This is a genomic window from Vibrio sp. J2-3(2022), from assembly GCF_021725735.1.
In the GTDB taxonomy this organism is placed as follows: Bacteria; Pseudomonadota; Gammaproteobacteria; order Enterobacterales; family Vibrionaceae; genus Vibrio; species Vibrio diabolicus.
In genome coordinates this window covers 346,029-403,699 of the sequence record NZ_JAKKCK010000002.1, presented here as the reverse complement: position 1 = coordinate 403,699, position 57,671 = coordinate 346,029, and the positions used below count along the sequence as shown (strand labels likewise).

51 protein-coding genes, 1 pseudogene and 1 riboswitch (2 of these 53 cut by a window edge) are annotated in these 57,671 nt (G+C 43.5%); of the genes and pseudogenes, 24 read left to right on the top strand and 28 right to left on the bottom strand.

The features are described 5' to 3' along the window. A protein-coding gene (locus L3V27_RS09900) for a YkgJ family cysteine cluster protein (RefSeq protein ID WP_074191235.1) crosses the window boundary here: on the bottom strand, positions 1 to 64 show its 5' end (the start). Its footprint begins 233 nt before the window's first position; the window shows 64 of its 297 coding nt (coding positions 1-64); the start codon lies at positions 62 to 64; the stop codon falls past the left edge of the window. A 223-nt stretch (positions 65 to 287) separates the two neighbouring features. Continuing rightward, complete coding sequence (locus tag L3V27_RS09895) at positions 288 to 734, bottom strand: DUF3291 domain-containing protein (RefSeq protein WP_074191236.1); 447 nt, start codon at positions 732 to 734, stop codon at positions 288 to 290. Between the two features lie 387 nt (positions 735 to 1,121). Between L3V27_RS09895 and L3V27_RS09890 the strand changes: the two genes are divergently transcribed. Then, positions 1,122 to 2,618 carry an EAL domain-containing protein gene (locus L3V27_RS09890; RefSeq protein ID WP_237311743.1) on the top strand — a complete coding sequence of 499 codons (1,497 nt, stop codon included), beginning with the start codon at positions 1,122 to 1,124 and terminating at the stop codon, positions 2,616 to 2,618. Between the two features lie 172 nt (positions 2,619 to 2,790). Here L3V27_RS09890 and L3V27_RS09885 read toward each other — a convergent pair whose 3' ends face one another. Beyond that, on the bottom strand, positions 2,791 to 3,678 hold the full coding sequence (locus L3V27_RS09885; protein ID WP_005393452.1) for a DMT family transporter: 888 nt from the start codon (positions 3,676 to 3,678) through the stop codon (positions 2,791 to 2,793). Positions 3,679 to 3,788: 110 nt separating this feature from the next. On the opposite strand from L3V27_RS09885, the gene L3V27_RS09880 reads away from it, so the two are divergent. The 5 genes from L3V27_RS09880 (at position 3,789) to L3V27_RS09860 (ending at position 6,504) form a co-directional block, all read left to right on the top strand. Beyond that, positions 3,789 to 4,271, top strand: coding sequence for a MarR family transcriptional regulator (locus L3V27_RS09880; RefSeq protein ID WP_074191238.1), 483 nt, complete (start codon positions 3,789 to 3,791; stop codon positions 4,269 to 4,271). Between the two features lie 24 nt (positions 4,272 to 4,295). Next, a complete protein-coding gene (locus L3V27_RS09875; protein ID WP_005393450.1) occupies positions 4,296 to 4,649 on the top strand; it encodes an MmcQ/YjbR family DNA-binding protein in 354 nt (117 codons plus the stop codon). A 77-nt stretch (positions 4,650 to 4,726) separates the two neighbouring features. Continuing rightward, positions 4,727 to 5,161: an Mpo1-like protein gene (locus L3V27_RS09870; RefSeq protein WP_012841889.1), complete on the top strand. Its 435-nt coding sequence runs from the start codon at positions 4,727 to 4,729 to the stop codon at positions 5,159 to 5,161. Positions 5,162 to 5,369: 208 nt separating this feature from the next. Then, the gene (locus tag L3V27_RS09865) at positions 5,370 to 5,681 is read left to right on the top strand and encodes a hypothetical protein (protein ID WP_005393448.1); all 312 of its coding nucleotides are present in this window, start codon (positions 5,370 to 5,372) and stop codon (positions 5,679 to 5,681) included. 208 nt (positions 5,682 to 5,889) lie between these two features. Continuing rightward, on the top strand, positions 5,890 to 6,504 hold the full coding sequence (locus L3V27_RS09860) for a sugar O-acetyltransferase (RefSeq protein WP_114322405.1): 615 nt from the start codon (positions 5,890 to 5,892) through the stop codon (positions 6,502 to 6,504). Positions 6,505 to 6,548: 44 nt separating this feature from the next. Here L3V27_RS09860 and L3V27_RS09855 read toward each other — a convergent pair whose 3' ends face one another. The 7 genes and pseudogenes from L3V27_RS09855 to metA all read right to left on the bottom strand — a co-directional run bounded on the left by L3V27_RS09855 (position 6,549) and on the right by metA (position 16,655). After that, positions 6,549 to 7,640, bottom strand: coding sequence for a sulfate ABC transporter permease (locus L3V27_RS09855; protein ID WP_065646794.1), 1,092 nt, complete (start codon positions 7,638 to 7,640; stop codon positions 6,549 to 6,551). 1 nt (position 7,641) lies between these two features. Then, a pseudogene (locus L3V27_RS09850) lies at positions 7,642 to 8,117 on the bottom strand (hypothetical protein). A 9-nt stretch (positions 8,118 to 8,126) separates the two neighbouring features. Next, on the bottom strand, positions 8,127 to 11,306 hold the full coding sequence (locus L3V27_RS09845; RefSeq protein ID WP_237311741.1) for a response regulator: 3,180 nt from the start codon (positions 11,304 to 11,306) through the stop codon (positions 8,127 to 8,129). 145 nt (positions 11,307 to 11,451) lie between these two features. Beyond that, positions 11,452 to 13,611 (bottom strand): GGDEF domain-containing phosphodiesterase, encoded by a 2,160-nt coding sequence (locus tag L3V27_RS09840; RefSeq protein ID WP_237311740.1) that lies wholly within the window; start codon positions 13,609 to 13,611, stop codon positions 11,452 to 11,454. Next, entirely contained in the window at positions 13,611 to 14,540 is a 930-nt protein-coding gene (locus L3V27_RS09835; protein WP_065646792.1) for a phosphate/phosphite/phosphonate ABC transporter substrate-binding protein, read from the bottom strand. The genes L3V27_RS09840 and L3V27_RS09835 overlap by 1 nt, the downstream gene beginning before the upstream one ends. Positions 14,541 to 14,809: 269 nt before the next feature. Beyond that, positions 14,810 to 15,535 carry a type IV pilus biogenesis/stability protein PilW gene (pilW, locus tag L3V27_RS09830; protein WP_053807335.1) on the bottom strand — a complete coding sequence of 242 codons (726 nt, stop codon included), beginning with the start codon at positions 15,533 to 15,535 and terminating at the stop codon, positions 14,810 to 14,812. Between the two features lie 178 nt (positions 15,536 to 15,713). Next, positions 15,714 to 16,655, bottom strand: a complete 942-nt coding sequence (gene metA / locus L3V27_RS09825; protein ID WP_006741610.1) for a homoserine O-succinyltransferase — start codon at positions 16,653 to 16,655, stop codon at positions 15,714 to 15,716. A 340-nt stretch (positions 16,656 to 16,995) separates the two neighbouring features. Between metA and L3V27_RS09820 the strand changes: the two genes are divergently transcribed. Both L3V27_RS09820 and L3V27_RS09815 read left to right on the top strand, forming a co-directional pair. Continuing rightward, the gene (locus tag L3V27_RS09820) at positions 16,996 to 17,382 is read left to right on the top strand and encodes a hypothetical protein (protein ID WP_065646791.1); all 387 of its coding nucleotides are present in this window, start codon (positions 16,996 to 16,998) and stop codon (positions 17,380 to 17,382) included. Between the two features lie 152 nt (positions 17,383 to 17,534). Then, positions 17,535 to 17,891 (top strand): SMR family transporter, encoded by a 357-nt coding sequence (locus tag L3V27_RS09815; protein ID WP_005393429.1) that lies wholly within the window; start codon positions 17,535 to 17,537, stop codon positions 17,889 to 17,891. A 74-nt stretch (positions 17,892 to 17,965) separates the two neighbouring features. On the opposite strand, the gene L3V27_RS09810 is transcribed toward L3V27_RS09815, so the two are convergent. Then, on the bottom strand, positions 17,966 to 19,393 hold the full coding sequence (locus L3V27_RS09810; RefSeq protein WP_237311739.1) for an APC family permease: 1,428 nt from the start codon (positions 19,391 to 19,393) through the stop codon (positions 17,966 to 17,968). A gap of 696 nt (positions 19,394 to 20,089) precedes the next feature. On the opposite strand from L3V27_RS09810, the gene L3V27_RS09805 reads away from it, so the two are divergent. Beyond that, complete coding sequence (locus tag L3V27_RS09805; protein ID WP_041853039.1) at positions 20,090 to 21,040, top strand: LpxL/LpxP family Kdo(2)-lipid IV(A) lauroyl/palmitoleoyl acyltransferase; 951 nt, start codon at positions 20,090 to 20,092, stop codon at positions 21,038 to 21,040. 70 nt (positions 21,041 to 21,110) lie between these two features. Here the strand turns inward: L3V27_RS09805 and L3V27_RS09800 are convergent, their stop codons facing one another. Beyond that, positions 21,111 to 22,583: a carboxypeptidase M32 gene (locus L3V27_RS09800; protein ID WP_237311738.1), complete on the bottom strand. Its 1,473-nt coding sequence runs from the start codon at positions 22,581 to 22,583 to the stop codon at positions 21,111 to 21,113. Between the two features lie 223 nt (positions 22,584 to 22,806). Between L3V27_RS09800 and L3V27_RS09795 the strand changes: the two genes are divergently transcribed. Together L3V27_RS09795 and L3V27_RS09790 are read left to right on the top strand one after the other, a co-directional pair. Further along, the gene (locus L3V27_RS09795; protein WP_237311737.1) at positions 22,807 to 23,442 is read left to right on the top strand and encodes a LysE family translocator; all 636 of its coding nucleotides are present in this window, start codon (positions 22,807 to 22,809) and stop codon (positions 23,440 to 23,442) included. Then, positions 23,442 to 24,008, top strand: a complete 567-nt coding sequence (locus L3V27_RS09790; RefSeq protein ID WP_005393418.1) for a hypothetical protein — start codon at positions 23,442 to 23,444, stop codon at positions 24,006 to 24,008. The genes L3V27_RS09795 and L3V27_RS09790 overlap by 1 nt, the downstream gene beginning before the upstream one ends. 114 nt (positions 24,009 to 24,122) lie before the next feature. Here the strand turns inward: L3V27_RS09790 and L3V27_RS09785 are convergent, their stop codons facing one another. After that, positions 24,123 to 25,499: a sodium:alanine symporter family protein gene (locus L3V27_RS09785; RefSeq protein WP_104971631.1), complete on the bottom strand. Its 1,377-nt coding sequence runs from the start codon at positions 25,497 to 25,499 to the stop codon at positions 24,123 to 24,125. Between the two features lie 122 nt (positions 25,500 to 25,621). Further along, positions 25,622 to 25,721, bottom strand: a riboswitch (glycine riboswitch). A gap of 529 nt (positions 25,722 to 26,250) precedes the next feature. Between L3V27_RS09785 and L3V27_RS09780 the strand changes: the two genes are divergently transcribed. Together L3V27_RS09780 and L3V27_RS09775 are read left to right on the top strand one after the other, a co-directional pair. Next, positions 26,251 to 26,409 (top strand): hypothetical protein, encoded by a 159-nt coding sequence (locus L3V27_RS09780; RefSeq protein WP_005377784.1) that lies wholly within the window; start codon positions 26,251 to 26,253, stop codon positions 26,407 to 26,409. 31 nt (positions 26,410 to 26,440) lie between these two features. Beyond that, positions 26,441 to 27,175 (top strand): hypothetical protein, encoded by a 735-nt coding sequence (locus tag L3V27_RS09775; protein ID WP_012841883.1) that lies wholly within the window; start codon positions 26,441 to 26,443, stop codon positions 27,173 to 27,175. A 91-nt stretch (positions 27,176 to 27,266) separates the two neighbouring features. Here the strand turns inward: L3V27_RS09775 and L3V27_RS09770 are convergent, their stop codons facing one another. The 13 genes from L3V27_RS09770 to proV form a co-directional block, all read right to left on the bottom strand. Then, the gene (locus L3V27_RS09770) at positions 27,267 to 27,650 is read right to left on the bottom strand and encodes a hypothetical protein (RefSeq protein WP_012841882.1); all 384 of its coding nucleotides are present in this window, start codon (positions 27,648 to 27,650) and stop codon (positions 27,267 to 27,269) included. Between the two features lie 100 nt (positions 27,651 to 27,750). Then, a complete protein-coding gene (locus L3V27_RS09765) occupies positions 27,751 to 28,116 on the bottom strand; it encodes a VOC family protein (RefSeq protein ID WP_005393412.1) in 366 nt (121 codons plus the stop codon). A gap of 142 nt (positions 28,117 to 28,258) precedes the next feature. After that, positions 28,259 to 30,208, bottom strand: a complete 1,950-nt coding sequence (locus tag L3V27_RS09760) for an LTA synthase family protein (RefSeq protein WP_161442422.1) — start codon at positions 30,206 to 30,208, stop codon at positions 28,259 to 28,261. A 186-nt stretch (positions 30,209 to 30,394) separates the two neighbouring features. Further along, complete coding sequence (locus tag L3V27_RS09755; RefSeq protein WP_053807511.1) at positions 30,395 to 31,807, bottom strand: ATP-binding protein; 1,413 nt, start codon at positions 31,805 to 31,807, stop codon at positions 30,395 to 30,397. Beyond that, a complete protein-coding gene (locus tag L3V27_RS09750; protein WP_005393404.1) occupies positions 31,797 to 32,453 on the bottom strand; it encodes a response regulator in 657 nt (218 codons plus the stop codon). Before L3V27_RS09750 ends, L3V27_RS09755 begins: the two co-directional genes overlap by 11 nt. 3 nt (positions 32,454 to 32,456) lie before the next feature. Beyond that, on the bottom strand, positions 32,457 to 33,092 hold the full coding sequence (locus L3V27_RS09745; protein WP_237311736.1) for a hypothetical protein: 636 nt from the start codon (positions 33,090 to 33,092) through the stop codon (positions 32,457 to 32,459). A 14-nt stretch (positions 33,093 to 33,106) separates the two neighbouring features. Then, positions 33,107 to 33,901, bottom strand: coding sequence for an SDR family oxidoreductase (locus L3V27_RS09740; protein ID WP_237311735.1), 795 nt, complete (start codon positions 33,899 to 33,901; stop codon positions 33,107 to 33,109). A gap of 8 nt (positions 33,902 to 33,909) precedes the next feature. After that, entirely contained in the window at positions 33,910 to 34,593 is a 684-nt protein-coding gene (locus L3V27_RS09735) for an iron-containing redox enzyme family protein (RefSeq protein ID WP_065646781.1), read from the bottom strand. A gap of 25 nt (positions 34,594 to 34,618) precedes the next feature. After that, a complete protein-coding gene (locus L3V27_RS09730) occupies positions 34,619 to 36,178 on the bottom strand; it encodes an AMP-binding protein (protein ID WP_237311734.1) in 1,560 nt (519 codons plus the stop codon). 80 nt (positions 36,179 to 36,258) lie between these two features. Beyond that, entirely contained in the window at positions 36,259 to 36,870 is a 612-nt protein-coding gene (locus L3V27_RS09725; protein ID WP_006741595.1) for a thermostable hemolysin, read from the bottom strand. Between the two features lie 216 nt (positions 36,871 to 37,086). After that, the gene (gene proX / locus L3V27_RS09720; protein ID WP_005393392.1) at positions 37,087 to 38,094 is read right to left on the bottom strand and encodes a glycine betaine/L-proline ABC transporter substrate-binding protein ProX; all 1,008 of its coding nucleotides are present in this window, start codon (positions 38,092 to 38,094) and stop codon (positions 37,087 to 37,089) included. Continuing rightward, a complete protein-coding gene (proW, locus tag L3V27_RS09715; RefSeq protein ID WP_046874899.1) occupies positions 38,087 to 39,178 on the bottom strand; it encodes a glycine betaine/L-proline ABC transporter permease ProW in 1,092 nt (363 codons plus the stop codon). Before proW ends, proX begins: the two co-directional genes overlap by 8 nt. A 4-nt stretch (positions 39,179 to 39,182) precedes the next feature. Further along, positions 39,183 to 40,370 carry a glycine betaine/L-proline ABC transporter ATP-binding protein ProV gene (gene proV, locus L3V27_RS09710; RefSeq protein ID WP_005393388.1) on the bottom strand — a complete coding sequence of 396 codons (1,188 nt, stop codon included), beginning with the start codon at positions 40,368 to 40,370 and terminating at the stop codon, positions 39,183 to 39,185. A gap of 438 nt (positions 40,371 to 40,808) precedes the next feature. On the opposite strand from proV, the gene L3V27_RS09705 reads away from it, so the two are divergent. From L3V27_RS09705 to L3V27_RS09675, 7 genes are all read left to right on the top strand, one after another. Next, a complete protein-coding gene (locus tag L3V27_RS09705; protein ID WP_006741594.1) occupies positions 40,809 to 42,689 on the top strand; it encodes a DUF294 nucleotidyltransferase-like domain-containing protein in 1,881 nt (626 codons plus the stop codon). Further along, on the top strand, positions 42,689 to 43,435 hold the full coding sequence (locus L3V27_RS09700; RefSeq protein ID WP_101911959.1) for a 3'-5' exonuclease: 747 nt from the start codon (positions 42,689 to 42,691) through the stop codon (positions 43,433 to 43,435). The genes L3V27_RS09705 and L3V27_RS09700 overlap by 1 nt, the downstream gene beginning before the upstream one ends. A 191-nt stretch (positions 43,436 to 43,626) precedes the next feature. Then, positions 43,627 to 45,288, top strand: a complete 1,662-nt coding sequence (locus L3V27_RS09695) for a BCCT family transporter (protein ID WP_005393381.1) — start codon at positions 43,627 to 43,629, stop codon at positions 45,286 to 45,288. 314 nt (positions 45,289 to 45,602) lie between these two features. Beyond that, on the top strand, positions 45,603 to 46,136 hold the full coding sequence (ectA, locus tag L3V27_RS09690; RefSeq protein WP_005393379.1) for a diaminobutyrate acetyltransferase: 534 nt from the start codon (positions 45,603 to 45,605) through the stop codon (positions 46,134 to 46,136). Between the two features lie 34 nt (positions 46,137 to 46,170). Next, entirely contained in the window at positions 46,171 to 47,436 is a 1,266-nt protein-coding gene (ectB, locus tag L3V27_RS09685) for a diaminobutyrate--2-oxoglutarate transaminase (protein WP_237311732.1), read from the top strand. Between the two features lie 15 nt (positions 47,437 to 47,451). Then, positions 47,452 to 47,838, top strand: coding sequence for an ectoine synthase (locus L3V27_RS09680; RefSeq protein ID WP_237311730.1), 387 nt, complete (start codon positions 47,452 to 47,454; stop codon positions 47,836 to 47,838). A gap of 84 nt (positions 47,839 to 47,922) precedes the next feature. Further along, positions 47,923 to 49,344, top strand: a complete 1,422-nt coding sequence (locus L3V27_RS09675; RefSeq protein ID WP_005393366.1) for an aspartate kinase — start codon at positions 47,923 to 47,925, stop codon at positions 49,342 to 49,344. A gap of 181 nt (positions 49,345 to 49,525) precedes the next feature. Here L3V27_RS09675 and L3V27_RS09670 read toward each other — a convergent pair whose 3' ends face one another. Then, positions 49,526 to 51,091 carry an arylsulfatase gene (locus L3V27_RS09670; protein ID WP_237311728.1) on the bottom strand — a complete coding sequence of 522 codons (1,566 nt, stop codon included), beginning with the start codon at positions 51,089 to 51,091 and terminating at the stop codon, positions 49,526 to 49,528. A 393-nt stretch (positions 51,092 to 51,484) separates the two neighbouring features. Between L3V27_RS09670 and L3V27_RS09665 the strand changes: the two genes are divergently transcribed. Continuing rightward, a complete protein-coding gene (locus L3V27_RS09665) occupies positions 51,485 to 53,806 on the top strand; it encodes a multiheme c-type cytochrome (protein WP_237311726.1) in 2,322 nt (773 codons plus the stop codon). A gap of 58 nt (positions 53,807 to 53,864) precedes the next feature. Here the strand turns inward: L3V27_RS09665 and L3V27_RS09660 are convergent, their stop codons facing one another. Then, positions 53,865 to 54,653, bottom strand: a complete 789-nt coding sequence (locus L3V27_RS09660) for an SUMF1/EgtB/PvdO family nonheme iron enzyme (protein ID WP_237311724.1) — start codon at positions 54,651 to 54,653, stop codon at positions 53,865 to 53,867. Between the two features lie 177 nt (positions 54,654 to 54,830). On the opposite strand from L3V27_RS09660, the gene L3V27_RS09655 reads away from it, so the two are divergent. From L3V27_RS09655 to L3V27_RS09645, 3 genes are all read left to right on the top strand, one after another. Then, positions 54,831 to 56,153, top strand: a complete 1,323-nt coding sequence (locus L3V27_RS09655) for an anaerobic sulfatase maturase (protein ID WP_237311722.1) — start codon at positions 54,831 to 54,833, stop codon at positions 56,151 to 56,153. A gap of 40 nt (positions 56,154 to 56,193) precedes the next feature. Continuing rightward, positions 56,194 to 57,276: a hypothetical protein gene (locus L3V27_RS09650; protein ID WP_237311720.1), complete on the top strand. Its 1,083-nt coding sequence runs from the start codon at positions 56,194 to 56,196 to the stop codon at positions 57,274 to 57,276. Between the two features lie 159 nt (positions 57,277 to 57,435). Continuing rightward, positions 57,436 to 57,671 carry the start of an HAD family hydrolase gene (locus tag L3V27_RS09645; RefSeq protein ID WP_237311718.1) on the top strand. It continues 766 nt past the right edge of the window, so 236 of the gene's 1,002 nt are visible here — the first part of the coding sequence; its start codon is at positions 57,436 to 57,438; its stop codon lies beyond the right edge, outside the window.

Here is a 57,671-nt window from a genome sequence, read left to right as displayed (position 1 = left end):
CCTTACAGTTAGAGCAAGATACATCAGAGGGCAGGGGAGAGGGAGTCTTAGTTGGTATAATCATGAATAACTACAATTTGGTCAATTGTGCATGGTACCGTAAATTTAGCACGAATGAACTTTATTTCTGAAATAGAACACCCTATGAACGATAAACCAAGTGAACGCATTTTATGCGTTCACTCGCCCGCCTTTCCGAGTAAGTCGGTAGAACTGACAGTGATTCACACCAATTAACCTTATAGTCAGTGTAAATTTGAACGCCGATTCTTTGGCATACGCGTACTTTACACAAGATCTGCTTCTGTAAAGTTTGTTTTAAATGTGAAAGCAAATGGCGTATCTCCGTTTTCGCGCAAATGCTGAAGGCGTAACAAGGCTTCTTGTGGTGTTGGTATATAACCGTCTTCTACCCACCACAGAACATAGCTATCCACCGCTAAACGATGAAACCATTCGCTTTTTCGGCGCATGAAATCTCTATGACCGGTACGAAACATAAAGTTTTTAAGTGAGTCAGTACTTTCCCAAATAGACATGTTTACAATCATGTTCGGGTCATCAAATAATTTAATGTTTGTTGCATCACCGGAGTCGTCTTTTAGACGCCAGATAAAGCCTTCACTTTCTTCAGCTATACCATTAATTAAGTCCAAATTGTCTACGAAATCTTTAATTTCTGGTGCATCCAAAGGATATTTAGCAAGCGCAATATTTAATTGAGCTAATTTCATTTCATGACCCTCCCTGGTCGATAAGCCTGTAATGCTGGTAAAAGCTCTAAGTAGCTTTTCCTATTTTATCATGCAGTGTGTTGCTAGTGCCTTCAAAGGTCAATTGGAAAGTTAGTGACTGTGGCGAGTCATTGGATGGCAAAAAAGTCGTTTTATACATTGGTTATGTTGAGCATAAGCCCCTCTTTTCTCGCGATTATCGTCGGTAAGTCTCACTCAAGAGAGTTGCTATCTTGGATATGCAGCAGTACTCTCATTTTCTGTGGCAAGCCTTGCGCTTCTATACTTCTTATTGAGATTCGATCCTCACTTTTTGGTGTGTGAACGTGAGATAGTGTTCATGTCACTCATTAATTTAAGTTGTTTGGCTGAACGTTAGGAGGAGCTTTGATTACAAAGATAACAAGAAATGCCATTTTGCTTGGCCTAGTTCCCATTGCTGTTTTTGTTGTGGCTTTTAATTCAATAGCCAATTTTTACATCAGCTATATCAAAGAGACTAAAATAGACACCTATGTCGATTATTTACACCAACGATCCATGTATTTGGATGAGGCGATTGTAAAGCAGGTTGCGCAGTTAGATTTCACGTGCAGTAATAGTGATGTTAGAACATTACGCGACCCACGTTTTTATAACCACTACATCCGTTTTATTGCGATGGAAACGAGTGACGGTAAAACATGCTCCACGATTGGTCGTAAAGTATCTCATTTATCCAATGCGCAACGATTTCAGCTTGGCGAAAACTTTTTTGCATCACTTATTTTACCGGAACACCAAGATCAAGTTGAGTGGATGGTCATTTATGAAAATGAACATGTTGAAGTTGTCTGGGTTCTCGATAATAGTTGGGTTAAAGAAGTGATAAAAACGCCTTGTGAAGACTGTTTGTTCGTCGAGTTTATATATGATGAGCCTGTATTTGGAGATTTAACAATAAGTCGAGGAAAACCAGCCATTGCAGCAGAAGAAGCGGCAGTTTCAAAGGAGTTATTCTTCTCGGCTGATTCTCAAGCCAATATGCTCATCAAAATACACAGTGGCGAGAAACTGAAGAGCTATGCTCAGGAAAGAGTCTTTCTATGGGGAGGCCTAGTCAGTGTGCTTATGGGGCTGGCTTTTGCGTTTGTATATGTGTCCAGTAAGAGCTTGAGAAAGTCTATCAAAGGCTTGATCCAGAATGGGATTAATAATGCGGAATTTGTCCCTTATTACCAAGCGATTGTCGATAGCCGTGATGGTGCGACAGTGGGGTATGAAGCACTGATTCGGTGGTCTCGTCGTGAGGGTATGGTGTCGCCAAACATGTTCATTGGCGCTGCAGAAGAAAGTGGTCTGATTGTCCCAATGACGAATCAGCTTATTCGTAAAATCATACAAGATCTTAGTGTATTGCCTGAGCATGTGTGGGTCAGCATCAATATTGTTTCTTCCCATTTAGAATCAGGTGAACTCACTAAGTTACTGTCAGAACTGAATTGGCCATGTCCGAAGAGAGTGCATTTTGAGTTGACCGAGCGAATTCCTGTAAAAGATACAGAGGCAGCGAAAAAAGAGATTTTGTATCTGGCGAATAAAGGCTACAAGTTCAAAATTGACGATTTTGGGACTGGGTATGGCGGCTTTTCTTATTTGCAAGATCTGGGTATCCGATGCTTAAAAGTGGATAAGATGTTCATCGATCCAATAGGCTCTGATGACCAAAAATTGAAAGTGTTAGATTCTATTGTCTCGGCAGCAAAGAAAGCGGAATGTGAGATGATTGCAGAAGGTGTAGAGAGCGAGGCTCAAGTCGCGTATTTGGCTCAGCATTCTATTTACCTTATTCAAGGGTATGTCTACGCTAAACCAGAGCCTATTAACAACCTTGTGATGACTTAAAGCAAGGCATAATGGGGCGTATTCATTATTAAAGGTGTCTTTCGGCACCTTTTTTATTGCTGAACCTTTTTGGGTTCACTGTTCCATAAAAATCTGTTGAAGTCTTAGAATTCAAACAGAGTTTACAGAGAATATGAACGCCCGATTTTAGCATCGGGCGTTAGGATTTTACTTAGGAAGAAAGGGCGGCTTTTTTAGTTTTTAATGAAGCGATCAATTGAGGGAGCAATGACATAACAATCATCCCTAGCATCAAGCTGTATTGGAGAGGGGTGAAAGTCTCACCTAATAGCAGCAAACCTGACACAATGCCCGCAACGGGGTTGGCAATGCCACCAAAAGTAAAGTCAACGACCGACATACGCTGCAATAGCCAAACATACATGCCGTAGCCTAATGCAGTGTTCAGAATGATCACCCACAGCAGCCCAAGGGTGTTCGTCATTGATAAGTTTTGAATGGCTGTAACGTATGGCTCTGGATTGTTTATTGCTAGCACGCTTGTTGCGACAGACATAATCACACCACCCAAAATGAGCTGCCATGTTAATACTGTCCACCAATGCATTTTCGTTCCTAGTGATTTCGTTACGCTACTACCTACCACAATACACATGATGGCGGAGATCATCGCCAGCAAACCCATAGGGTTGAGCGAAATAGAACTAGGATCAAATAAGAACCAAGCCAAAGCAATCAAAGTCGCTCCACTTATTGCCTGTATTGCGCTTGGCTGGCGCTTATAGACTGCCCAGCCAAACAGCATCGCAAAAACGGGCACTGATACCATACCTACACCTGAGATCGCAGAAGGAAGCGTCAACGCCATGACAAAAATGAGACCAAAGAAGCAAGCGATGTTGATAGTTCCTAAAACAAGCAGCACTTTCCATTCACTCTTTTTCGGGAAAGATGGCTTTATTGCGAGCAGCAAAAGACCCGCAGGCAATGCTCTTAGCGCACCAAGTAAAACGGGAGGCCAGTCCGGAAGTGTAAACTGAGTAACAGCATAAGTTGTCCCCCAAAAAAAAGCCGGGATCATTGCAAGCAAAATATTCATGTTAAATATCTTTACGTTGAGATAATTAATTGTAAAGATATCGGTAAGGTTACTTTTTGTAAAGTATCTTTATGTTAAAATAAAAATTAAATGACGTTTGGAGAGAAACCATGGACGCAATTGATAGAGTGGTAGAGCAGTGGGCTAAGGAGAAGCCAGAGCTCGACACTGAACCGATGGCAATTATGGGTCGGCTAATGCGAATTGCTAAGCACATGGAGTGTCGGGTCGCTGACCTACATAAGAAGTACGATCTTAAGATGGGTGAATTTGATGTGTTGGCGACACTTCGCCGAGCAGGTTCACCATACTGCCTTACTCCCTCGGCGCTAATTGATTCGATGATGCTCACTTCGGGCGCGATGACGAACCGATTAGATAAACTCGAGAAGAAAGGCTTTATTACCAGAACACACAGTAAAGAAGATAGACGCAGTGTCACCGTTGAGTTAACCGAAAAGGGCTTAACCTTAATTGACAAGTTGATCTTAGAGCATGTGGACGTTCAGCAATCGCTGCTACATGGTTTAGAAGGTAGTGAGAAAGCGCAGGTTAACCAGGCGTTAAAACTACTATTGCCTTTGTTTGAGTAAAAGATACAGGAAGGGTGGGACGGAATGAGAAGCAAAGAGTTAGAAGGTTATTTAAGTACCTTTATGTGTGCAGAGAGTGATTTCCCATTTGGGCCAGAAGCGCTTGTATACAAAATCAAAGGTAAAATGTTTGCGATTATTGCAGAGAGAAACGGTCGGGAGTATGTCAGCGTAAAAGTAAAACCAGAAGATGGAGAAGTCTTAACATCGCAGTTTACGGACATCACTCCTGGTTATCACCTAAATAAGCGTCACTGGATAACGGTTTATTTTAATGGTGATGTGGAAGATGGATTGATTCAGGATTTATGTGAACGCTCTTATACTCTCGTCGTTGCCAAACTACCAAAAGTGCAACGAGCATTGCTTGGTCAGTAATAGCTATTACAGAAAAATTCGCACCTTTTCCATCCTCAAGCTATATAAGAATAAGTAGGCGGAAAAGTAGGAATGATATGCGAGCATTATCTGAATGGCTAAAAGAATATGGGGAGAGCCATCAAAACCCCATCAACCAAAAGATTCACACAATCGCAGTTCCGGGTATTTACCTATCTGTGGTCGGTCTAATTTGGTCAATTCCTCAAATCTCCATCTTGGGTTTCGAGTTTAACTGGGTCTGGATTGCTGTCATACCCGTATGGGTTTTCTATTTTCGTTTGTCTCTCAGCGTCTTTATGATGATGTTAGGGTATACATTAGCGTGCATCGGCCTGATATGGTCTTTGGAGGTATTGGCGCTGCCCGTACTGCATATTTCGATGCTCCTATTCGGTGTACTGTGGATCTTGCAGTTCATTGGTCACAAAATAGAAGGGAAGAAACCGTCTTTTTTCGAAGATTTGCAGTTTCTTCTTATTGGTCCAATTTGGGTGTTCCGAAAACATTAACTCACTCCGTAATTAACAAGCTGATATCTCCCTGTATTGCACGATCATGCTAGCGTCCATAAGGTCGTAAAATGCGCAGCATGATGTGCCGCTTTCTCATTGCCATGACAAGCATTCGCTTCTGATTCACACTATCATTAGAGTGCAGCTAAAGCCGTTACTTTGCCTGAATGTTTGTGGCTAGTGACATTGTCACTTGGGGGGATGAATGTACGACCGACAACATAAATATGCCTATTGGCGAGAAGAGCGTAAAAAAGGCAAATGGCATTACATCATGAAGTCTTTTTTTATGATTTGTTGCGCACTATTGCTTGGTAAAGTCATTGGTTTATTCATTTTTGGTGAGCTGCACTCCCTGAGTGATATTTTGGAGCAGCTGCCCGCGGATCTTTTTATCATGATGCTAGTGGGCTTCCCGGTTAGTGTTATCGGCTGGTATCACGAGGAGTCGAAGTTTTTCCGAGCGTTACGACGTAAAGAAAAGCGCTTGAAAATGAATCGAGATAAACAAAGCTAACTCTGCATCGAGCTTTGTGTTATTTACTCGTCTGATTCACATATTTCTTTCAAGTTATTCGGTATTTTGCGTTAGGCCTCGCAAGCATGTCATTAAACTTATTGTAAAAAACGACATCATGCATTCTGTTAGCCAATCTTGACAGGAACTCGTATTGCGAGGTGTTCCAGCAGCCTGAAGCTACTGGGCAGATAGAACGGAGGATTTTATGGATAGTGAATCAATGCTTCATAGTCAGAAAATATATTTTTGTAATGATGAAGCGTTAGTCGAGCAGCAAACACAGTGTTTAGAAGTTCTTTACGATTACAACCAAACTCGGCCTTCTGAATCTGAAAAGCGTACAGAAATATTACGACGTTTGCTCGGCGCTGTTGGTGACAACTGCTATTTTGAGCCGCCGCTTCGAGCGAATTGGGGGAGGCATACATACGTTGGTGATAACGTGTATGCAAACTTTAACTTAACCCTAGTCGATGATACGTATATCTACATTGGCAATAGCGTCATGATTGGACCCAATGTGACACTAGCAACGGCAGGACACCCGATTGAACCGGAGCTCAGAAGAGAAGTTGCGCAATTCAATATCCCTATTCATATTGGTGATAATGTATGGATCGGCGCTAACTCAGTGGTATTGCCTGGCGTCAAGATTGGAGAAAACAGCGTAATTGGTGCTGGTAGCGTGGTAACGAAAGATATACCAAGTAATGTTGTTGCGGTAGGGAACCCGTGTCGTGTATTGCGAGAGATAGGCGAACATGACAAAGAATTCTATTACAAAGAGCGTCAAATCACGCACAACATGTATCAACGATAACAAAGGTAAATGCCCATGGTTTATACGGTGTCAGTATAGAAAAGTTAAAAAACGAAATTTAACATCAGGGTGTAAAGATTGGCGCTGTTATCTTCTGGTATTGATGAAAACGCGCCAGTATCGTTATTGTGGGCGTTAAACTTTTGCCATTCAGCATTCAGTGACACGTTATAATCTAGGTCGTATCTCACCCCAAACAGATAGCTGTCCCCATTCTTTGTATCACTGCTATTAAACTGCTGGCCGTAAACTATGTAGGGGGTCAATTTATTCACGTTGTAACTCGTTGTTGCGTACCAAGAGGAGGAAATGTTGCTGGTTTGTCCTTCCGCCATTATCACAACGTTATCAAGCTCATACCTTACTCCTAGAGAAAACTGGTCAATCGTATTGCCTTTTTCTTTTAGAACCAAACGGTCAATTAACATGGCTCCCCCTTCAGGTGTGGATTGCTTGGTATTGGAGAGAACCGTAGTTTGGTCATAATCGCCATGTAGATAAGAAAAGTTCAAACGGTAGGCATTTCCGCTGAGTGTTAAGTTTATTCCGGCTGTGTTGTCTGATTCGATCTTCAGTTCAGTGTCTTCGTTGAGGGTGACATCACTGCTGTCTTTAAACCCTATAAACGGCATTGCAGTAAGCATGATTTGCTCATTGAGGTCGTGATTCCAGCGAATGGATAAACCATTGTAAGCGGTGATGCCTAATATGCTGTCATACACTTCATTTGGTGGTCGAGCTTGGGTAAAAGCGTGACCGACATAATTATACTCAGACATCAAAAACAGCGGCAGCCTCAATCGTCCCCCACGTATCTCTACATTTTTATAGGTATAAGCTAAATATGCCCACTCTAATTGGGGCGAGCTCCAATGATCTTGCGGACGCTTGACTATCTGTGCGGATGCTCGAAATGCCTTGTAAAAGTAATCAAGCTGCAGGCCGAAGGTTGTGTCACAATCGTAGCAGGCTTCATCATGAATAAAGCGGTTGACGAGAACCGTTGTAGAGTTATCGGACTTAGACCAAGATGTCGAACCAAAACCACTCAAAGACAGGTGATCTGATAACTCAATGGTGGCTAAGCTCGGAAAGGCGACAACACTCAGTGATAACATGGTCAAATATTTTTTCATATTAATCCTCCGAGCTCACCACACACAAAATACGAGCATTTCCAGGCACGCTCGAAGCAGGGGCATAACCAATCCGATTGGGCTTTTCTTGCATCCACGTGATCAGCGCATCAATGCTAGAGTTTGCAATCACTTTGGGTGGTCTCGCTTTGCCTGAAAAAGACAAGCTCGCCCAGTGCGCGTTCATTTGCGCCAAGTTTTTATTGAGAAGGTAGCGATAGAACTCCGCTCTCTCCGCTGATGTCGCTGGCCAGTCAGATAGCTCAATTCTCTGCCCTTGTAAGAGTTGCGTTTTCCTCTGTACAACTTTCGCGCTTTATTGATGGTTAGGGGCGAGAACTCATTATTAAACGAGAAAACGGCGTAGCTCTCTGCAGCAAGTACTTGACTATCTATGGGTAGAAGGAAAACAACAATGAATAGGTAGCGTTTTATGCAGCGCAAAAGAAAACAGAGGAGAGAAATGTCGCCGCTCATCATCGCTACCTATATCGCATTTTCAATCTGGTACAACAGCTTTTCTCTACGAACAGGCTTGGGTACATAAGCGTCCATGCCTGAATCGAAGCAGCGTTGAATGTCATCATCCACAACACTTGCCGTTAGCGCGATGATGGGAGTCTTAGGAAGACCTTTACTTGCTTCGTAGGCGCGTATTTGTCGCGAGGCTTCGAACCCATCCATGATCGGCATCATGCAGTCCATCAAAATGATGTCGAATCCACCATCTTTTTGGAACATTTCGACCGCAACCTGTCCGTTTTCGGCCACTTCAAATTGATAACCAGCTTTGGATAAAAGCAGCGAAGCGACTTTTTGATTTACTCGGTTATCTTCGACGAGCAAAATCCGTTCTGAGCGAATAGGCGTCACGGTCGCTTCTGATTGTTCAGCATGCGAGGTTTTTTCAGGAGTGTGAGTGGTGTTTGTTGCCAGTCGCTTTTCATCAGAAGCAATATTGGAAATGCGTAGTCCAATGGCTTTATCTAATTTCTCTTTCAACAAACCCGCTTTAAAAGGTTTGGGCACATAATCATCCATTCCAACATCAAAACACTTTTGAATGTCATCATCGACTACACTTGCTGTTAGCGCGATAATTGGGATTCTGATCGTCCGTTTTTCTTTTGCTTCAATTTGACGGATCATTTTGGTTGCTTCAAACCCATCCATCACCGGCATCATGCAATCCATTAGGATTAAGCAGTATTGATTCTGTTGAAACATATCTACGGCTTCTTCTCCGTTTACGGCGATATCAAAGTCGAAGCCCGCTTTTGTGACGTGTAATCCAGCGATTTTTTGATTGACGGTGTTGTCGTCGACCACCAAAATTTTGGGGAAAGTCTTAGCATTGGGTGTTGTCGTGTTCTCTTTGTTTGCTTGAGGGAAGTTTGCAGCACAAGTTTCAAGTGCTTTTACTAAGCGCTGTCCTAAGAGGGGTTGAGTGACCAATGCACTAATGCTGTTACCAAAATCACGCTGGGCACTATGAAGGTGTTTAATAAGACACACTCGAACATTTTGCATGCAAAGTCTTTTCATTTCACCTAGATGTTTGGCTGCGGTATTTGGAGAAGTTTCTACGTTGATAACAATGATGCGCTCGTTATCAATCCACGTTGGCAGAGCATCCAGTGTATTTACTGATTGCTGAACATTGATGTGGAAAAAGCTCAACTCGTCACGCAGCTTTTGCTCCAAAGTAGGGTTGTTGCAAACTATCCATATATCGTTGTGATTAAGGGAGTGATAGCCATTGAACTCTTGAGTCACAATTGGAGCCGTAAGTTCGAAGAAAAATCGGCTACCTTTGCCTTTCTCGGATTCAAGCTGAATCTCACCGCCCATCAACTCTACCAGCTGCGTGCTAATTGCAAGCCCGAGCCCTGTCCCTCCAAACTGTCGGGTGGTGGAGTTATCTTCTTGGGCGAAAGGAGCAAATATCTTCTTTTGTTGCTGCTCATCAATACCGATCCCTGAGTCTTTGACTGAAAACTCGATACTCGCTTCACCATTTTTGATTTCTCTAGTGATGACAGAGAGTTCAACGCAGCCTTGTTCGGTGAACTTTACGGCATTGGACATGAAGTTCATGATAATTTGGCGTATACGGTGATCATCCAACATAACGTGATAGGGCGTATTGCGGCTGATGCTGACTTGAACATCGATGCCTTTTTCTTTCGCTTTCGGGGAAATAATAGAAGCAATATCGTAGATGGATTCACGAACACAGGTTGAATGAGGGCTGATAAGCAACATACCAGATTCAATTTTAGAGAAGTCCAGAACGTCATTTATTAAGCTCAACAGTAATTGCGAGGAGGTTTCTATCGTGTCAACATAATCACGCTGTGTCGCCGTTAGTGGCGTGTCTGACAAAACTTCTGAAATGCCAATAACGCCGTTTAACGGGGTTCGAATCTCATGAGACATATTCGCCAGAAAGCTACTTTTGGCTTTGCTTGCCTCGATGGCATCATCTTTCGCCTTTTCAGCATCTTCTTTGGCTTGGGTTAACTTTTGTCTTGACTGCTCACGTTCATAACTCAGTTTTTTTACCTCTTTAGCAAACTTACTGAGCTCATCTTTCCCTTTGGTCAACTCTGTCAGTGGTGAGTTTTCATTGTTGTCCTCTTCGTAAGTGTCTCGGCTTAGGAATTCGAGGACTAAATTCAAGTTGCCAGTGACCTTACGCACTAACCTCAGGGTTAAACTCACAACCAGTAATGTCACGAGGCTCATTAGCGCAATGAAGCCAATGCGGTGCTGTGTTGTTTCACTGATCGTCTTGGATATATCCTTAATAAGTTGCTGTTCCATCTGGTCATCAACGTTACGTAATAAACTTAAGCGTTTATAAAGCGCAGATAACCCGTCATCTATTTGAGTGGGTGTCAATACTCTAAGGTTTGATGGCTGCAACAAATTGGCTCGAAATGCTTGGCTTTTAGCAAAGACATTATCGGTAAAGGTTTCGATGAGGAGGTTGACTTGCTGCTTATTCGCATTAAGTGTGACAAAGCGTTCGAACAGCAGTTGTTGGTTCTGGATTAATGATTGGATACTGGCTTGGATAGCTGGATCGTAAATCTGCCCCTGTTCTGTGGATTCCACTAAGTATTTGCTGAGTCTATGCTCTTCTGTTGACCAAAACATTAACCACTCAAGCTGCATCAATGAGGAGAGGTGAGTGTTGGTTTCATAACTTACATGGCTGAAATAGACTCTATCCAAACTCAAAAGAATCTCTTTGAATGTGTCGGCACGCCACTCAGCAGCATCTAACTTATCTTCTGTATTATTGGACGAGAGCATTGACAGTGTTGCTTCTTCGAAATTCGTGAGCTGATTTAATATATCGGCATTGTCACCAAAAACAGGTGAAGCTGTATCTTGTAAAGTTTGAACGAGTTGGCGGGTTTCTTGAGCGTTGTTCACGACCTTTGGATCGCTCGTCAAATAATACAGTGAGGAAACACGATCTATATATTGGGAGAAGAGTTGTGCTTTTTGAAGTTCTTGAGCTTGGATAGAGAGGTTTTGTACATGTTTGCCCGCCAGAAGCAATAACAATAAGATTGGTAGTAGGACCAATCCAAAAAGTTTCTGCTTTACAGACAGGTTGTTCCAAGCAAATATCCCGACCACACGCGTTTCCATATCCAAAGAGTTGATATGAAAAGTGTAGTGTACCTATCTCAAATGTTAGATTTTAAGAGGAAATTCATACTTGTGAGATGGCGAAGTGTGACCGATATTGCAGAACGAATCCCCTTTAATTCAATGAACGCGATAAATTATTCAGTTAAGCATAGTTGCTGGCGGTTGAGTCATCTATTGCTTGGCGTTGTTGCTCAAACTCTATGATTTCTTCTGCCGGCACCGGCCTACCCAAGAAAAAGCCTTGAACAACGTCGCAGTGAAGTGATTCCATCCTTGTTAGTTGGGTCTGGGTTTCTATGCCTTCAGCTACCACTCTCATTCTTAGGTTATGAGCCATGGATATAATCGCACGGATTAATGAATCATCTTGTTCATTTTTTTGGATTTGAGCGATAAATGAACGGTCAATTTTAAGTCCATCAAACGACATTTGTTGTAGGTAGGCGAGGGCAGAGTACCCAGTTCCAAAATCATCTAGCCACACTTCTACGCCGTTATCTTTTAATTTTTTGAGCACGTACTGCGCTTTCTCAATATCATCAATAAACAGAGACTCTGTCACTTCAACATGAATGGTTTGAGGGGGGACTTGATATTGTTGTAAATATTTCGAAAAGAGCTGACTTAAATCTTGGCGGTAGATCTGCCTAGGAGACAAATTTAATGCGATATGAAAATCAGCAGCGAAATGATCCGCCCATTGTGCTCGCTGGCTAATTGCTGTCTCGATGAGGTATTCACCAAGCTCTAAAATTAAGTCACTTTGTTCTGCAATCGGGATAAATAATTCTGGGCTGATATAACCCTTCTCCGGGTGATTCCACCTAACCAATGCTTCGACACCAATCAACTGGTAGGTGTTGAGGTCGAACTGGGGTTGATACCAAAGCTCGAACTGAGATAAATCACGTATTGAGCGGCGCAGTTCCTTTTCTATGTATAAGCGCTGCTTCACGGTCTCATCAAACACGGAATCGTATATCGTCATGATATCTTTGCCGCGTCGTTTAGATTCTTGCGCCGCCAGTGAGGAGAGTTGTAAAAGAGACTCTGCGTTTGAGCCAAATTCCGGATACACCGCTACTCCAAGGCTTGCCGTAATTTGAATATCGTTCTCTTCCAAATTAAAAGGAGAAAGCAATTGGCGATGAATATCGTCCGCTTTTTCTCTAGCGTGGAGGCTGTCTTTGCATGGAAAGACCAGCACAAATTCGTCAGCGCCGACTCGGCTTACGATGGTTGAAAGACGGTAAAGAGGCTGGAAGTAACTCGGTAAACGACCTTGAAGTTCTGAGGCGAGATGACCTAGCAATTTATCTCCGATGCTATGCCCGTAGTTATCGTTAATATGTTTAAAGTCATCCAGATCAATAAAAACAACCGCGAGTGAGGGTGATTTGCGGTTCGTTATTTGCTTTTGGATATCAATGAGCAACTTTTCTCGGTTAGGCAGGGAGGTAAGAATGTCGTGATACGCCATGAACTCTACCCGGCTTGTGTATCTGTTCACTTTGTTCGACATTTTGTTATACGCCGAAATAAGATCACCCACTTCATCTTTACTTTTTATATCAGTGATTGGCAGTGCTTGAGTATTTGACTCTGTAAATTGTTCTTTAAGTTGTTTGAGTGGTTTTATTAATGAGCGACCTAAAGCATACGCGATGGCACTTCCGAGCAGAACGGATATCGCACTGATCGTGAGCAGCAAGTTAAACATCTTTTGCTTATCGTTTGAGGTAAGCGCTTGTACTTGAGCAATGTTTTGTTCTTTCTCTTCTAATAGATGTGCTAGGTTGAGTTCAAGATACACCGCGCCCAGTGTGATATTCGATTGCTGAATCGGTGCCGCAATTTCTAATTGATGTTTAGAAAAAGAAATGAGAATTCTAGACTCTTCTATTGCTTTTAAAATAAAGCGAGAACGGTAATGAGGCTGGGCAAACATACTCAGCTGAGTCGTACCGTCGTGAAAGATTAGCCCTTCATTATCAACAACGTGTATCTTCGAGACATCTGGTTGGCTTAATGTTGCTTTAATCTGCTCGTATGCTTGGCTGATATTATCCGTATAGAGTGGGTCAAAAAGTTGCTTTGATAATAACTCTGCGTAAACCAATCCTTTTTGCTTGACGTAAGACTCTGTTTTTTCTTGTGAGTTCTCGGTGATTTGGCGGGTTAAGTTATTTGAGTACGTATCGTAACCATGCATATATAGTGCGAGGTTTATCACTACGACAAACAGGACAACAAAAATGGTCGAGCAAATGTATTTAGTTTCGAGTGAGAGTTTATGGAACATCAATCCACCTTCGGTAACAAGTGAATAGATGTTCGAACGGTATTTAAGGACGCGGACATTTCTGGCGTTAGAGCGGTGATCTTTTTCGTGTTTTGGAACTGTTTAAGTGCTAGGGCACCTTGCTGAGATGCCTCCATACCGAGCAATATTGACGTGATTTTATGTTGCTGATCTTGGCTTAAGGTCGGAGAGGCGAGAATTAAGTCTCTAGGTATTTCTACCGAGCGAGCGAAAATCGTTAGTTTGCCTTTCATGCTTTCTGGAAGATCTTTAGGGTTGCTCCAATTGAAATTGCTGAACGCTCCTGCTGCGACTCTCTGCTTATACACCCATACTGAAAGGTTGATTTCATTCGATTGAGCCAAGTGCTCGTCAAGGAATAAATATCCAATACTGTCTTTGGCTGGTTTGTCATCGGAGGAGGGGAGGTATTCTAATTTCTCCCCTTGATTAAGCAGTGTAATAGCGGGTAAGTAATAGCTGCTGGTGGATGTACGCTTTTCAAAAACAAGTGTTTTTCCGCGCAGGTCAGAAATCGACTCGATACCACTCTCTTTGTGGGTAAAGAATACCGTATGATATTTTTGTAAACCTTTTTTCCAGCGTATGGCAATGGCTTGGCTACCAGACTCTGCCTCGAGGGTCATTGCATTGAAGGGGGTGGCTGTTGCAATTTGAACGGTGCCATTTTCAAGTGCCACCGCGAGCTGGCGATAATTTTTAAATACTTTTACAGCACCCTTGGTGTATCCGTATTCAGCCAAACCATTGGTCACGTACTGCGTGAAAGGCGTCGACTTTTTGATTTTGCTTTGAGCTTTATTGGAAACAATGCCAAACGTGAATGTTTTTTCAATATTTTCTTGTGCACTGACGACAAAAGGCGAACTCAGCAAAGTGAGTGATAACAGAGTGCAGGCAGGTTTCATCCGGCTTCAACTTCCTTCTGGTGCATGTCAGTAATATTTAGCATTTATCAATGCGCCCCAAATCAATAGTAAAAACAGTATGATGTACAAATTTCGTTTTACTAGCGCACTTTTATAACGTGACTTGGTCACTTATTCTGTTCAAATAGTACCGAATTTGAAGTTTATGTACAGGATGAATGTTTCACCGTGGGTTTTAATTCACTGGATTCTTAGTCAAGTTCAGTAGTGTCTGTGAGCGAGTACACCCTCTTTATCATGATGTCGTGTTAAGAAAATCTCTCCAATTGCTTTTGATATTTTTTCTCGAGTGCTTCATTACCTGCTGCACGTTCAAGTTGAATCATGAGCTGTAAAGAGGGTTTCTTAACGCCATACATTTGATTAAATCTCATTAATCGAATTCTGGCTTCAGTGTAATTGCCGCTATCAATTTCTAGCTTGGCTAGCTGCAAAATAGATTTTGGCCTATGAGGGTCATGATCAATAGCTCGGGCGAAGTAGTATTTCGCTTTGTCTTTATCTTGTGACTTCAACGCGCAAAATGCGGCGTTTTCATAACTGGCCGGAATGAGATAGTAATAAGGCTGCTCAATGGCTCGATTAAACATTTGATCGGCTTTCTCGAAGTCACCCCGCTTGCAAAGAAAGGTGCCGTAGTTATTGAGCACGTTACCGTTTTTGGTGTGTTGGCGTAGAGAGCGTTTATACATTTGCTCGGCTTTAGCATCTTCGCCAACCGTTTCATAGTAGTGAGCCATCGATAACTGAGCACGATAGTATTGAGGTGCGTGGGTTAAGGCTTGTTGCAAGTTATCATGCGCGCGAATCATATTGCCGCCTTCTAAATAACCTAGGCCAAGTGCGATACGTGATTCTGCCATTGCTACAGGATCGGCTTTAACGACAGGGCTACCATCTTCTTTCACCGTCACGCAGCCCACAAGTGCAAACTGAGAGATTAATAGTAGTGCACCGAGCTTTGTTGTTTTCATTCTTTGTCCCTACATCCCTGAATCTCCCAGCATGATATGAATTACGTAGCAAAAGCCTATTGAGGAAAAAACACTATGCGATCAGGTTTGCAAACTGGTATGAAAAAGCCGCCATATGGCGGCTTGGTTCACATATTACATTTAGGCATCATAAGCGCTTTGTTTGCGTGCTTTGAGGTTAATCGTCTTTAGTAAAAGCGTCTTCACTGAAGTGATCAAGATCATAAGGTGTTTGCTGGTAAACGCAGTAGTTCAGCCAGTTTAAAAAGAGGAGATGTCCATGACTTCTCCAACTGGCAATTGGTGGATTATCAGGATTGTTGTTTGGATAGTAGTTGACGGGAATGGCTGGTTCCATGCCTTCGCTTAAATCGCGGATATATTCGTTATGTAAGGTATGCGAATCGTATTCAGGATGCCCAGTAACAAACACATTTCTCTTGTCTTTTGTTGTAGCTAAATAAACACCTGCAACATCCGATGTGGCTAGGATGTCTAAGTCGGTATGTTCTTCTAAAAAGTGAGGTGAAAAGTCGGCATAGCGTGAATGAGGCGCTAAAAATGTGTCATCAAACCCACGTAACATAGGATGGAATTGATGATGAATCTGGTGATGGTACACGCCTGAAAGTTTCTCTTTACGCGTTTTTTTAGGTAGATCGTAGAGCAACTTCAGTCCTGCTTGTGCTGCCCAGCAGACATAAAGAGTCGATGTCACATGATCTTTTGCCCATTCCATGATGGTTTTTAGGTGGTCCCAATAAATGACATCTTCAAATTGAACCAAACCTAGTGGGGCACCAGTAATGATCATGCCATCGAAATTTTTATCTCTCACCATTTCAAATTGACGATAAAAAGTATCCAAATGTTCGGTTGGCGTATTTTTGCTTGGGCGGTTATCAATGCGTAACAACTCGACATTGACTTGTAATGGGCTGTTTGAGAGTAGACGCAAAAACTGAGTTTCAGTTTCTATTTTTTTGGGCATCAGATTCAGGATCAGCACTCGTAAAGGACGTATTTCCTGACTCGCAGCACGCGTTTCACTCATTACGAAGATGTTCTCTGTCCTTAGCACATCGGTAGCTGGTAGTTGATCTGGAATTCTAATTGGCACGACTTTCTCTCCCTAAGTATAGTCAATCTAGACGTCTATACTTCTAAAGCTAACTTAATTAAGTTTAGATGTCGATACGAAATATGACTTTTCAATCTACTCTTTACATTATGGTAAACCGAGCTCGAAGCTGTCACACAATTGTGACTAGAGCGGAGTTTCTGATGAGATATGTTTGAAACGCTGGTCGTACTATTTGCTGGTAATTATGTGATCACGTTAATATGCGAAAGTGACTTCGTTGTAAGGAAGTCTCAGATTAATGAGCCATACTAAAAACAATCAGCTCACCAATATGCATTAAAGTGTGTATTTGGAAACATCGTCAGTGGAGGACATTATGTTCGGTATTTTTAAAAGAAAGACAAAAATTCAGAGCATCGCTCAAGAGGTTCCTAGCGTACTATTGCGCTTGTTTGGCGATAAAGACACTTATACGCCGAAAGAAATTGATCAAGCCCTTCAAGAGCTTGGTTATGATAAGAGCAAGGATCTAAGTCATTATCAGTATGCCTATGGAATGTTTGCCAATGAACCTTCTTACGAGCAGTTAGGGTTGACGGATGAGTTAGGTAATTATGGTCACTTTCAACGAGAAGTGGGCAAGATGCTGCTCAATACACCAGAGCCAATTGATATGCACATCTACTTTGAAATTGCTCGGCAGCACCAAAAAGCAGGCCTGTCGCTTACTCATCAAGAAGTGAGTGAAAGCGATGGCGTGTGAATGTCTCTATATTCAAGTGATCACGCTGTGAATCCTGCATTTTGAAGCCGCTTGAGTAAGAGGTATTCCATCGAGAGATGAGTTGGGTATAATGCGCGACCTAATTATCCGGACGTGTTGTCGGTTACATTTCTGTTGAGCGTTAATGCCTTATGTTCAAAATGCTTGTCTCTATGCCACCAATGTTGGCGCTGTCGATCGCGATTGTATGTGAAGTGATTGCCACTTCCTATATTCCCAAAACAGAGCAATTTACGAAAATGATGCCGAGTACAGTCGTTCTGATTGGTTACGGCATTGCTTTCTTCTTGCTTTCCGTCACGGTAAAAACGATGCCTGTTGGGGTTGTTTACGCCATATGGAGTGGGGCGGGTATTGTTTTAGTTGCGACGGTTGGCTACTTTGTTTATGGACAGCGGCTAGATTTGCCGGCGCTTGTTGGCATTGGGTTTATCCTCACTGGTGTGATGATTGTTAACCTGTTATCCAAGACTGTAGGACACGGATAACTAACACAACTAGTGATGCCAAATAAAAAGCCGTAGCGAGAAATTGCTGCGGCTTTTTAATGTCAATCCAATAGTTAACTTACTAGTACCTCAAGCATTTTGCTTTGTTGACGATGTTTTCGATTGCGATACATCACGGCGGCGAACGCTGGGAGGCTAAATGCGATAAATCCTAATATCAGTGCATATGCACCAGTTTTTGCGCTAATTCCTGCTGGCACGTCAAAAGATACAACAATCGTCACCAAGCAACTCATCAAGCCTAATCCTGCCACTAAGCACATTCCTATTTTTCCGCCCGCAACTCGAAATGGGCGCTCAATATCTGCGTGTTTGTAGCGTGAGACCAAAAAGCTAACAAAAATACAGATGTACATCACCATATAGAGCTGAGTCATCAGGATATTCAATAACCACATGCCTTGATTGACGTTAGGAACAAAAATGAAAACCAAAGAGAGCACGCTAACAATCGTGCCTTGCAAGAGCAACAATGAGACGGGGGCTTGGTTGCGGTTTTCTTTGGCGAGCGACATCGGCATGAAACTATCTTTTGCGGCAACATGCAGACTTTTAGTTGGGGCGATTATCCAGTTATTCAGGCTTGCAAGCGTGCCAAAAACAATAGCAAGGGCAATGACAGGCAGCAGGAATGAGAGGTGCAGATCATCAAAAAAAGCTTTGAAGGCAAGTATCACTCCTTCACTCAAACTAGAATGGTCACTTGAGACGACCGAAGAAATAGACAGTGAGCACGCCGTCAGAGAAACCAAGATTAAGATTGTGGAGATCAGCAGAGCTTTGGGATAGGCTTTTTGCGGATTTTCGACTTCGCTTGCATAAGAGGTCGTGATTTCAAGGCCTGTCAGTGAAAGAACTACCGCAGTAAAACCCGCTCCGATCCCATCTTGAGAAAGGTCCGGCAACCAGTCAGATACGTGGCGAAGCGAGATATGAGACTCACCAGAGTGGGTATACGCCCAGTACCCGCCTAATCCGATAATCAATAGAATCGGAAATATCAAACCTAGGGTGCCGAATACATTTGTAATCAGGGAAGAGAGGCGCAAGCCAAAGATATTAACTAAAGTTAACGCCCAAAAAATCACATTAATCATCAACAACATAAACATGTTGTTTTGCGCCAGATCTGGGAAAAAAGGGTAGGCTCCCGTTGCAACAATGAATGAAATTAAAGGTGGATAGTAAACAATATTTTCAGCGTATTGATACCACACGGTGGCAAAGCCAAAGTTTGGCCCTAGTGTTTCTTTGCCCCAAAGATATACACCACCTTGCTCTGGATAAGTGGTACTTAGCTCAGCACACACTAGCGCTGTAGGGACAAAAAAACAGAGTCCAGCAAGTAAGAAGAAAGAAATGGCATGGCTACCAAACAAAGCCGCCCCAGGAATGTTCCTTATGCTGTCGACCGAAGTTACGGTAATCATGATGATAGAGAAAACACTCAATTTAACGGCGGATTTAACGATATTGCTCATTCGATACCTTTAATGGATGAGCGCACAACTTCTAGGTTGTAAAAGTAGCGTGCTACAAGTAAGACTCGCGTATTGTAGGTTCCTCATAAATAGTGGGTATATAGCGAAAAACGGTATGTATTTATCCGAAAATGAGCTGAAAACAACGCGCTTTATTTCCATGGGATATAAACGAGTGATATGTCGGATAAATAAACACTTATAGCGATAAATTAGAACCTTTAGGTAAAGGTTTGACTTTCCCCTAAGGTCAAGGAGTACATTAACGCCATATCGAAATGAAACGATGGAGAAACACAATGGGATGCTGTAACCAAGCGCCAAAAGGTGGCACCGGAAAGTTGTCTTACTTATTCAGGGTAATGGTTATCATGTTTATTGTTATTTTCATGATAGCTGCATTATGGGGTTAAAAAAACACCATTATCTAGCGCATTGAAAACACAAAGTTATGTTTGTCCAAACTTTATGAAAGTGCGGTAGATTAATCACTCCAATCGATGTTAACGTGGTGATTCATCTTTGCTGCTTTTTCATCCCCCTACATATTTCTGCAAAGTTCTTATTGTGTAGTGTGTCGAAGAACCATAGAATCCGCGCGCTTTAATTTATGTTATTAGCGCTATCAATGATAAAAGTGCAGTCCATTATCATTGTTTTTATCACTTATAGATGGGCACATCTGACAATACTCACATGAATAAATACCAAAAGCCTGAATTCAAGGCTGAATTTCTTTTGCCTCGTTACTGGGGAACCTTAATTATCATCAGCGTAATGTACTTACTCAGTCTCCTTCCTTTCAAAGTTCAGTTAGCGTTAGGACGTGGCATTGGCCGTTTAGCTATGCGAATCATGAAAAAACGTCAAGTTACGATTAGGCGCAATCTTGAGCTTTGCTTTCCTCAGATGGAAGAATGCCAACGCGAAGCAATTTTAAAAGACAATATCGACAATACAGGTATTGCGCTATTTGAGACGGCGATGGCATGGTTTTGGTCTGATAAACGGGTAAACAAACACGTTACGATAAAAGGAATGGAGCACCTCGAGGCTTTAGAAAAATCAGGCAAAGGGGCATTAATGTTGGCCGTACACTCGATGAACTTAGAGTTAGGTGCTCGTGCTTTTGGCATTAAAAAGTCTGGAACTGGTGTTTATCGCCCAAACAACAATCCGTGTTTTGATTACTTTCAATACAAGGGGCGTTCTCGCTCTAATCGTACGCTTATTGATCGCAAGAACGTTAAAGCCATGCTTGAAGCGCTTAGAACGGGTGAGCGGGTCTGGTATGCACCGGATCATGATTATGGAAACCGACGCTCAACGTTTGCGCCATTATTTGCCGTTAAAAATGCTTGCACGACGACAGGTACAAGTCTGCTGGTTGATTCGACAGATTGTGCCATCGTGCCTTTTACGATGGTAAGAGGAAAGGACGGACACTATACCTTGACGATTAGTGCGCCAGTCGACGGTTTCCCGAAAGAAGATCCTCAAGGTGCGGCAGTTTTCGTGAATAAGATAGTTGAAACGTCAATCATGGCAAGTCCGAGCCAATATATGTGGCTTCACCGTCGGTTTAAAACCAGACCTGAAGGCGAGGATTGTTTGTACAAGCCCAGACTTATCCCTAGCTTGGCATAGCATAGAAAGAGCTTAAAAAAGCCCAAGGAACATACGAACCTTGGGCTTTTACGTTCTATTCTTTTTCTATTTACAAGTAGCGGCCTTTTAGGTGCGCTTGGAAGTGCTTAGCATTTAGTGTTTCACCCGTTGCTTCTCTTACGAGATCATCTGTTGTTAATAAGCTGCCTTTACTCCAGATGTTCTTCGACAGCCAATGGAATATCGGCGTCAGATCGCCAGAGCGAATAACCGCGTCCACATCTACTGTTTGCTTCATTGCGGCCATGAACTGGGCTGCGTACATCGCACCGAGAGTGTAGGACGGGAAATATCCAAAACTTCCATCCGTCCAATGAATGTCCTGCATACAACCGTTTTTGAAATTGCCTTCCGTTGAGAGTCCCAAATACGCTTTCATTTTTTCGTTCCAGAGCTCTGGTACGTCTGTATGCTTGATGGCACCGTTCATAAGATCACGTTCAATCTCATATCGAAGAATAACGTGGGCAGGGTATGTTAATTCGTCCGCATCTACGCGAATAAAGCCTTTCCCTACGCGAGTGTAGATTTTGGCTAGATTGTCTTTTTCAAACTCATCTCCAGAAAAATGCTTGGAAGCCATGTGAGCAAGATGGTCGATAAATGCGTTGTTTCGTCCTATTTGCATTTCAAAGAAGAGCGACTGTGACTCATGAATTCCCATAGAGCGGGCTTGACCAGCTGGTGTTCCTGCTAAATCTTTTGGTAGCCCTTGCTCGTATCGGGCATGGCCAGTTTCGTGGACGATCCCCATCAATGATTGGACAAACTCGCTTTCATCATAACGTGTTGTAATACGCACATCTGTTGGCACACCGCCACAAAATGGATGGACACTTTCATCAAGCCGACCGTGTTCAAAATCGAATTGAAGTAGCTTCATGACTTCCAGTCCCAGCGCTTTTTGTTTTTCCGCAGGGTAGTGCGCAGTTGGCAATAAGATGTTGTCTGATTGCTGTTTTTCAAGCGCTTCGTCTATCAAGGAAGGTAGCCACGTTTTTACGTCAGCAAAAAGCGTGTCTAACGATGCAGACGTTGTGCCTGGTTCATAAATATCAAGCATGGCATCGTAAGGCGTTGTGCCGTTTGCTTCGGCTCTAATTTGCGCTTCTTCTTGCGATAGCTTGACGACTTCTGCCCAGTTCTTTTCAAAGCCAGACCAGTCATTTTCTCCTCGTTGCGTACGCCATGCATGTTCACATTTGGAGCCAGCAAGAGATTGAGCTTGAACTAATGATTCTGGTAGCAAGTTAGCTTGTTGCCATTCACGTTTCATTTCTCGTAGGATGGACTTTTCACTTGCAGATAGCGTCTCTTCTTCTGCCTGAGCGAAAAGCTCGCCCAAGTGTGGCTGAGTCATCAATGAGTGGATGTGTACATCAAGTTCTGCCATAGCATTGGAGCGTGCTTCAGCGCCACCAGATGGCATGACCGCTGCTTGGTCCCAACCTATGATGGCAGAGAGGTGCTCAAAGTTTGCCACTTTTTTGGAATGTTCAATGAGTTTTGTAAATGCTTTCATGTGACTACTCTTATTCTTTTGTTCTTTCCCTAAACACCCGATAACGGGTCCTTTACGTCGAGTTGCACGAAACAACCTGCGTTAATTTACTAATAATTAACAATTAATCGTCACTCATTGTCCATAAATTCACTCAGTTGTATAGCTCTCTTAAAAAAGAAGCTTGCGAATCTCGTGGATTGACGGTATTGATGACGGATTAACAATTAATTATCACGATAATATGGATATCTTGAATTTTGAGGCATTTATTATTGCCATCACTATTTTAACGCTAACGCCGGGTTTAGATACGGCCCTTGTTATCCGTAATACCAGTCGCGCGGGTTTAAAAGACGGATGTACAACCAGTTTAGGGATTTGCTTTGGCTTATTTGTGCATGCTTTCTTTTCAGCGGTTGGAATTTCGGCCATTCTGGCGCAATCTGCAGAGTTGTTCCAAATCGTAAAAATGATTGGTGCAGCTTATCTTATTTGGCTTGGTCTGAGCAGTTTAAAAGCCCTGATGTCGTCGAAGAATGGTTTGTCAGTGACTGAGCAGGTTCATGAAGTGTTTAATGGCAAACGCTCTTTTAGAGAGGGCTTTCTTTCTAACGTCTTGAACCCAAAAACGGCAGTTTTCTACTTGGCGTTCTTGCCACAGTTTGTGAATCCAGAAGGTTCTCCTTTGTTTCAATCAATGATGATGGCATCCGTGCACTTTATTATTGCGATGGTTTGGCAGTGTGGTTTGGCTGGCGCACTTAACTCAGCTAAGAGCCTGTTAAAGAATGCAAGCTTTATGAAGTGGATGGAAGGGGCGACGGGCGCTGTCTTAGTCGCACTTGGCGTAAAGTTATTGATTGAAAAGCCCGTGTAATGCGCAATATTTACCACCTTTTGATATTGCTCGTTGTGTTTATTACTGGCGTGGTTGGTGCCATTGTTTGGCAGACATGGCCACAGGTACAGTTTGCGCAACGTGGCATGACCTGGTCTTGGCACTGGGGCTATTTCGAGCCATTTTCCAATGGAATACAACAGACGCGAACTCAAGATACGAAACAGCTGTTACTTCGACGTGTGTATATGAATGACGGTATTGTCGTTTTTGTCTCGACAACAATGGACAATAAATTTGAAGTTGATGTTGTAAAAGAGCAAAGCTGCGAACCTAAAACGACAACTTGGGCTTCAGTATCCGTCAACCATCAACGCATGAGACATGTGCCGATGGTTTGTGATGCACTGGGGCAGAGCTACTTTTATCGCTACATCGGGAAGCATCTTGAATCGATTGAAGTTGGGGTTGGAGATTCGTTCGTAACAGAGGCGTTTTCAGACTGGCCGCTATCAGAGCTGAAGTCGGATCAATTCAAGCAAAAAAATGCGAAGTTTTTTCAAGAACGTGGAGAAAAGGTTGAGCATCAATGGTTGAGAGATTAACCGCTTAACTTAAGATAAAATAAAGCCCGCTGAATACCAGCGGGCTTTATGTTTTTACCATTTCCAATTTACTTTCAGCGATTGACGGTTCATTACTGAACACTTGTCATGTCACTAAGCTTTTACTGCTTCAATTTCATCAGATTGCGATGCTGAGCTAAAGAACAGCTTGGTTTCTGCCAGCACGACGTGACGCAGTGCGATCAAACCGATTAGGTTAGGAATCGCCATCAGACCATTTACGATATCGGCGAGTAGCCAAATCATGTCTAGATGGAGGAACGCGCCTGATGCCACCAAAGCAACGAAAATCAGCTTATAAGGAAGCACCGCTTTTGTACCAAAGAGGAACACAACGCAACGCTCACCGTAGTAGTTCCATCCAAGAATGGTTGTGAATGCAAAAAACATCAAACCAATTGACACCAGCATTGGGCCAAATGTATCCGCATTCAAACCTACCGCAAAGGCATGAGTCGTCATTGCTGCACCAGAAAAGTCGCTTTGCCATGCGCCAGTAAGGATCAACGCTAGGCCCGTCATGGTACAAATAATGATGGTATCAAAGAAGGTACCTGTCATTGAAATCAGGCCTTGTTTCACACAAGAGTCTGTTTTCGCTGCCGCTGCTGCCATAGGCGCGCTACCCAAACCAGATTCGTTTGAGAATACGCCACGAGCGATACCTGATTGGATCGCCAGCATGATACTTGCACCTAAGAAACCGCCAGTCGCTGCTGTTGATGTAAATGCTGATACCAACACTAATTCAACGGCGTTGAACAATTGGTCTGCATTCATGATGATCACGCTTAAACACGCCAACACGTAAAATACAGCCATGGTAGGAACCACTTTTCCTGCAACGTTAGCAATGGATTTGATGCCACCCAAAGTTACGAAAGCAACCAAAAGAGTCAGTACAAAGGCAGAGAGCTCACGGTCAACACCGAGAGATATCTCACTTGCATCCAGAATCGCGTTTACTTGTGGAAACGTACCAATACCAAAACAAGCAACACCCAAAGCAAACACTGCAAACATGATCGCGAGGGCTTTTGAGCCAACACCGTATTGCAGATAGTACATTGGGCCACCAATCATTTGGCCTTTATCATCTACTCTTCGGTATTTAACCGCTAACAAACATTCGGCGTATTTAGTCGCCATTCCGAAAAGGGCGGCGAGCCACATCCAGAATAGGGCACCTGGTCCACCAAGTTTGATCGCGGTGGCAACACCAACAATGTTACCAGTACCAATCGTTGCTGAGAGCGCAGTACAAAGTGCTGCAAAGCTAGAAACGTCACCTTGTTTATCAGATGACTTATCTTTACTGAATACCATCGCTAGCGCTGTTGGGAGATGTTTAAACTGGATCAAGCCGAGGCTAAAAGTGAAGTAAACACCGGTACCCACTAGCAAAATAAGCAGTGGTGGACCCCAGACAAAATTATCGATGGTTTGTAGTAAAGATTGTAGGTCGTTCATGATTTCCCCTTAATAAAACAACTAATAAGGAGAAGAGGGAAAGGACGAGATCAACGATCTCTAAAAGAACTAAGCTATTGGTTGTAGGCGGGAAGGCCAAGCAAAATAGTTAGGTTGTAACTTTCCACTCCTCTGTCCTTTTGCCTGAGAGTTTCACCTTGCGTGAGTGCAAGACTTGCTCCTTCGGCGACCGATTTAACGGTTCTCTCCAGAGGTTCCTCCAACTACAGTCCCCGCTACCTAGGTAGCACCTGAAATAGTTAATTCTTCGGCGAGTTATGCTAATCAAATGTTAAAATTTGATTAATAACCACTCTCCTGCAGTCTTCATCGGAACAATTACTCAATTAAATGAGTAAAGGTTAGTTAATGATGCTGGTCATCATTAACGTGTGAACTCTATCATGTTTTTGGTCCATTTCAACACCCTATGTCAATTTATTTTCAACGAAATAACCCCCACTTATTTTCACGAAGCTATGTTTACCAAGTTTTTTGTGTGAGCAACTGCATAAACAAAACTCATTGGGCTAGGGAATAGAACCAAGAACACACTTCAGAACGATAAATATGTTTCGATTATTACGGCATAAGTTATTCAATTGAGAACACAAATTTGATTAAAATCGAAGCACTTATTTTAAAATCTACGCTAAGTTGACCTTATGGGGCGTATAAATGAGTTACAATAAATCTTTGTGAAACCGTCTATGGACCTAGGCAGTTTTTCATGAGTGGACAAGGAGGCGGTATGACCAGATTATTAGCCATTGCGGTGTTGATTGCAGTAGCATTTGTGCTGTTTCGTTATCGAACCAATGAAAAAGTCCAAAAAGCGACCGTTATAACATTAATTGGCGCCTTTCTGATTTATACAGCATCGATTATGTTTGCGGAATTGATCCGCTAGCAAAGTAAAAGAGTCCTTGGAGTAGTATACGGTGAGTTCTCAGAACAAGATGGAAGAACAAGACGACGTTGTTGTCATTGAAGAGCGTGACAAACGTACTCATATCTATATCGCGATTGCTGCGGTATTAGGCTTGGCATTTGGTGGCCTTGTTGGATCGATTGTCACTGCGAACAAGTGGGAATCGACTTATCATGTGCTAGAAGAAAAATACCAAGCGTTGACGCAAGATAAAACGCAGTTGGTGTCTCAAGTAAAAGTGCGCGAAGAAGCGCTCGACCAAGAAATACAAGATAAAGTCACTGAACTGCTCGTTGCGAAAGATGAAGCGCACGAGAAAGCGCTTAAGAAGTTACAAAAGCAATTGACTGAGGTCGAGAAAGTTAACTTGTCGCTAGAGTCTCAATTGAAACAACAGGCAGATAAGATCAATACGACGAAGTCGGAAAATGAGAAGTTGAGTCGTCAAGCGGATATGCAAGCGACTATCTTTGAACGATCGCGCGAGGTGTTTCAAAAAGAGCTGAAAATTTCGCAAGAATTGGAGTCTCTAGAGAAAGAAAGGGCGAAATTATTGCCTAAGATCGAGAAACTCAAAAAAGAGTGTGATGTATTTTTGGAAGGTAAATCTTGGGACGTGAAATCGGACGCGTGTGATAAACACGATGAAGCCAATTCACGACTAAGTCAGGTCGATCAAATGATTGAAGTTTATAAAATGGATCTCAAGCAAATCAAAGCAATAACTGAAGATATCGGCCTCTAGATCTTTTATACCTGATTTTGGAAAGTAAAAGGAGCTCTTTAAGAGCTCCTTTTTCGTTGCTAGCTTTAAACTCGGGAGCTAGCGTTTATTCTTAGATACGCGAGGCGTCATAGCCTGAAGCAAGCAGCAATTCTCGCTCATGTTTAATCAGTTGGGCGCGATCTTCAATCAGTTCATTGAGAGCTAGTGAGGGCTTGCCTGCTAAAGCCTTGAACGACTCAAAAGATTCCGCGGTGTCGATTTTTTCAATCATCTGACTGATGACATTACGAGCCTCACACGGGTTACTCGTAGTGGTAAAGTATTCCACTTGCTTTGCTGCCGATTTCATCTCTGTCAACAGCTCAAGTGGGCTGCTCTCTTTTGCTACCGCCATGTAGTTATCCAGCACGCGCTTTGCATAAAGCAGTTCTTTGAGGGGGATATCTCTTCCACTCTCGATTAGAGATTCGCTAAGGATCATACTTGAGCTCATGGGCATTCCTTCTTATATACTACGCAGCTTTTGATGTTTCCCTGAGTCTAATTTATTGAAGTCACATTGGGAATGGGTAAAAAGCATTTTTAACGCATTTTTATTCACTAATAAAAACGCGAATGCGATGTTTATCCGGATCGGTAGCCACAAAATTTAAGCCATACACCGAAGTCATTGGTGGTTGAGCAAACTCAACGCCCATGTTTTTCCAACTGTTGTAAACGTGCTCTAACGTATGGCGGTTGCGCACTGCAAATGATAACTCGGTGCCACCACCTTTGATGTCGCTGGAAGGGGAAAGAACATCACTTTGCTTGAGTGTCAGTTTTAAGCCATTTGCGAGTGGCATAGAAGCAAATGTTGGAGACAAAAACGTGACCTCACAATCAAACAGTTTCGAGTAAAAAGCTTGGCTTACGTGGATGTCCTCAACATAGAGGACGAATGAATTGATAGTTAGCATGGTCTGTTTCTCAATTTACTAGAAGTATGAGGTTGAATCTAACGGAAGGGTAAGACAGGCTTTGTCAGTAGAAGATTCGAAGGAGAGTGTAAGAATAAAGAAAAGGAGCCATTTGGCTCCTTTTTAACTGAATCAGCGGATATTAGTTGGTACGTTTCGAAGCGTACCAGTTGTTTTGATACGCCTTAGATGCAAACAGTGCGTTTGCTTTTGCGCGTTCAATAACGGATTCATCGACTTCTAGCGGTTTCATGGTTTGGCTTTCAAAGTCGTACGCCAGGGTCGATACTTTTTCACCAGGAGAAAGCACAACTAGGTTGTCACGCGTTAAATAACCAAAGTTTTTGTCGTATTGCATCATTGCGCGTTCATCTTCGCGAGCCAGTGGTTTCGTTAAATCACGACCAATCATCGGCGTTTTGGCGTCTACGCCAATAAGAGACAACAGCGTAGGCGGCATATCTATGTTGTTTGCGATACGGTCATCTTTACGTGGTTGAATGTCTTTACCAATGATCAATGCAGGAATGTGGAAGTGCTTAACTGGAACCAAGTTAGCGCCAGACACGCGGGCATCGTGGTCTGCAATGACAATGAAAATAGTATCATCCCAGTAGGATGAGTTTTTCGCTTTGTCAAAGAACGTACCCAAAGCGTAATCTGAATATTTTACCGCGTTATTACGCGTCATGTGTTCGGAATCGTATGGCTCAATTTTACCTTTCGGATACTCATAAGGGCTGTGATTGCTTGACGTAAAAACTAAGCTGAAAAAAGGTTTGTCGCTTTTTGAAAGACGTTCAAACTCTTCGTCTGCTTTGTTGTATAAATCTTCATCACTGACCCCCCAAGAGCCAACAAAGCTTGGGTTATTGTAATCATCTTCTTCGACGATTTGATCAAAACCATTACCGAAGAAGAAGGTTTTCATATTATCGAAGTTTGCTTCACCGCCATAAATAAATTGCGTGTGATAGCCTTGTGCTTTGAGTAAGTCTGCGATGGTAAAGAAGCCTGTTTGGCTTTTGCTTAGTTTCACCACTGCGCGAGAAGGGGATGGTGGAAAACCCGTGGTTACGGCTTCGATACCACGAACAGAACGAGTACCCGTTGCGTACATTTGCGTGAACTGCCAACCTTCAGCCATGAGTTCATCCAGGTTTGGCGTAAGAGGTAGACCACCCAAAGAACCTACAAATTGCGCTCCTAAGCTCTCTTGTAGCAAGATCACTAAGTTCTTACGTTTACCATGGTAAGTCGCGGGGTTACTGTTCATGGTTGGAAGCAATGTTGGATCAAAGTCGGACTTTTTTGACGAAGCGCGAACTAGCTCCAGCATCTTTTGATTATCCATCTTGCCGTAGAACTGCTCTGCGCTTTTTTCTGACTTCATGCTGTTGACAGCAAACAGCAGTGAGTAAGATGAGTTTAATGCTAAGTCGTTAAGCAGTGGATCGTTAGAAAACGCCACCATGGCTGGGTTTAGTGGGCGGTGGCCTAAAGACGAGCGTGCGCCTGCAACACCAAGAAGCACAACAAAAATGGCTAATAGTGGGCGCCATTTCCAGTTGATCTGCTGTGCATTGTCGGTCAGTTTTTTGCTCCACTTCCAACCCAAAACTAGAGTTAATGCCGTGCCTAACGCGCCAATAAACAGCTCTAGCTTATAGCCAGTCCAAAGCATGCCCATGACTTCTTTCGGATAGATAAGGTATTCCACAAACAGACGGTTTGGGCGTAGGTCATATTCTTGAATGAATGGTGCCGTTGCCAGTTCCATGTACACGAGAATCCAAAGCCCTAAAACCATCCATATGCGCAATATCCATTTCCAGTATTGCCCAATCTTGCCGTTTAATGGCATTAGGGCTGAAAGCAGTGCAGGGAGGATGAATAACCAGCACAGTGTTGCAATGTCTACGCGTAAGCCTTGGCCTAGGATGTAAATTAAGTCGTTGAAAGAGTCAATTCGATCAAGTTGCCAAAAGGCGAGCAAAACGCGTGAGATAGACAAAAATATAAGTGAAAACAAAGAAAAAGCAGCAATTGGCTGCAAAGGCCCCCACACAGAGCCCTTAGATAAGTTTTTCATATTTATTCGAATAGTTTAATTGTTATGTTGTGTTGTTTTTAACAAAGCAAGCGTGAAATAAACGTGAATTATAATGTGGGTTTATGGTCGAGTAGTGTAAGTGTTGGTATGTCTATGTAAGTGTGGAATGAAGCTCATGTTCGGCTGGAACATAAATTAAACAGGTTATGGTCTGTATCGCTTTTGTTAGCACTTTGGGAAAGTGACGACAAACGTATTCCTACTATTTTCTCTGGGAATGAGCTCAAGTGTTGCACGGTGTAGTGCTGTAATGTCTTTGCAAATTGACATCCCTAAACCCGCACCGTCGCCATGTTCGGAATGACCCCGATAAAACTGTTCGAAGATTCTTTCACGAGTTTCTTTCGGGATTTCTGGACCAGTATCGGAAATTAAGACTTTGATTGTATTATTGTTCTCTGTGACGCTGACTTGTATGTCACTGTGCTCGCCGGAGTAACGAATCGCATTATCGACGAGGTTACGAAATAACACCTCTAACAACATTCGATCACCGGATATAGCGATGTTGGAAGATGATAAACTGATGTCTTGCTTATGCTTCAATGCTAACGGTGCCAAATCAGCAACAACGGTTTGCAACAAAGGGGTTAGCTCAACGGTGTCGAATACACGTTCTGATAAGCTATCTACTTTAGCTAAAGTCAGTAGCTGATGGATAAGGCGGTCAGTGCGTTCAATGCCTTGCAGAATGTTGTGTAAATCTCCTCTCAGTTGCTCCGGATCATTACTTTCAAGTGCATTTTCTACGTTAAGACGAAGGATTGTTAGTGGGGTTTTTAGTTCATGCGCTGCAGCACGTGTAAAGCGTTTCTCTCTTTGCCAGGCTAACTCTAGTTCAGAGAGGAGAGAGTTGAGCGAATCGACAAGTGGTGCGAGTTCAACGGTGTTGTCTTTTACATGAATGCGATCTAATCGGTGTACGTTTCTTTGTGTGATGGCGGTGCGCAGGTCGTTAATCGGTCGGAAATGTTTATCGATCAACCAAAACAGCAAAAGCAACAAAGTTGGTAGTATCAGCAATTGTTCTATTGATGTGGATAGGGCAATTTCGTGGATGATCTCTTTACGTATCTTGTATTTTTCTGCAACCACGACGTATTCATTATCATGTTTTGTTTGTGGCAGTGAAATCTGAAATGTACGCCATTGTGTACCGTCTTTTACGATATCAGCGTAGCCGTTATTATCAAAGGACGTAGAGAGTGCGTGCAAGGTTTGATCAGAGCTCCAGAGCAGTGTGTTGTCTCGATAGAATTGAAAAACCAAGTTTTGTTCATAAGGGTGGCCGAACGTTGTGACATTGTCATCGTCAGACTTTGACATTGACTCAATGTTTTCCATCCACTCATTAAATAATTCTCGATGGTTAGCGAGAGTCCTCTCTTCCGTTGAAATTGAGAGCGTCAGCAACATTAATTTTGCGGATTGTCCAAGCCTAGCGTCATAAACTTCTTCGACCTCGTGCTTCGCAGATTGGAAACTGAAATAAAGTGAGATGAGTAAGAGAACACTTACCAACACGCCTACTGATAGAGTTAACTGACGTTTGATCGAGTACGATTTCTTATCTTTCAAGAATGTACCCCACACCGCGAATATTTTTAATGACCACTTTGGGCGCTTTTTTACGCAAATTGTGAATATGAACTTCGATAGCGTTGTCGCTTGAACCTTCATCCCAGCCGTGCAGTGATTGTTGCAATTGCTCCTTACTTTGCACGCGTCCGGCGTTCGTCATCAAACTGGTGAGGATTTTAAATTCATTGCGTGTGAGTTTAAGCGGCGCGTCATCGTAGCGAATGCTTTGTTCCGATAAGGATAAAGACAACTGTCCAACTTGAATGATTTCTTCTGCACTACCGGATTGACGGCGAATCAACACACGCAAGCGAGCGAGCAACTCTTCGAGTGCAAACGGTTTTCCGAGGTAATCATCTGCGCCGCCATCAAGGCCTTGAACGCGATCGCGAATGTCGTCTCGTGCGGTAAGTATCATCACTGGGAGCTTAAATCCGCCTTTGCGAATATTACGCAGAACTTCCAATCCATCGATATCGGGGAGAGTGAGATCCAATATTACGGCGGTGAACGCTTCTGTTTTGAGTGCGCTAGTCACGCCAGAGCCTTTTTCCACCCAATCCACGGTGTACCCATGGCGACTTAATGAAGTCACCATGGATTGACCGAGTAGTTTGTCATCTTCTACGAGTAATAAGCGCATGGTTTATTTCAATCTCCCAAGAGTCGCTTCAATTTCCAGTTTTCGACCTTTATCAGCCAAAGGTCGGTCAGGGCGAGGTGACGCCTGCATTGCGCGAGTCAAATACACTTTCGCTTCCTTGTCTCGACCTTCTTCTGCAAGGAAGTCTCCATAAAAATAGTTCGGATCGATGCCTTTTGGATTGATCTCTAACGCTTTTTTCAACATTTCTTCGGCTTTATCGTCATCACCAAAGCCAATTGGCCACCCCGGAACTTTGTAATACAGAGAACCTAAACTGGTGTATGCAGATCCATCAAGCGCTTGCGGTGACGTTGCAATTACCCCTTCGAGTAAAGATTTGGCTTCTTTGGCGAGTGATAGTGCACCCAAGCCACCTTGAGCACCAGCCAGCGATGCTTTATTGATTGCCAGCCAAACAGTGAGTTCGGGATTGCCCGGTTCTCTGTCGAGATAAATACTGGTTTTGGCAATCGCGCGATGGAAGCATTGTTCCTTTTCGTCACCATCGGGCGTGCTGTACTGACATTCCGCCCATTTCTTTTGAACCTGTTGCAGTGGAGCATTACCTGCCAACGCAGCGGTCGAAGCTAACGTTGAACAAACCGTCAAAGCGCAAAGTAGTTGTTTGGTATTCATCGTCCATGTCCTCTTCAATGACTGACCCGGTTTACGTATTGGTGAATGGTTTCTTGTTGCTTACGAATCGCAGAAGAAACCACGCTTGGAAGCAGTTGATTGATGCGTGCAAAAAGCTTTTCTGGCCAACCAATCCATTTCGCGGAAATTTCTTTTTCCAACATGGTGACAACGTGATTGGCAACAACTTGCGGCGAGTCCGTTTTGTTACCCAGTTGTCGATTCATCTCATTGACGGCATCGCTATTGAGTAAGGTTTCTGTCGCTCTTGGTGCCAAATACAGCGCACGGATTCCGGTTGCGAACAGTTCTCTGTCGAGCGATTCGGTAAAACGGTGCAATCCCGCTTTTGCCGCGCAATAGGAGGTATAGCCAGGGTAGCCAATTGAGCCGAATGTGGAACCAATATTGAGAATTACCCCAGGCTGTTTTAACCACGTCAACGCCGATTGGCACAGCAGCATCGGCGCAACGAGATTGAGTTGGATATCGTCTGCAATCTGCGTTGGTCGTTTGTGGCTTAACAACGAGAAATCGTTGCTGCCCGCATTGTTAATTAGTGCGTCCACTTTTTGATGTTGGCGCGCTCGATCTTTAATCGCTGTTAATCCTTCTGATGAGGTGATGTCTGCAACGACTAGGTTATGGCGCTCTGGATTCGACAGTTCACGCTGTAGTGTTTGCAAGCTCTCTTCGTTTCGCCCAACAAGAATGAGGCTGGCACCGCGTTTTGCTAACTCTTGCGCGATGGCTTGCCCAATTCCGCCCGTTGCGCCTGTCAGGAGAATGGTGCTGTTGTTAATGATCATGCTTCACCTCACGCCGCTTGTTGGGTTGAGAAAGAAGGCAAAGAACGCAGCATTTGTCCGTACAATGCGAACACCATTTTTGCGGAGTCGATGATGACTTGTTGATCTTCCACTTTGGTGATTTTGTTCATCAGTGATTCAAAAAATTGCAGATGATCTTGGTCTAACACGCTGTGTGAAACTAGGTAAGTCATTGCCGAAGGCGGTAGGCTTAGCGTTGACTGGATTTTTTCAGCCATTTGGCCACCAATGCCGACGCTGGTGCCTTCTAATACCCACACCATGCCAAACAGCGCGAGTGGGTTGTGGCGATCAATGTTGTGGTAAAGGTAGGAAACCATCAGTTCAATCGGTGCACCTACTTGACCTACATCTTTGTTGTTGCGCACTGCTTCGGCATCGCCGCCGCACGCTTTGATGTCATTTAAAATCCATTCTTGATGGCCTTTCTCTTCCTCGATATACTCGGCAATGGCATCTCGTACCCATTCGTATTCGCCAGATAGGCGGCCTCCACACGCCATCAGCAAGGGAACAGTGTGCTTAACGTGATGGTAAGCTTGGGTTAGAAAGGCGATATACATATCTTTGGAAATGTTGCCTTGTTGAACGTCTGCGATGACTGGCGCAGTTAACATTGCTTGTTGAGCAGCGGTAGTGCTTTGTTTGAGTTGTTCGAAAAATAAAGTCATAACCTTCTCCTTAAGAAGCCGTTAACTAAGATGCAGTTTGGAAAGACGTAATGTGTTGCTGGAAGGGCAAATCGATGCGTTGGATCTTTTGCGCTTGCAGCGTTAATTCAGGCGTTGTGCTCGCTAATAACTGAGCCACATCATGTTCGATTTGATTTCGTTTGAGCTTGCCGTTATCCGTGTACCAACCAGAGATGGCTGGTGGGTTGTCCAGCAGCAATAAGGTTCGGATCTGAGCGTAATCGGGTAGGGTTCGGTTTAATGCATGAACCTTTGCTTCGACGTCTTCGCTATTGGCAATGACAGCGCATAATGTTTGTTGGCTATCGCCTGTAACGATCAGTGGCGTCATCGGCAAAAACGCCAACGCTTCTGATTCAATCCATTCCGGTGAGACATTTCTGCCGTATGCGGTGACGATAAGGTTCTTCTTGCGTCCTGAGAGAGTGACAAAACCTTGCGCGTCAATTTGGGCTAAGTCGCCAGTTGCTAACCATTCTTGAGTAAACGGCTCATTCAAATAACCAAGAGCAACGTTGCCTTTGACGAGCAGTTCACCATCTTCCGCGATACGAATCTGAGTGTGCGGAAGCGGTTTGCCACACGTTCCTGCTTTAAATGCGGTTGGTGTATTCAAACAAACAACAGAGCCACATTCAGATAAGCCATAACCTTCAAACGTAGGGGTGTTCAGCGCATGCGCGGTGTTAATCAGTTGCGACGACACTCTTGCGCCGCCAACAGCGACAAATTTTAGAGAATCCACAAGAGAGGGCTGCTGTTTCGCGATGTGAATGAGCGCAAGCAATAATGCTGGTGTTAGCACTAAGCTTTCTGGTTTGATGGTCGCTAATGCTTGCGCAAACAAACCCGGTTCGAATTGGCTTGAACCGAGTAAGCCGGTTTGCTCTCCGGGTAAAATATATGACGTCACGCCCAACATGAGTGGTACATAAACACCGGTTATGTTTTCGAGAAGCGTCGATAACGGAAGCAGCACTAAGTGCGAGTGCGCCGCGCTGTTTACTGCATCGGCGAGCGACTTCGCCACCAAACACAAATGATCATTGCTTAAACACACGCCTTTAGGCTGACCAGTCGAGCCAGACGTAAATGTGATTTTTCCGGTTTCTGGTAGATAAGCTACCTGTGTACCTTCATCTCCCAACTGGTTACGACGCAGCAAAGGCAAATTGGTAATGGAAAACGGATGGTCTTGCTGATTAAAGCTTTGCTTAGGGTTAGAAGCCAACCATGCTTGCCAATCGCCGACTAAAGCATCGACGCGTGATTGCTCTAACGTATGTTCAACCTGTGCATCAGAGAAAAAAGTCGGAATAGGTACGACGACTATGTCTGCCGCCATCGCCGCCAAATCAACAATGGCCCAATTGATGCTGTTTTCTGCGCGTAGCGCGAGTGCTTTGATGTTCTGTGCAATAAGCTCGGCGGCAACGAGTTCGATCTTGTTTAACAATTCAGAGTAAGTCAGTTCAACGGTTTGATTCGCTTCGTAGCCGACAAGTGCTACTCGATCTGGTGTCGTTTTTGCCCATTTTGTAATGGCATCGAGGAGAATATTCATACGTCACCTATATTCTGGAGTGGTGTTTAACCAAGTTGTTCTGGCTGTGTTTGCGGTTTTAACGACGTTTACTTTTCTATCTAGGCTTGTTTGCGTTTTCTTTCTTGGACTAATCGAAGGCGCTCTAGTCCTTTTTGCAAATTACCAGCTAACACACGCGGTTGATGTTCGTAGTACGAACCCCAAGTGGACTTGGCATAGGGGACTTTATTTTGATCGGCCTGCGCGATGATATGAGGCTCCAATCCTAGACGCGCCATCATTGCGTGAAGAGGGTCTGTCGCGGTGAAGATGCACCATTCAAAACCGAGATTGACCAGCATTTCTGCGATCAGGTAGAAGTGCAGAGATGACATGCCCTTAGCGAAAGATGCCAAGTGACCAAACTCCACTAAGTTCGAACGTTTTACGTCGCAGTTAAATACGTTAGAAACCAGCTTTTGAGCGTCGTCTTCTAAATACTGTTCAAGGAACAAGGGCTCATCTTCGGCGATGCGAAAGCCGCATACGGAAATAATTTGAGCGCCTTCAATGAGGGTTAAATACGCCGGCATAAATTGTTTCAGCTCGGCAAAGAATGCTTCTTGATAACGCTGAGAAACATGCTCGATAACTTGGCTCCAAAGCGGATGCATTGGATAGACGATGTCTAAAGTAAAGCCATCTGCAGAAATTTGTGCATGGTGTTTCATGAGCGCTTCCTTTGTTTGATTGGTTATCAACAAAATAAAACGCGAAACTTAAGAAATTCTTAAGGAATGAAATTAAGTAGAAACTTTAAGAAAATACTGAGGAGCAAGGCTCAGTATTGTTGCAATCCTTTTTACTAATGTGAATAAAATAAGAGCCAACCGATGTGATCGGTTGGCTCTAAAGTTAGGTGTCACGTATTTTAATGGTTGTGCCGATTACATGGCTGCTTTTTTAGCTTCGTCTACCCATGCGTCGAACTTTTTCTGGTTCGCTTTGATCCAGCCATTTACATGAGACTCGATGTCTGCTGAGCTGTTCTTACCTTGGCTCATCATCATATTCTGCGCACTAACATCATTGATGTTTAGCTTGATGATTTCAAACAGCTTCGCTGCTGCTGGGTTCTTTTCAGTAAACTCTTTGTTCGCAACGATGCGCATAGAGTTCATCTCAAAGCCGTAGTTCTTACCGTTCTCTAGTGTTGTGTCGATGTCCTTACGCTCACCAGGAAGTGAAGAGAATGGCACTTCTAACCAAACAACATCTTTACCCGGAACTAAGACGCCACTTACCCAGTAAGGTGTCCAAGTGTAGTAAAGAATCGGATCGCCTTTTTTGTAACGAGAAATCGTGTCAGCGATAATCGCAGCGTAGTTACCTTGGTTGTGCGTTACTGTGTCACGAAGCTTGAACGCATCCAACTGATGCTCAACGACCATTTCACAACCCCAACCTGGGTTACAACCTGTTAAGTCCGCTTTACCGTCACCGTTGGCATCGAAAAGTTTCGCCAGTTTTGGATCTTTTAATTGACCAATATTTGTGATGCCATATTTTTCAGCGGTTTTTTTATCGATCAAGTAACCTTGAGCAGCACCACTTACATATTGACCTTTGCGGAAAAACTTATCATCACCGCCAGACATCGTGTACTTATCGGCGTGAAGAGGGAACCAACCTACAGCTAAGAAAGTGGCGTCGCCTTTAGCAATAGAGGTATAGCCTACGTTGTAATCGACTTCTTTAGTCGGTTTTACATCGTAACCAAGCTCTTCAAGTGCACGGTTTACGATCAATGTTTGAAACGTTTCCTCTGCAACGGTTGATTGAACTGGCTGAACAGTCACACCTTCACCCGGTAGTTCGCTTGCCACACCATAAGTTGAAAATGCGATAGTACTTAGAGCTCCAACAGAGAGCGCTTTCTTCCATGAATTATTCATTGATGTTTCTCCTAAGTTTTAGATCGTCTTGGTTCGTCTTTGTTTTCAGTTTTAATAGGTATGAAACAGGACCTGTGTGATACCAGCGAAGCTTGGTGTTACCCGCATTAACCCCTAATACTTGGGTAATACGGTCTAATAAAATGGCAAGAATTACGATGCCTAAGCCACCGACAGCAGCAAGACCCATATCAAGTCGGCCGATACCACGAAGTACCATTTGGCCCAAGCCGCCAACCGCAATCATTGAAGCGATCACTACCATAGAAAGCGAAAGCATCAAGGTTTGGTTTACCCCTGCCATAATCGTTGGTAACGCCAATGGCAATTGGATGCGGTAAAGCATCTGTTTTTTGTTTGCCCCGAAAGAGTGGCCCGCTTCGATCAGCTCTTCAGGTACTTGCTGAATCCCTAAAATAGTCAGGCGCACAACGGGAGGCAGTGCGAAAATGATGGTTACTACAACGCCAGGAACGTTACCAATACCGAATAGCATAACGATTGGCACTAGATAAACGAACGCGGGGGTCGTTTGCATTGCATCGAGTATTGGTCTAACAAATTTGGCTGCGGTTTGGCTTCTCGCCAACCATATCCCCATCGGTAGCCCGATAAGCAAACAGAAGAAGACGGCGGTTAAAACCAGTGCGAGCGTTGTCATCGCCTGTGACCAAGCACCAATTAGGCCGATAAAAACAAGGGATACAAGCGTTGAAAAACCGAGTTTTACATTGGAAAACTGCCACGCCAGCAAAAATAAAATGAGCACCATGATGGGCGCAGGTGTGGACACCAAAGCAGTTTCAAACGAGGTAAGAATAAAGTCGATTGGAACTCGAATTGCTTGGAAAACAGGGCGACCATGTTCCACCAACCAGTTCAATCCCGATTCTACCCAGCTATCAAGTGGTAGAACCGCATCTTGGAATGGGTTCATAATGTCGAATGGCGCTTGCTCTACAGTTTCTGAGCTTAACCAGTCATTACTTGGGGCAGCGTCAGCACCTGCACCTTGTGACCAAGGATCATCTTGTGCAGGAGCGGTATTCGACCAGGGATCATTGTTAGTTTGCTCTGAAGACATCGTGTTAATCCTTATCTAGTGTTTGTAGAAGACGTGATTTAGTCACGACACCAAAGTAAGTACCTTGCTCATCAACGACAGGTACGGCATAAGGAACGCCTGCAACTAGCCCCAAAATGTCATTGATTGACTGTTCTGGCTGAAGAGTGACTTCATCCGTCAATTGAGCACTGGCTAGAGAGCGGTTTTCTTTGTGAGCCAAACGTAGTGAGTCAAGAGACACGATGCCGGAATATCGGCTAGATTTATCCACGACAATGCCGTAATCACGGTCATGATCCATCAGAATCTGCATCGCAGAGCCTGGGCCATCATTTTCCGATTTCTTAAAGACGGCGGCTGGCTTCTTGCGAGCGATATCTTTTGCTGTCAAGACACTTGCGATGTTTACGCCGCGGAAAAACGCTTCGACATAATCATTTGCTGGACTGTGCAATATTTCATCAGGTGTGCCAACCTGAACAACCTCACCGTTTTGCATGATGGCGATACGATCACCAATACGCATTGCTTCGTCCAAATCATGAGATATGAAGACAATTGTGCGTTTGTCATCGTTTTGTAGACGAATAAGCTCATCCTGCATCTCAGAACGGATTAATGGGTCTAAAGCGGAAAACGCCTCGTCCATTAATAGAATGTCTGGGTCACAAGCCAATGCCCTTGCTAGACCCACGCGCTGTTTCATACCACCGGATAACTCGTCAGGGAAAGATTCTGCATAAGGGTCTAAGCCAACTCTTTCCAAGGCGGAAAGGGCACTTTTCTGACGTTCATTAACATCAATGCCAGCAAGTTCTAAACCGAATGCAGCGTTTTCGATCACCGTCATGTGAGGCATAAGTGCGAAACTTTGAAACACCATTGAGATATTGTTGCGACGAACTTCTCGAAGTTCGTCTTCAGAGATATGGGCAATATCTTTCCCTTTTAGATAAACACTGCCTTTCGTTGGCTCAATGAGTCGGTTTAGGAGTCGAACGAGAGTAGATTTTCCCGAACCAGAAAGCCCCATGATCACGAAAATTTCACCTTCGTTAATGGTTAGAGATACATCGTTTACGCCGACTGTTAAACCTGTCTGTTCAAAAATACCGTCCTTATCGATACCTTTTTCGATAAGCGAGAAGGCTCTTTCTGGGTCTTCTCCAAACACTTTATACAGTCCCTTAACTTCCAGTATGGGATCCATGTTATCTGTCCTTTTTTGTGTGTTTATAACTGTTTAACGATTTGTACTCTAATTAATTTTAGTTCAACTTTCAACGAATGGGGTTCGGTTAACAGGATTTTATGTGCATACAATAAACAATGAAGGTGGTGTGGTTAAATAGTGTTTTTATTAACAAAAATAGATATTTACGGTTGGTTTTGTCTTCGCTTAACTTTTCCATGACATTGGTTTGAATTTATTTTGAAGTTTTTAGTACATTTCAACTCAGCCCATCTGCATAGCTATAAGGAGAAATAGATTAGAGGTCTATATTTAAAAACATTAGAGCTCTAATTTTTGGTTGGAGTTTTATTCTGCGAACTAGGTTAGGTGTTGTTATTCTTAGATTTATTCATTGATTGATTTCAATCTTGGTGATATTTATCGCTGTAGTTTAGGCAACGTATGGAATAAAAGATGGAAGCCGAACAGTTAGAAGTGCTCAACTTCATTAGCCAGTACCCACCTTTCGATGATCTACCCGAAGAGCAGTTAAAAAAGATCGCTCTAAATGCCGAGGTTGCATACTTTCGGCAAGGCACAGAGATACTCAATTTTGGAGACACGATCCGCGACTTATATATGGTGAGAAGCGGCGCTGTGGAGATCTACCGACGTAAAGGCGAACTCTATAACAGGATTGACGCTGGTGGACTGTTTGGACAGATGGGGTTGTTAATGAACAACCGTGTGCGTATGCCTGCCAAAGCGATAGAAGACACCTTGGTTTACTGTATTCCGGAGGATATTTTCAACGAGCTTTGTGACGAGTTTGAAAACTTTGCTGACTACATGGAACTGGAAGACAGCGCGCGCTTGCGAAGCGCAATATCCAGCCGCTCAGAAAGTAATGACTTTACCACTGCCAAAGCACGTAAGATCTTAGCGAGAGATCCGGTAACGTTGGAGGCGACGGCATCGATTCAAGAAGCCGCGATACTGATGGCGGAGGAAAATGTTACCTCTTTGCTTATTGTTCGCCCAGCAGAAGAACTCACAGAAGAAGACGATGAACAACTACTTGGAATATTGACTGATCGCGATCTATGTATTCGCGTATTGGCTCAGGGCATTGATACCAATATTCCAGTGAGTGAGGTCATGAGTTATGACGTGGTGTCTCTGGATTACAACGCTTATGTCTTTGAAGCCATGTTAACCATGTTGCGCTACAACGTGCACCATCTCCCAATTTTAAAAGATAAAAAGCCGATAGGAATTATTGGCATGACGGATATTGTCCGTTATGAATCTCAAAACAGTTTGTTACTCGTTAGCTCTATCTTCCAACAAACCAGCGTTGAAGATCTCAAGCAAGTTTCTGAACAAGTGAAAGACTGCTTTGTACGAATGGTGAATGAAGATGCCAACGCTCATATGATTGGTCGAGCCATGTCGGTCATTGGTAGTAGCTTTAAACAGCGTTTGGCTGAATTAGCAGAGCAAGAGCTTGGCCCTGCGCCAATTCCGTATTGTTTGGTCGCTATGGGATCGATGGCCAGGGATGAGCAGTTAATTGTAACGGACCAAGACAACGCCCTTATTCTCGATAACAGTTATGATGTTGAGATGCACGGGGAGTACTTTGAAAAGTTTGCCAAATTTGTTTGTGATGGTTTAGCAGCATGCGGCTATGCTTACTGTACTGGCGACATTATGGCAACCAATCCAGAGTGGCGAAAAACCCGAGCGGAGTGGGAGGAGTGCTTTGGCAACTGGATAGATAACCCAACTCCTGAAAGGTTGTTAAACAGTAATATCTTTTTTGATTTGTTAGGTGTTCATGGGCGAGTGAAGTGGGCGGAACAATTAAGCAGCTTTATTGTTAGGCGCGCGAAAAGAAACAACCGCTTCCTTGCATGTATGGCTTACAACGCGATACGTCGTACACCGCCATTGGGCTTCTTCAAAGATTTTGTTATGGAGAAAGATGGTCGTCACCGCAATTCTATTAACTTGAAAAGAAGAGGAACTGCGCCATTGGCAGATTTGATTCGAGTACATTCATTGGCAATTGGTTCCCGTTCGCAAAACTCGTTTGACCGTTTAGACGATATCAATGATGCGGGCATTTTACCTAAAGGTCGAGGAATGGACTTGAGGGATGCAATGGAATTGATCTACATGGTTCGAATTCGTCATCAAGCACTCGATATCGAAAATGGAGATGAACCAGATAACAACATTGAGCCAGAGAACATGTCAGAGTTTGAGCGCCGAAACTTAAAAGCTGCTTTCCAAATCCTTAGTAATGCACAGAACTTCATCAAGTTCCGATACCAGAGAAGTAGCAAATAATGTGGTTCTCAAAAAAGGCAGCAAAAGATCAGCCGTTGTTGGATACGTCTCGGACGCCAGAGTGGTCAACGTTATTCAAACAGCTCGCGAAAGAAGCAAGAGACGAGAGGCTCAAACGTTATTACTCGACACCGATGGTTAATGGGGAAACACCAATTGAGGAAGTGCCATTTGTCTCGGTAGATTTTGAAACGACAGGTTTGAATGCGGAAGAGGATGCAATTCTCACGATTGGACTTGTGCCGTTTACCATTGATCGTGTTCAATGTAGTGGCTCTGCGCATTGGGTTGTTAACCCTAATCGTGAGTTAAACGAAGAGTCAGTTGTGATTCATGGCATCACTGATTCTGAAGTCAAAAACGCGCCCCAACTAACCCACATTTTAGGGGAAATATTGGATGCGCTGTCAGGCAAAGTTGTGCTTGTTCATTATAAAAATATCGAAAGGCAGTTTTTTAATAACGCGTTGCTAAATAGCATTGGGGAGGGGATACAGTTTCCCGTTGTCGATACGCTAGACATTGAACACGCGATACAGCGCCGTGAATGCAGTGGCCTATTCAATAAGTTAAAAGGTAAGAAGCCAGGCTCTGTCAGGCTGGGGCATGCTCGTGAAAGGTATCGCCTTCCTGCTTATCAACCTCATCATGCTTTGACCGATGCACTGGCAACTGCTGAACTGTTTCAAGCACAGTTGCAATATCATTTTAATCGAAGCATGCCAATCTCTTCGATTTGGCAATAAGCGTTGTTTATGATGAAGACAATAAAATGCAATGAAAGGTAGGGGGCTTTGCGATTATGATGGCGGACTGAGTAACCGCTTATAAGAACTATGTTTTTTGAACATGTGCTTGGTAGTGATGGGAGGCTTCATCACTCAAACTCCGACGAAAGTAATTTAAATTTGGTCACGTATTTTTAAGGAGATTATCCGTGAGCACCGATAATAACGGTGGCATTCAACGCCCCGATGGAAAGGTAAACGCGATAGACACTGACTATCAAATTGGTCAGGATAACGTCGCGTTAAAAGTAGGCCCGTTTGGCCTTGATATTCATAACCGTGTTTTTGCAATTTCTGGTTTAGCAATCATCCTATTTGTTGTAGTAACACTATTATTTCGAGAACAGGTAGAGCCGTTTTTCGCAGATCTAAGAGCGGGTTTGTTACACCATTTGGATTGGTTCTTTCTCGCATCTGGTAATATTTTTGTCATTGTCTGTGTTGGGTTGATTTTTACACCGCTAGGTCGCGTACGAATCGGCGGTACAGAAGCGACGCCAGATTATTCCTATGCGGGTTGGCTGGCAATGCTCTTTGCAGCAGGTATGGGTATCGGTCTGGTGTTCTTTGGTGTATCAGAACCTATGTCTCATTTTAGTTCTGCTATTGGTGGCGTGAACGTTGAGAACGGTGTTCGTACTGACTGGGCCCCTCTAGGTGGTGCAGAAGGCGATGCAAGTGCTGCATCTGCACTAGGCATGGCGGCGACGATTTACCACTGGGCGCTTCATCCGTGGTCAATCTATGCGCTATTGGCTCTTGGTTTGGCGATTTTCTCGTTTAACAAAGGCTTACCACTTACCATGCGATCCATTTTTTACCCACTGTTTGGTGAGCGTGTATGGGGTTGGACTGGTCACATTATCGACATTCTTGCCGTTGTCGCGACAGTTTTTGGCCTGGCAACGTCTCTAGGTTACGGTGCGTCTCAAGCCGCAACGGGTTTGAACTTCCTATTTGATGTCCCAATGACGAATACTACGCAGGTACTATTGATTATTGGCATCACCGCACTCGCTTTAATCTCAGTTGTTGCGGGACTAGACAAAGGCGTGAAAATCTTATCTGAGATCAACATGGGTCTCGCTGCGCTTTTACTGCTTTTCGTTATTGTTGTCGGCCCGACGATCGCGATTTTAACGGGCTTCTTCGAAAATATAGTGTCATATGTGGCTAATATTCCTGCCCTATCAATGCCATTTGGACGAGAAGACGTAAACTATTCTCAAGGTTGGACAGCATTCTACTGGGCTTGGTGGATTTCTTGGTCACCATTTGTCGGTATGTTCATTGCGCGTGTATCTCGTGGTCGTTCAGTTCGTGAGTTCATTATTTGCGTTATCCTTATCCCTTCTTCTGTTTGTGTGTTATGGATGACCGCTTTTGGTGGTAACGCTATAAGCCAATACGTGAGCGATGGTTATGAAGCCGTGTTCAACGCGGAATTACCGTTAAAACTATTTGCCATGTTAGATGTGATGCCGCTAGCTGAAATTACATCTTTCGTCGGTATTATTTTGGTGGTGGTATTCTTCATTACCTCTTCAGACTCTGGTTCACTGGTTATTGATACTATTGCTGCGGGCGGTAAGGTCGATGCGCCAACGCCTCAACGCGTGTTCTGGTGTACGTTTGAAGGCTTAGTTGCGATTGCATTGATGCTTGGTGGTGGCCTAGCGGCAGCTCAAGCAATGGCCGTGACCACAGGCCTACCATTTACGATTGTTCTGCTTGTTGCAACGGTTTCTCTAGTAAAAGGCTTGATGGATGAACCTCGTCCAAAAGCGGTTTCTAAGAAGAAATCGAAATAACCAACATCAGCAGTTAAATATTTGAATAAAGCGGCATGCGAAAGCATGCCGCTTTTTTTTGATTTTTGAATTTTTTGCTGAGAAATGAAGACCATGGAGGACTGTTTTTTCTGTTCGTTTTTTATACTTATTCTTTAAGTGATTTTTTAATAAATTAGACCTCGAACTATTTTAAGATTTGGTTAAATGGTTTGTCTGTGTGATGTGTATCACAAAAATGTCGATAAAAAGGCGGATTATTTGATTTTTAGTCGCGAGGAATGCCCATAATAAAAAGGAAATTTAATTAGACCTCAAAGGATATGTATTTCCACATGATCACATCAGCACCTTGGGTTCTTTATCCAGAGATTGGAGAAGACTCAAGTAAAAAATGGATTTTTCGTGAGCCTAAAATCTCTGATGGTGACGACATTTACAGCTTAATTGCAGATTGTCCTCCATTGGACATGAACTCATCTTATTGCAATTTCCTACAGTCTACGCATTTCAGCAAAACCAGTATTTTGGTTGAGCAAAAAGGCGAAATCGCAGGTTTCATTTCCGGTTATCAGAAACCAGACGAGCAAGACGTTTTATTTGTCTGGCAAGTTGCAGTCTCACCTCGCTTTAGAGGTCACGGTTTAGCATTCCGCATGTTGAAAGAACTTCTCACCCGAGAGGAATTGGGCGGTGTTAAATCGGTAGAAACTACCATCACGGAAGATAATAAAGCCTCTTGGGCATTGTTCAAAAAGTTAGATGCGATGAACGGCAACTCTGGCCAAGTAAGCACATTTTTGGATGAAGAAGCCCACTTTAAAGGCAAACACGATACAGAATATTTGTATCGCATTCCTCTCAAATAATCCTCAAACAATAGGAATTAAAAACGGTCTCATCATGGATATTTTCAAAAAGCAGGAATCCAACGTACGCTCATATTCAAACAATTTCCCAGTCGTTTTTCGTAAAGCGAAAGGCTGCTGGCTGGAAACAGAACAAGGTGAACGATACTTAGACTTCCTTGCTGGAGCGGGATCTCTAAATTACGGCCATAACAACCCAGTACTTAAGCAAGCACTGCTTGAGTACATTGAGATGGACGGTATTACTCACGGTTTGGATATGCACTCAGAAGCGAAAGCATCGTTTCTTGAAGCGTTGGATACTTACATCCTTAAACCAAGAAACTTGGACTACAAAGTCCAGTTTACTGGCCCAACTGGTACTAACGCCGTTGAGGCAGCACTTAAGTTAGCGAAAAAAGTAAAAGGTCGCGACAGCGTTGTTGCATTTACCAACGGTTTCCACGGTTGTACAGCTGGCGCACTGGCTGCAACGGGTAACCAGCATCACAGACAAGGTAACGGTTCTAGCTTAAGTAACGTCACTCGTATTCCATTTGAAGGTTACGCTGGCGTTGATGGTCTAGCATTGTTCGAAACCATGCTAAACGACAACTCTGCAGGTATGGATAAACCAGCCGCTGTACTTCTTGAAACTGTGCAGGGCGAGGGTGGTTTAAATGCTGCTTCAAACGAGTGGTTACAACGTTTGAGCAAAATCTGTAAAGCCAACGACATTCTTATGATTGTCGATGACATTCAAGCTGGCTGCGGACGTACAGGTACTTTCTTTAGCTTTGAGCCGTCAGGTATTCAACCAGATATCGTGACGCTATCGAAATCGATCGGTGGTTACGGTTTGCCAATGGCCGTCGTTCTACTTAAACCAGAATTAGACCAGTGGAAGCCAGGTGAGCATAACGGCACGTTCCGTGGTAACAACCATGCATTTATTACCGCGGCGAAAGCTTTAGAAATTTATTGGGCAAATGATGACTTTGAAACACACATCAAGCAGTGTTCAGACAAAGTAAGTGCCGTTATTGATCGCTGCGTTCGTCGCTTCCCGCAAATGTTTGTACAGAAAAAAGGTCGCGGCATGATGGTTGGTATTGAGTGTATCAACGGTGATATGGCATCTGAAATCGCGAAAAACTGTTTCAAAAACGGAATGGTAATTGAGACAGCTGGCCCTGACGACGAAGTCGTTAAGTTCTTCTGCCCACTTACGATTAGCGAGTCAGAATTAGACCAAGGACTAAGCATCTTTGAAAGTGCAGTGGAAACCATCGCTGCGAAACATTTCAAACAAGCATCTTAATAAGGATTATTAATTATGATCGTCAGAACACTCGGTGAGTGTCGCAACAGTGAGCGACGTGTGGTTTCAGATAACTGGGAAAGTGTCCGTATGTTGTTGAAAGATGACAACATGGGTTTTTCTTTCCACATTACTACGATTTATGAAGGTACTGAAACACACATTCACTATCAAAATCACCTAGAATCGGTTTTTTGTATGAGCGGTGAAGGTGAAATTGAAGTCGTTGGTGGAGAAACTTACCCAATTAAACCGGGTACGTTATACATCCTTGATAAACACGATGAGCACTACTTGAGAGCTTATAAGAATAAAGAAATGGTAATGGCGTGTGTATTCAACCCACCAATTACCGGCGCTGAAGTGCACGATGAAAACGGTGTTTATCCTCTCGTTGACTAAAAGATAGAGGTGGGGTGCTTGTCACCCCACGATCAACTATCTCTTCTTTTTTCTTTTAAAGTTACCAATCAAAAAAGGCTTATCATGACATTTACCGTAGAAAAAATCGGCGGTACATCAATGACAGCATTTGATGCTGTTCTCGACAACATTATTCTTCGTCCTAAATCGCCATACAATCGTATCTTTGTTGTCTCTGCATATGGCGGTATGACCGACGCGCTACTCGAATGTAAAAAAACCAGTAAGCCAGGTGTTTATCAGCTTATCGCGAAACGTGATGACAAATGGGAAGAAGCGCTAGCATATGTAGAAAGCCGTATGCTGCTCACAAATGAAAATATTTTCGCGGACCCAATGAATCGTATCCGCGCAGATAAATTTATTCGCTCACGTATTGCTGAAGCAAAAAACTGTATTGCGAACATTTTAGAAACGTGTCAGTACGGTCAGTTTTCGCTACGTCAGTATTTGCCTCAAATTCGAGAGTTTCTGTCGTCTATCGGTGAGGCGCACAGTGCTTACAACACGGCACTGAAACTAAAAAATATGGGTATTAACGCTAAGTTCGTTGACCTGTCCGGTTGGGACAATCAAGCGCCAAGAAGCCTTGATGAATCGATCAGTGATGCGTTTGCTGATATCGATGTGTCGAAAGAACTGCCAATCGTTACAGGTTATGCTTACTGTAAGGAAGGCCTAATGCACACTTATGACCGAGGTTATAGTGAAATGACATTTAGCCGAATTGCAGCGATAACAAAAGCGGATTTAGCGGTAATTCACAAAGAATATCACTTGAGCTCTGCAGACCCGCGTGTTGTTGGTCCTGAAAAAGTTTTGCCAATTGGTAGTACAAACTATGATGTAGCAGACCAACTTGCTAACCTTGGGATGGAAGCGATTCACCCAAATGCAGCCGCAGGTTTACGTGAGAGTGGTATTGAGCTACAGATTAAAAATACATTTGAACCTGAACACGAAGGCACTTTGATCTCTTCAAGCTACCGCCCAGAAGAAGACAAAGTCGAAATTATCGCAGGTAAAGAAAAGGTGTTCGCACTGCATTTGTTTGACCAAGCGATGGTGGGAAAAGCTGATAACGTTAGCTACGAATTAATGGAAATTATCTCTGATGCTCGCGTAAGTTTAGTTGGTAAAGAGATGAACGCGAACTCTATTACTTACTATCTAGGTGGCAGTACTGATAGCTTGAACAAAGTATTGTATAAAGCTGAAAAACGCTATCCGAATGCGTCGATTAAAGGCCGTATGGTCGCGCTGATTTCAGCCATCGGTTCTCAAATTGACACTAACAAGACACTAGCGAAAGGTGTACTTTCTTTGATGAACAATGGCGTAACGCCAGTTGCACTTCACTCATCAATGAGAAATGTAAACGTTCAGTTCGTAGTGGGTGATAAAGAATATCAGCGTGCAATTTGTGCGTTGCATGATGAATTCTTTCAGAGCAATAGTTTAACTAAATCGGTTAACGTAGCTTAGTTTATTCACGGTTAAAATACAAAGGAGAGCAGGTTTGCTCTCTTTTTTTTGTTTTTCTGTGTTCTCAATATGGGCCCGTTTTGCATGGAGTAAACTACTGAGCTAAGTGTGTCCGTAGAGATACAGATAAGCCAGCAGAACTCTGCTGGCTCAGTAACGCAATCTAGAGTGATTAATTAGATTACTTAACTTTATTCACTTCCTGTTTAAGCATTTCTAACTGCTGCATCTTTTCTTGCATCTGCAAAGAGTCGTAATTTAAAGAAGCAGGGTTCATAGTTGTACCGCGTTGCATTGGGTATTCAGGTAACGTTTTAAAGAAGTCGCCAACAACGTCTTGAATTGGTACAAACAACCACATGTTGTCTGCCATCCAACGTAGGTACATTTGTGACTCGCTAGGACCTTTTTCAAATGGGTCAGCACGTAAGTGAATGATCTTAGGCCAGTTTGGTACAGATCGCACGGCGTCGCTTAGGTTTCCTTCTAGAGTTGCAAAGTGAAGTTTCCAGTCATTCCAGCGTACTGCGTTTAGTTCACCATTTGAGGTGAAGTAGAGCAGAGACTCACGTGGTCCTTTCTCTTCTTTTCCCTCGAAGTATGGCATGAAGTTGTAGCCGTCTATATGGACACGCCAGTCTTTACCATTTGCTTTGTAACCTTCAGCAAGCTTTTCTTTCACGTCAGGAACGCCAACTGCCGCCAACAATGTTGGCAACCAGTCTTGATGAGCCATCATTTCGTTGATTTTCGTTCCTGGCTTAATGACACCTGGCCAACGCACAAGTTGAGGCACACGCATACCGCCTTCCCAAGTCGTGCCTTTCTCACCGTGGAATGGGGTTGCGCCCCCATCAGGCCAAGTCATGGTCTCTGCGCCGTTATCTGTTGTATAAATAACGATGGTGTTGTCAGCAACGCCTAACTCATCGAGTTTGTCGAGCAATACGCCGACTTGATCGTCATGCTCTAACATGCCATCAGCGTAAATGCTAACACCGGATTTACCTCGGTACTTTTCTTGTAATCGGGTCCACACGTGCATGCGCGTAGAGTTATGCCAGATGAAGAAAGGCTTATCTGCTTTAACAGCTTTCTCCATAAACGATAAAGTGCTTTCGAGGAACTCTTCGTCCGCGTGTTCCATGCGTTTACGCGTCATTGGGCCAGTATCTTCAATCTTACCGTCGGCATAAGATTTAATTACACCACGAGGACCATAGTTTTTACGGAACTCTGGGTCTTTAGGGTAATAGTAGGTTTCGGGCTCTTCTTCTGCATTAAGGTGGTACAAGTTACCAAAGAATTCATCAAAACCATGATTGGTAGGTAGGTGCTTATCTTGATCGCCCAAGTGGTTTTTACCGAACTGAGCTGTCATATAACCTTGGTCTTTTAGTAAGTCAGCAATAGTTGGTGCCCAATCTGGAATCCCATGGTCGGAACCCGGCATACCAATCGTCAGCAAGCCAGTGCGAAATGGTTCTTCGCCAGTAATGAATGCTGCTCGACCCGCAGTACAAGACTGTTGGCCGTAATGGTCTGTAAACAAAGCACCTTCGTTCGCGATACGATCGATGTTAGGGGTTTTGTAACGCATCATACCTTGGTTATATGCGCTGATGTTCCAGTAACCGACATCGTCACCGAAAATTGCGAGTATGTTGGGTTTGTCTGCCGCCATCGCTGCGCTGGACGTTGCTAACAGTCCGACGCCTACTGCGATTTTTCTCAATTGGTTTGCCATAAAAAACTCCAGGAGGTTGAGAGTAACGAGAATCACAAGTAAACCTTGTGCTTAAGTGCTGCATAAGTTAATGATGTGTATAGAAAAATCCTCTTATACTCTTTATAACCATAAGTTATCGAGGGTATTTAACTATTTGTTTCTAAATAAAAATACTTGTCATTGTGATGATTTGGGGAGGTTTTAAAAATAGAGATGGGTCACTAATGAACACCATTGCCGATTGCTGGTGAGACGAATAAAGTTTCAGCAAAAACACCGAGCTACTCCCTAATCGGGGGACGAAGAATGGAGCACTCATTTTGAAGGCCTTTCACTTCTAATTATTTGTATAACCAAGGGGTTAGCGACTATATTGATTCAAGTTGCACCATCTAAATACTAAGGATAGTTATGAGTCAGTGGTCAGGTCGGTTTCGGTGTCTATTTCTGGGTATCGTCATGGTGAGTGGTTCGTTTTTTTCCCAGGCATCAGTGATAGAGAGCCCCCAAAATACCACGAAGCTTGGGTTGGAATATGTTGGCACGCAAACGTGCGCGGAATGTCACCAACAAGAGGTGGAGGCTTGGAAGGGCTCTCATCACGATATGGCAATGAAACATGCAAACTCAGAATCTGTTCAAGGTGATTTTGATAACCGCACAGTGACGCATGATGGGCAACCCAACCGTTTTTTTAGACAAGGCGAGGAGTATTGGGTCAATATTCAAGGCCCTGATGGTCAATGGCATGATTATAAAATTAGCTACACATTTGGCTGGAAACCGTTACAGCAATATATGGTGGAGTTTGAAGACGGTCGTGTACAGCTCATTCCTTTTGCGTGGGATTCAAGGACGAAATCGGAAGGTGGTCAGCGCTGGTTTCACCTTTATCCAGAGACAACAACGACAGATGAGTTTTACTGGACTAACACTGGGCAAAATTGGAATTTCATGTGTGCAGACTGTCATTCGACCAATGTAAAGAAGAACTATGACGCAATCAAAAATACCTACAACACGTCTTGGTCCGAGATCAATGTTGGTTGTGAAGCGTGTCATGGCCCTGCAAGTGGACACATCGAGTTGGCGAAAAAGTCCGCATCTACAGGAGGCTCTTTCGATACAGATAGTCACTATGGTTTTGACCGAAATTTATCTAAAGCGGTAACCGAGTGGGTATTTGAGAAGGGCCACAGAACGTTACAACCAAAAGCAATCGCAGAAACAAATCAAGTTCAGACGTGCGCACAATGTCACAGCCGTCGAACGCAGTTAAATGAGACAGGTGATCACATTCAAGGCTCATTTTTCGATAAATATCGGTTAAGCCTGATCACTCCAGAACTCTACTACCACGATGGCCAAATTTACGATGAAGACTATGTTTACGGTTCATTTCTTCAGTCTGAAATGGCTGAAAAAGGCGTAACATGCACCAATTGCCACGATCCTCATTCGGCAAAGCTAAACATCCCAGAAGAGGCGGTATGTTCACAATGTCATATTGCGTCAGAATATACCCCAGAAAACCACACCTTCCATGAAGCGGGATCTAAAGCGTCACAATGTACGACTTGTCACATGCCAGAAACGATTTATATGCAAGTCGATCCTCGTAGAGATCATAGTTGGCACGTACCTAGACCTGACTTGAGCAAACACATCGATACGCCCAATGTATGTACGTCTTGTCATGAGGATAAGAGTAACCAGTGGGCGGATGCGCAGATAGCCGAATGGTTTCCTCACTCTCAATACCGCAATCAACAACACTTTGCTGTCGCGTTTTATGCCGATGCAATTGGGCACAAAGGGGCGGCGAATGCTCTGGCTTACTCTGCTCAGGATTCATCATTAAAAGACATCATACGAGCTTCTGCATTAGAGCGAATGGGCGGCAATACTGACCAAAATACGACTGTTTCGCTCGCAAGGGCCGTTAAAAATGAGAATGAAATGATTAGACTCGGCGCAGTCGCGGGCTCGTCTGGTTATGAGTTTCATGATCGATGGCGAATTTTAGAACCACTGCTGGATGATCCCGTACTTTCAGTGAGGGCGGAGGCGGCTTCGGTATTAGTGACCAGCTATGCGCAAATGACGCCGTTACAAAAAGATAGGATTCAACCACCGCTTGAAGAGTACATGGACATTCAAAAGTTTAACGCCGATCGTGGTTTCGGCAGAACCAATTTGGCAAATGTATACCGCAGCTTAGGCGAAATCGATAAGGCAATTGCGTTATACCAAGAAGCGATAAGTATCGAGCCTTATTTCGAAAATAGTTACGTGAATTTATCGGACCTGTATAGACGCCTTGGGAAAGAAAAAGCTGCGCTCTCGGTGTTACAGCAAGGGATGAAAGCTCAGCCTAAATCCAGCTCATTACCTTACAGTGCCGGTCTTTCTTTGTTACGCCAAGGCAAGGAAGATGAGGCCAAAGCTCTACTTAAACATGCCGCAGAACTAGGAAAGACTAACGCTCACTACTGGTATGTTTATGGTCTGGCTTTGGAAAAAAGTGACGTTCTGGAAGCCAGTAAGGCATTGCAGACTGCGTTTAAAGTCGGTGGGAACCCTCAACATTTATATGCTCAATGCGAAGTTCTAGCGAGAAATCATAAAAAAGGTGCTGTCGCTTTTGCTTTCGATAGGTGTCTAGAAGAGCTGAGTAATTATGCACCTAAGCAGGCTATTGATCAGCTGAAAGCATCTATTGCGAATCTGTAGAGATTAAACACCAATAGTAAAAAGTGGAGCCTTTATCGCGCCACTTTCTCTACTTAGTTTAGTCTACGTCTTTCGCTAGTCTAAGGCCCATGTCAGACATAATGACGGATTGGCTGGCAAAATCGCGGCGATAGTTTTCAGATTCGTCTGCGTCATAAGCAAAGCTGCCGCCACGTACAGACTTGTGTGCAAGGCTTTCTTTTTCCTCTTTTGCGTTTACCGGATTATCACTGGGCGCTGTTTTGTAATAACCTTCGTCAAAAGCATCAATCACAAACTCGCCTACGTTACCTGTCATGTCGTACAACCCGAGCTCGTTTGGTTGCTTTTGACCTACCTTATGAGCCTTATTGTGCGAGTTATTCGCATACCAAGCCACATCGTCAATATTGTTTGATCCAGAAAAAGTGAAGCCTTTGCTTAAAATTCCGCCTTTAGCGGCAAACTCCCATTCAGCTTCTGTTGGTAGACGGTAATGCTCTCCCGTTTTTTCATTCAATTTCTTAATGAAATAATTGGCTTGTTGCCAACTAATATTATTGACGGGTGTATTTGGATCTCGAAAGTAGCTCAGAGAGGAGCCAGTGACAGCTTCAAAGACCGATTGAGTTACCTCGAATTTTGACAAATAGAATCCATCAACCTTAACAGTGCGAGCTGGGCGCTCTGACTTTTTGGCTGATGGATTATCTGCGCCCATCGTAAACTGCCCACCTTCGACAAGAACCATATCTTGATCGATTTTCTGAGCGAGAGAGTTTGGTGGGGTTGTTGCACACCCATTAATTATCAGCGTGACCGATATGGCTGAGACAAAGGAAATAATCTTACTTTTGGGATGCTTCATTCGGCAACTCCGTCAACGACTTTGGTCAAAAAGTCTAGCAAGCAAAACCATAACAAACGGTTATACACACTATAACAAGCGCCGAGAATAATTGAACATTATCATCACCCTAGGCGATTAACTCGATGATTAGGTTTGACATCATTGGGGACAGGTTAGCAACTAAGAAGGTGATGAATGCACATAACTCAAGGGCCGCAGTTCAACGGAAAAGCATCTAAGCGTTTACATGTGATGGCAAAGCCCATTGGTGCTGCCTGCAACATCGATTGCACTTATTGTTATTACTTAAGCAAACAAGATTTGTTGGAATATAAGCAAGGGTGCTCGCCAATAATGGATGACGAAACCTTAGAGAGCTATATCCGCCAATACATAGAAGGACAGAACACACCTGAAATTATCTTCTCTTGGCAAGGTGGAGAGCCAACTATGCTGGGGTTGGATTACTTCAAAAGAATTGTTGAATTACAAGATAAATACCGCCCTCATGGTATTACGATCTCTAATGATCTTCAGACTAATGGCACGCTTCTTAATGATGAGTGGTGCGAGTTTCTAAAAGCGAACCACTTTCTTGTCGGTTTAAGCATCGATGGCCCTGAGATGATGCACAACGCTTACCGAACAAATCGATCAGGAAGAGGAACATTTAAACAAGTGATGAACGCCGTTGAGCTATTACATAAGCATGAAGTGAAGTTTGCAACGCTCACGTGTGTGAACAACTTGACCAGCCGTAACCCATTGGAAGTGTATCGCTTCTTACGAGATGAAGTACGTTCCCCTCAAATGCAGTTTATTCCGATTGTTGAGCAGAAAACTTTCAGAACAACCGCGCCACAAACTTGGAAGCCCAATGAGCAACTGATGCAAGGTGATAAACGTCTGATTCCCGGTCACAAGGATTCGGTTGTCGAGCCATTTTGTGTGGCGGATGAAGCATGGGGTAACTTTCTTATCGCGATATTCAATGAGTGGGTCGTGCATGATATTGGTAACGTTTTTGTACAGTATTTTGAAGCAAGTTTGGAAACATGGATGGGAAGCAAAAACCCACTATGCACGCTAGGTGAAATCTGTGGCAAAGGTTTAGCAATGGAACCAAACGGTGATGTCTTTGCGTGTGACCACTATGTTTACCCGGAATACAAGGTCGGAAATATTCACCGCGAAAAACTCGATACTCTCGCTTATAGCCCTGACCAGCAGAAATTCGGGTTTGCTAAAAGTCGTACACTGCCTCAGCAGTGTGTTCATTGCGATTATCAGTTTGCATGTTTTGGAGAATGCCCTAAAAACCGCTTTATTCGCACCAGAAAAGGTGAGCCTGGCCTTAACTATCTATGTGCAGGTTGGAAGAAGTTTTTTGCGCATGTCGACAAATCAATGGCGTACATTTTACGAGCGATGGGCAACCCTGTGGTACACGGTAAATACAGCGATAAGGTTTTACACCTGAAAGCGTCTAATCGACCTGTTTTTGACACTAAGTTCTAAGATTCAACTGGTCCAGTTTTATAAAAGTAAGGTCTCATCAATGCAAAAGATAACGCGTTTTACGAAGTCACTTTTAACTTTCACGCTGAGTGTAGCGTTAAGCCAAGGCGCTTGGGCTCAAGATAAACCTCCGCTCAATTCAGATAGAGTTTCACCCGTTGAGATAGCATCTCAAGAAGAACCAATGACGCTAGCACAGCAAGTCGAAAAATTGTCTTATGATGCACAAAACAAGAAGTTGTCTTCAGAAAAGCGTATTGATGCTTTACGTGAACTAGCCAACTACCCCAGCCAAAACGCTTTGGTTGCCGTCGCTCGTGGTTTGAAAGATGCAGATGCTGGAATTCGTGAAGCGGCAATTGTAGGAGCTCAACCCTATATGATAGAGCATCGCTGGCGTCTGGTTTCCCCGTTGCTAAGTGATGACGATGCAATGGTTCGAATTACCGCAGCGATAAACTTGGTTCGAGATTACGCCAGTTTAAGTTCGGAGCAGCAACAGTCACTCGAAGGCGCGGTGACTGATTTAACATCCTACTTGTCGCAGAAAACTGACAACGTTTCTAGATTACTCCTTGCCGATGTATATCGTTGGCATCGAGAGTGGGACAAAGCGGCATTGATTTATCCAGAGCTAACCAAACTGATGCCAAGTAACCCGCAAGTCTGGTTAAGCTATGCGGACAATTTTCGAGCGCAACAAAAAGATCGACAAGCTATCCAAGTACTTGATGAAGCAATCACACTTTTTCCTGATAACGCTGCTTTGCATTACTCGAAGTCGTTGGCGCTAGTAAGACTTAGTGAGAAGCATGATGCCGCTAGCGAAATTGAAAAGGCCGCTAATATGGCGAAGAACAACAGTTATTTTTGGTACTTAAATGGTGTTCTGCAAGAAGAGTTAGATCTTAAAAAATCTGTGGACGCTTTTGAAAAAGCTTATTTGATCTCTGGCGCGCCGGAGCAGCTTTATGCAGTGTGTGATATCTACATTCGTTACGACAACCCCAAGTCTGAACAGTGTTTAGCGGAACTTAAGAAAGTGGCTCCGGATTACGTGATTGATGAGCTTAATCAGAAAAAGGGACGTCAAAGTACTTCAGAGCAGGTTGACGCCAGCTAACTCAACACTTTATCAGTAAGCTTCTTTAATTAAAGCGTGTTTCTAGTTACAAGGTCACTTTCTGGTGTCGTTGCATATGTTGCTCTGAATTGCGCTTGTTAATCGTGAACTATACTTTCATTTGGATTTGCATCCCGTACCTCAATATAAGGAATTAAAATGGCTATAAAGTTAAAGGTGATTGTCCTTGCGACAAGTTTTGCTCTGTCTAGCTATAGCATTGCTGCTGATGTGCAAGATCCTCTGCCGTCATGGAACAACACCGGTGCGAAGCAAGCTATTATGGCGTTTGTTACTAAAACGACGACTCAAGGCTCGGACGCTTATATTCCTGAAAGCCAAAGGATCGCTACGTTTGATAATGACGGGACGCTGTGGGCAGAAAAACCCGTTTA

Bases quoted from the DNA above. Each gene is read 5' to 3' on its own strand.
- L3V27_RS09895 (WP_074191236.1), bottom strand. From the start codon at position 734: ATGAAATTAGCTCAATTAAATATTGCGCTTGCTAAATATCCTTTGGAT.
- L3V27_RS09885 (WP_005393452.1), bottom strand. From the start codon at position 3,678: ATGAATATTTTGCTTGCAATGATCCCGGCTTTTTTTTGGGGGACAACT.
- L3V27_RS09880 (WP_074191238.1), top strand. From the start codon at position 3,789: ATGGACGCAATTGATAGAGTGGTAGAGCAGTGGGCTAAGGAGAAGCCA.
- L3V27_RS09875 (WP_005393450.1), top strand. From the start codon at position 4,296: ATGAGAAGCAAAGAGTTAGAAGGTTATTTAAGTACCTTTATGTGTGCA.
- L3V27_RS09870 (WP_012841889.1), top strand. From the start codon at position 4,727: ATGCGAGCATTATCTGAATGGCTAAAAGAATATGGGGAGAGCCATCAA.
- L3V27_RS09865 (WP_005393448.1), top strand. From the start codon at position 5,370: ATGTACGACCGACAACATAAATATGCCTATTGGCGAGAAGAGCGTAAA.
- L3V27_RS09860 (WP_114322405.1), top strand. From the start codon at position 5,890: ATGGATAGTGAATCAATGCTTCATAGTCAGAAAATATATTTTTGTAAT.
- L3V27_RS09855 (WP_065646794.1), bottom strand. From the start codon at position 7,640: ATGAAAAAATATTTGACCATGTTATCACTGAGTGTTGTCGCCTTTCCG.
- L3V27_RS09845 (WP_237311741.1), bottom strand. From the start codon at position 11,306: ATGGAAACGCGTGTGGTCGGGATATTTGCTTGGAACAACCTGTCTGTA.
- L3V27_RS09840 (WP_237311740.1), bottom strand. From the start codon at position 13,611: ATGTTCCATAAACTCTCACTCGAAACTAAATACATTTGCTCGACCATT.
- L3V27_RS09835 (WP_065646792.1), bottom strand. From the start codon at position 14,540: ATGAAACCTGCCTGCACTCTGTTATCACTCACTTTGCTGAGTTCGCCT.
- pilW (WP_053807335.1), bottom strand. From the start codon at position 15,535: ATGAAAACAACAAAGCTCGGTGCACTACTATTAATCTCTCAGTTTGCA.
- L3V27_RS09820 (WP_065646791.1), top strand. From the start codon at position 16,996: ATGTTCGGTATTTTTAAAAGAAAGACAAAAATTCAGAGCATCGCTCAA.
- L3V27_RS09815 (WP_005393429.1), top strand. From the start codon at position 17,535: ATGTTCAAAATGCTTGTCTCTATGCCACCAATGTTGGCGCTGTCGATC.
- L3V27_RS09810 (WP_237311739.1), bottom strand. From the start codon at position 19,393: ATGAGCAATATCGTTAAATCCGCCGTTAAATTGAGTGTTTTCTCTATC.
- L3V27_RS09805 (WP_041853039.1), top strand. From the start codon at position 20,090: ATGAATAAATACCAAAAGCCTGAATTCAAGGCTGAATTTCTTTTGCCT.
- L3V27_RS09800 (WP_237311738.1), bottom strand. From the start codon at position 22,583: ATGAAAGCATTTACAAAACTCATTGAACATTCCAAAAAAGTGGCAAAC.
- L3V27_RS09795 (WP_237311737.1), top strand. From the start codon at position 22,807: ATGGATATCTTGAATTTTGAGGCATTTATTATTGCCATCACTATTTTA.
- L3V27_RS09790 (WP_005393418.1), top strand. From the start codon at position 23,442: ATGCGCAATATTTACCACCTTTTGATATTGCTCGTTGTGTTTATTACT.
- L3V27_RS09785 (WP_104971631.1), bottom strand. From the start codon at position 25,499: ATGAACGACCTACAATCTTTACTACAAACCATCGATAATTTTGTCTGG.
- L3V27_RS09780 (WP_005377784.1), top strand. From the start codon at position 26,251: ATGACCAGATTATTAGCCATTGCGGTGTTGATTGCAGTAGCATTTGTG.
- L3V27_RS09770 (WP_012841882.1), bottom strand. From the start codon at position 27,650: ATGAGCTCAAGTATGATCCTTAGCGAATCTCTAATCGAGAGTGGAAGA.
- L3V27_RS09765 (WP_005393412.1), bottom strand. From the start codon at position 28,116: ATGCTAACTATCAATTCATTCGTCCTCTATGTTGAGGACATCCACGTA.
- L3V27_RS09760 (WP_161442422.1), bottom strand. From the start codon at position 30,208: ATGAAAAACTTATCTAAGGGCTCTGTGTGGGGGCCTTTGCAGCCAATT.
- L3V27_RS09750 (WP_005393404.1), bottom strand. From the start codon at position 32,453: ATGCGCTTATTACTCGTAGAAGATGACAAACTACTCGGTCAATCCATG.
- L3V27_RS09745 (WP_237311736.1), bottom strand. From the start codon at position 33,092: ATGAATACCAAACAACTACTTTGCGCTTTGACGGTTTGTTCAACGTTA.
- L3V27_RS09740 (WP_237311735.1), bottom strand. From the start codon at position 33,901: ATGATCATTAACAACAGCACCATTCTCCTGACAGGCGCAACGGGCGGA.
- L3V27_RS09735 (WP_065646781.1), bottom strand. From the start codon at position 34,593: ATGACTTTATTTTTCGAACAACTCAAACAAAGCACTACCGCTGCTCAA.
- L3V27_RS09730 (WP_237311734.1), bottom strand. From the start codon at position 36,178: ATGAATATTCTCCTCGATGCCATTACAAAATGGGCAAAAACGACACCA.
- L3V27_RS09725 (WP_006741595.1), bottom strand. From the start codon at position 36,870: ATGAAACACCATGCACAAATTTCTGCAGATGGCTTTACTTTAGACATC.
- proX (WP_005393392.1), bottom strand. From the start codon at position 38,094: ATGAATAATTCATGGAAGAAAGCGCTCTCTGTTGGAGCTCTAAGTACT.
- proW (WP_046874899.1), bottom strand. From the start codon at position 39,178: ATGTCTTCAGAGCAAACTAACAATGATCCCTGGTCGAATACCGCTCCT.
- proV (WP_005393388.1), bottom strand. From the start codon at position 40,370: ATGGATCCCATACTGGAAGTTAAGGGACTGTATAAAGTGTTTGGAGAA.
- L3V27_RS09705 (WP_006741594.1), top strand. From the start codon at position 40,809: ATGGAAGCCGAACAGTTAGAAGTGCTCAACTTCATTAGCCAGTACCCA.
- L3V27_RS09700 (WP_101911959.1), top strand. From the start codon at position 42,689: ATGTGGTTCTCAAAAAAGGCAGCAAAAGATCAGCCGTTGTTGGATACG.
- ectA (WP_005393379.1), top strand. From the start codon at position 45,603: ATGATCACATCAGCACCTTGGGTTCTTTATCCAGAGATTGGAGAAGAC.
- ectB (WP_237311732.1), top strand. From the start codon at position 46,171: ATGGATATTTTCAAAAAGCAGGAATCCAACGTACGCTCATATTCAAAC.
- L3V27_RS09680 (WP_237311730.1), top strand. From the start codon at position 47,452: ATGATCGTCAGAACACTCGGTGAGTGTCGCAACAGTGAGCGACGTGTG.
- L3V27_RS09675 (WP_005393366.1), top strand. From the start codon at position 47,923: ATGACATTTACCGTAGAAAAAATCGGCGGTACATCAATGACAGCATTT.
- L3V27_RS09670 (WP_237311728.1), bottom strand. From the start codon at position 51,091: ATGGCAAACCAATTGAGAAAAATCGCAGTAGGCGTCGGACTGTTAGCA.
- L3V27_RS09665 (WP_237311726.1), top strand. From the start codon at position 51,485: ATGAGTCAGTGGTCAGGTCGGTTTCGGTGTCTATTTCTGGGTATCGTC.
- L3V27_RS09660 (WP_237311724.1), bottom strand. From the start codon at position 54,653: ATGAAGCATCCCAAAAGTAAGATTATTTCCTTTGTCTCAGCCATATCG.
- L3V27_RS09655 (WP_237311722.1), top strand. From the start codon at position 54,831: ATGCACATAACTCAAGGGCCGCAGTTCAACGGAAAAGCATCTAAGCGT.
- L3V27_RS09650 (WP_237311720.1), top strand. From the start codon at position 56,194: ATGCAAAAGATAACGCGTTTTACGAAGTCACTTTTAACTTTCACGCTG.